Annotated in this window: 56 protein-coding genes (2 of these 56 only partly in view); 23 read left to right on the top strand and 33 right to left on the bottom strand. The window is 68.2% G+C overall.

Features of this window, described 5'->3' with window-relative positions:
* Nucleotides 1–201: the 3' portion of a hypothetical protein gene (locus TPAU_RS03545; RefSeq protein ID WP_041944273.1), read on the top strand. 261 nt of this gene lie to the left of the window's left edge; the window shows 201 of its 462 coding nt (coding positions 262–462); its start codon lies off the left edge, out of view; its stop codon occupies nt 199–201.
* A gap of 13 nt (nt 202–214) precedes the next feature.
* Here TPAU_RS03545 and TPAU_RS03540 read toward each other — a convergent pair whose 3' ends face one another.
* The 3 genes from TPAU_RS03540 to TPAU_RS03530 are packed head-to-tail and all read right to left on the bottom strand — an operon-like array spanning nt 215 to nt 2992.
* Entirely contained in the window at nt 215–1198 is a 984-nt protein-coding gene (locus TPAU_RS03540; protein ID WP_425358564.1) for an o-succinylbenzoate synthase, read from the bottom strand.
* An 18-nt stretch (nt 1199–1216) separates the two neighbouring features.
* Nucleotides 1217–2080, bottom strand: a complete 864-nt coding sequence (locus TPAU_RS03535; protein WP_013125397.1) for a 3-hydroxyacyl-CoA dehydrogenase family protein — start codon at nt 2078–2080, stop codon at nt 1217–1219.
* A gap of 24 nt (nt 2081–2104) precedes the next feature.
* A complete protein-coding gene (locus TPAU_RS03530; RefSeq protein WP_013125396.1) occupies nt 2105–2992 on the bottom strand; it encodes an SMP-30/gluconolactonase/LRE family protein in 888 nt (295 codons plus the stop codon).
* 67 nt (nt 2993–3059) lie between these two features.
* Between TPAU_RS03530 and TPAU_RS03525 the strand changes: the two genes are divergently transcribed.
* Nucleotides 3060–3986, top strand: a complete 927-nt coding sequence (locus tag TPAU_RS03525; protein WP_013125395.1) for a 1,4-dihydroxy-2-naphthoyl-CoA synthase — start codon at nt 3060–3062, stop codon at nt 3984–3986.
* Nucleotides 3987–4345: 359 nt separating this feature from the next.
* On the opposite strand, the gene TPAU_RS22830 is transcribed toward TPAU_RS03525, so the two are convergent.
* The 6 genes from TPAU_RS22830 to TPAU_RS03500 all read right to left on the bottom strand — a co-directional run bounded on the left by TPAU_RS22830 (nt 4346) and on the right by TPAU_RS03500 (nt 10981).
* Nucleotides 4346–4906 carry a hypothetical protein gene (locus tag TPAU_RS22830; RefSeq protein ID WP_147291053.1) on the bottom strand — a complete coding sequence of 187 codons (561 nt, stop codon included), beginning with the start codon at nt 4904–4906 and terminating at the stop codon, nt 4346–4348.
* Between the two features lie 64 nt (nt 4907–4970).
* Nucleotides 4971–7334: an HNH endonuclease signature motif containing protein gene (locus tag TPAU_RS03520; RefSeq protein ID WP_147291052.1), complete on the bottom strand. Its 2364-nt coding sequence runs from the start codon at nt 7332–7334 to the stop codon at nt 4971–4973.
* A gap of 411 nt (nt 7335–7745) precedes the next feature.
* Entirely contained in the window at nt 7746–8714 is a 969-nt protein-coding gene (locus tag TPAU_RS03515) for an nSTAND1 domain-containing NTPase (protein ID WP_013125393.1), read from the bottom strand.
* 11 nt (nt 8715–8725) lie between these two features.
* Entirely contained in the window at nt 8726–9049 is a 324-nt protein-coding gene (locus TPAU_RS03510; protein ID WP_013125392.1) for a hypothetical protein, read from the bottom strand.
* A gap of 45 nt (nt 9050–9094) precedes the next feature.
* The gene (locus TPAU_RS03505; RefSeq protein ID WP_013125391.1) at nt 9095–9895 is read right to left on the bottom strand and encodes an MspA family porin; all 801 of its coding nucleotides are present in this window, start codon (nt 9893–9895) and stop codon (nt 9095–9097) included.
* 510 nt (nt 9896–10405) lie between these two features.
* Nucleotides 10406–10981 carry a hypothetical protein gene (locus tag TPAU_RS03500; protein ID WP_013125390.1) on the bottom strand — a complete coding sequence of 192 codons (576 nt, stop codon included), beginning with the start codon at nt 10979–10981 and terminating at the stop codon, nt 10406–10408.
* A 126-nt stretch (nt 10982–11107) separates the two neighbouring features.
* On the opposite strand from TPAU_RS03500, the gene TPAU_RS03495 reads away from it, so the two are divergent.
* Nucleotides 11108–11536, top strand: a complete 429-nt coding sequence (locus tag TPAU_RS03495) for an HIT family protein (RefSeq protein WP_013125389.1) — start codon at nt 11108–11110, stop codon at nt 11534–11536.
* A gap of 41 nt (nt 11537–11577) precedes the next feature.
* On the opposite strand, the gene TPAU_RS03490 is transcribed toward TPAU_RS03495, so the two are convergent.
* Together TPAU_RS03490 and TPAU_RS03485 are read right to left on the bottom strand one after the other, a co-directional pair.
* Complete coding sequence (locus TPAU_RS03490; protein WP_160160256.1) at nt 11578–12753, bottom strand: YdcF family protein; 1176 nt, start codon at nt 12751–12753, stop codon at nt 11578–11580.
* Nucleotides 12754–12811: 58 nt separating this feature from the next.
* Nucleotides 12812–13951 (bottom strand): BTAD domain-containing putative transcriptional regulator, encoded by a 1140-nt coding sequence (locus TPAU_RS03485; protein WP_013125387.1) that lies wholly within the window; start codon nt 13949–13951, stop codon nt 12812–12814.
* A gap of 205 nt (nt 13952–14156) precedes the next feature.
* Between TPAU_RS03485 and TPAU_RS03480 the strand changes: the two genes are divergently transcribed.
* From TPAU_RS03480 to TPAU_RS03445, 8 genes are all read left to right on the top strand, one after another.
* Nucleotides 14157–15410, top strand: a complete 1254-nt coding sequence (locus TPAU_RS03480; protein ID WP_013125386.1) for an inorganic phosphate transporter — start codon at nt 14157–14159, stop codon at nt 15408–15410.
* Between the two features lie 3 nt (nt 15411–15413).
* Nucleotides 15414–15713, top strand: coding sequence for a hypothetical protein (locus TPAU_RS03475; RefSeq protein ID WP_013125385.1), 300 nt, complete (start codon nt 15414–15416; stop codon nt 15711–15713).
* A 10-nt stretch (nt 15714–15723) separates the two neighbouring features.
* Nucleotides 15724–16038, top strand: coding sequence for a DUF3349 domain-containing protein (locus tag TPAU_RS03470; RefSeq protein WP_013125384.1), 315 nt, complete (start codon nt 15724–15726; stop codon nt 16036–16038).
* A 106-nt stretch (nt 16039–16144) separates the two neighbouring features.
* Nucleotides 16145–16489 (top strand): DUF3349 domain-containing protein, encoded by a 345-nt coding sequence (locus TPAU_RS03465; protein WP_013125383.1) that lies wholly within the window; start codon nt 16145–16147, stop codon nt 16487–16489.
* Nucleotides 16486–17631 (top strand): o-succinylbenzoate--CoA ligase, encoded by a 1146-nt coding sequence (gene menE / locus TPAU_RS03460; RefSeq protein WP_013125382.1) that lies wholly within the window; start codon nt 16486–16488, stop codon nt 17629–17631. Before TPAU_RS03465 ends, menE begins: the two co-directional genes overlap by 4 nt.
* Nucleotides 17632–17694: 63 nt before the next feature.
* On the top strand, nt 17695–18840 hold the full coding sequence (locus TPAU_RS03455; protein ID WP_013125381.1) for a DUF3089 domain-containing protein: 1146 nt from the start codon (nt 17695–17697) through the stop codon (nt 18838–18840).
* 83 nt (nt 18841–18923) lie between these two features.
* Nucleotides 18924–20744: an acyl-CoA dehydrogenase gene (locus TPAU_RS03450; RefSeq protein ID WP_013125380.1), complete on the top strand. Its 1821-nt coding sequence runs from the start codon at nt 18924–18926 to the stop codon at nt 20742–20744.
* A gap of 51 nt (nt 20745–20795) precedes the next feature.
* Nucleotides 20796–21671 (top strand): 1,4-dihydroxy-2-naphthoate polyprenyltransferase, encoded by an 876-nt coding sequence (locus TPAU_RS03445; RefSeq protein ID WP_013125379.1) that lies wholly within the window; start codon nt 20796–20798, stop codon nt 21669–21671.
* 13 nt (nt 21672–21684) lie between these two features.
* Here TPAU_RS03445 and TPAU_RS03440 read toward each other — a convergent pair whose 3' ends face one another.
* Nucleotides 21685–22524 carry a helix-turn-helix transcriptional regulator gene (locus TPAU_RS03440; RefSeq protein ID WP_013125378.1) on the bottom strand — a complete coding sequence of 280 codons (840 nt, stop codon included), beginning with the start codon at nt 22522–22524 and terminating at the stop codon, nt 21685–21687.
* Between the two features lie 131 nt (nt 22525–22655).
* Here TPAU_RS03440 and TPAU_RS03435 point away from each other — a divergent pair, with 131 nt between their 5' ends.
* Nucleotides 22656–23594 (top strand): SDR family oxidoreductase, encoded by a 939-nt coding sequence (locus tag TPAU_RS03435; protein ID WP_013125377.1) that lies wholly within the window; start codon nt 22656–22658, stop codon nt 23592–23594.
* 12 nt (nt 23595–23606) lie between these two features.
* Nucleotides 23607–24083: a GNAT family N-acetyltransferase gene (locus tag TPAU_RS03430; RefSeq protein ID WP_013125376.1), complete on the top strand. Its 477-nt coding sequence runs from the start codon at nt 23607–23609 to the stop codon at nt 24081–24083.
* Between the two features lie 35 nt (nt 24084–24118).
* Here TPAU_RS03430 and TPAU_RS03425 read toward each other — a convergent pair whose 3' ends face one another.
* Complete coding sequence (locus TPAU_RS03425) at nt 24119–24760, bottom strand: FMN-dependent NADH-azoreductase (RefSeq protein ID WP_013125375.1); 642 nt, start codon at nt 24758–24760, stop codon at nt 24119–24121.
* Between the two features lie 101 nt (nt 24761–24861).
* Between TPAU_RS03425 and TPAU_RS03420 the strand changes: the two genes are divergently transcribed.
* Nucleotides 24862–25293, top strand: coding sequence for a MarR family winged helix-turn-helix transcriptional regulator (locus TPAU_RS03420; RefSeq protein ID WP_013125374.1), 432 nt, complete (start codon nt 24862–24864; stop codon nt 25291–25293).
* A gap of 27 nt (nt 25294–25320) precedes the next feature.
* Here TPAU_RS03420 and cds1 read toward each other — a convergent pair whose 3' ends face one another.
* Both cds1 and TPAU_RS22240 read right to left on the bottom strand, forming a co-directional pair.
* The gene (gene cds1 / locus TPAU_RS03415) at nt 25321–26415 is read right to left on the bottom strand and encodes an L-cysteine desulfhydrase Cds1 (protein WP_013125373.1); all 1095 of its coding nucleotides are present in this window, start codon (nt 26413–26415) and stop codon (nt 25321–25323) included.
* Nucleotides 26412–26756, bottom strand: a complete 345-nt coding sequence (locus tag TPAU_RS22240; protein WP_160160293.1) for a DUF4229 domain-containing protein — start codon at nt 26754–26756, stop codon at nt 26412–26414. The genes cds1 and TPAU_RS22240 overlap by 4 nt, the downstream gene beginning before the upstream one ends.
* Before the next feature lie 177 nt (nt 26757–26933).
* Here TPAU_RS22240 and TPAU_RS03405 point away from each other — a divergent pair, with 177 nt between their 5' ends.
* Complete coding sequence (locus tag TPAU_RS03405) at nt 26934–27095, top strand: BldC family transcriptional regulator (protein ID WP_019200932.1); 162 nt, start codon at nt 26934–26936, stop codon at nt 27093–27095.
* A gap of 67 nt (nt 27096–27162) precedes the next feature.
* On the opposite strand, the gene ccsB is transcribed toward TPAU_RS03405, so the two are convergent.
* The 7 genes from ccsB to TPAU_RS03370 form a co-directional block, all read right to left on the bottom strand.
* A complete protein-coding gene (gene ccsB / locus TPAU_RS03400; RefSeq protein ID WP_013125370.1) occupies nt 27163–28155 on the bottom strand; it encodes a c-type cytochrome biogenesis protein CcsB in 993 nt (330 codons plus the stop codon).
* The gene (gene resB, locus TPAU_RS03395) at nt 28156–29778 is read right to left on the bottom strand and encodes a cytochrome c biogenesis protein ResB (RefSeq protein WP_013125369.1); all 1623 of its coding nucleotides are present in this window, start codon (nt 29776–29778) and stop codon (nt 28156–28158) included.
* Nucleotides 29778–30563: a cytochrome c biogenesis CcdA family protein gene (locus TPAU_RS03390; protein WP_013125368.1), complete on the bottom strand. Its 786-nt coding sequence runs from the start codon at nt 30561–30563 to the stop codon at nt 29778–29780. Before TPAU_RS03390 ends, resB begins: the two co-directional genes overlap by 1 nt.
* Nucleotides 30563–31159, bottom strand: a complete 597-nt coding sequence (locus tag TPAU_RS03385; protein WP_049825760.1) for a TlpA disulfide reductase family protein — start codon at nt 31157–31159, stop codon at nt 30563–30565. The genes TPAU_RS03390 and TPAU_RS03385 overlap by 1 nt, the downstream gene beginning before the upstream one ends.
* Complete coding sequence (locus tag TPAU_RS03380) at nt 31156–31785, bottom strand: histidine phosphatase family protein (protein ID WP_013125366.1); 630 nt, start codon at nt 31783–31785, stop codon at nt 31156–31158. Before TPAU_RS03380 ends, TPAU_RS03385 begins: the two co-directional genes overlap by 4 nt.
* Nucleotides 31786–31793: 8 nt before the next feature.
* Nucleotides 31794–33113: a glutamate-1-semialdehyde 2,1-aminomutase gene (gene hemL / locus TPAU_RS03375; protein WP_013125365.1), complete on the bottom strand. Its 1320-nt coding sequence runs from the start codon at nt 33111–33113 to the stop codon at nt 31794–31796.
* Between the two features lie 113 nt (nt 33114–33226).
* On the bottom strand, nt 33227–34120 hold the full coding sequence (locus tag TPAU_RS03370) for a TauD/TfdA dioxygenase family protein (RefSeq protein ID WP_013125364.1): 894 nt from the start codon (nt 34118–34120) through the stop codon (nt 33227–33229).
* Between the two features lie 168 nt (nt 34121–34288).
* Here TPAU_RS03370 and TPAU_RS03365 point away from each other — a divergent pair, with 168 nt between their 5' ends.
* Both TPAU_RS03365 and TPAU_RS03360 read left to right on the top strand, forming a co-directional pair.
* Entirely contained in the window at nt 34289–35755 is a 1467-nt protein-coding gene (locus TPAU_RS03365) for a WS/DGAT/MGAT family O-acyltransferase (protein ID WP_013125363.1), read from the top strand.
* On the top strand, nt 35752–37272 hold the full coding sequence (locus tag TPAU_RS03360) for a carboxylesterase/lipase family protein (protein WP_013125362.1): 1521 nt from the start codon (nt 35752–35754) through the stop codon (nt 37270–37272). The genes TPAU_RS03365 and TPAU_RS03360 overlap by 4 nt, the downstream gene beginning before the upstream one ends.
* On the opposite strand, the gene TPAU_RS03355 is transcribed toward TPAU_RS03360, so the two are convergent.
* The gene (locus TPAU_RS03355) at nt 37260–37991 is read right to left on the bottom strand and encodes a TetR/AcrR family transcriptional regulator (protein WP_013125361.1); all 732 of its coding nucleotides are present in this window, start codon (nt 37989–37991) and stop codon (nt 37260–37262) included. The genes TPAU_RS03360 and TPAU_RS03355 overlap by 13 nt on opposite strands.
* A gap of 295 nt (nt 37992–38286) precedes the next feature.
* Between TPAU_RS03355 and TPAU_RS03350 the strand changes: the two genes are divergently transcribed.
* The 5 genes from TPAU_RS03350 to TPAU_RS03330 are packed head-to-tail and all read left to right on the top strand — an operon-like array spanning nt 38287 to nt 46226.
* Nucleotides 38287–39825 (top strand): flavin monoamine oxidase family protein, encoded by a 1539-nt coding sequence (locus tag TPAU_RS03350; RefSeq protein WP_013125360.1) that lies wholly within the window; start codon nt 38287–38289, stop codon nt 39823–39825.
* Entirely contained in the window at nt 39822–40868 is a 1047-nt protein-coding gene (locus TPAU_RS03345) for an agmatine deiminase family protein (protein ID WP_013125359.1), read from the top strand. The genes TPAU_RS03350 and TPAU_RS03345 overlap by 4 nt, the downstream gene beginning before the upstream one ends.
* Complete coding sequence (locus tag TPAU_RS03340; protein ID WP_013125358.1) at nt 40861–42648, top strand: amidase; 1788 nt, start codon at nt 40861–40863, stop codon at nt 42646–42648. Before TPAU_RS03345 ends, TPAU_RS03340 begins: the two co-directional genes overlap by 8 nt.
* A gap of 8 nt (nt 42649–42656) precedes the next feature.
* Nucleotides 42657–44210 (top strand): APC family permease, encoded by a 1554-nt coding sequence (locus tag TPAU_RS03335; protein ID WP_013125357.1) that lies wholly within the window; start codon nt 42657–42659, stop codon nt 44208–44210.
* Nucleotides 44211–44261: 51 nt separating this feature from the next.
* Nucleotides 44262–46226 (top strand): acyl-CoA dehydrogenase family protein, encoded by a 1965-nt coding sequence (locus TPAU_RS03330; RefSeq protein ID WP_013125356.1) that lies wholly within the window; start codon nt 44262–44264, stop codon nt 46224–46226.
* 17 nt (nt 46227–46243) lie between these two features.
* Here the strand turns inward: TPAU_RS03330 and TPAU_RS03325 are convergent, their stop codons facing one another.
* From TPAU_RS03325 to TPAU_RS03310, 4 genes are all read right to left on the bottom strand, one after another.
* Entirely contained in the window at nt 46244–46960 is a 717-nt protein-coding gene (locus tag TPAU_RS03325; RefSeq protein ID WP_013125355.1) for a TetR/AcrR family transcriptional regulator, read from the bottom strand.
* The gene (locus TPAU_RS03320; RefSeq protein ID WP_013125354.1) at nt 46961–49171 is read right to left on the bottom strand and encodes an MMPL family transporter; all 2211 of its coding nucleotides are present in this window, start codon (nt 49169–49171) and stop codon (nt 46961–46963) included. It abuts the gene before it with no gap.
* A 285-nt stretch (nt 49172–49456) separates the two neighbouring features.
* Nucleotides 49457–50080, bottom strand: a complete 624-nt coding sequence (locus TPAU_RS03315) for a CYTH domain-containing protein (protein ID WP_013125353.1) — start codon at nt 50078–50080, stop codon at nt 49457–49459.
* A gap of 35 nt (nt 50081–50115) precedes the next feature.
* Nucleotides 50116–50322: a heavy-metal-associated domain-containing protein gene (locus TPAU_RS03310; protein ID WP_013125352.1), complete on the bottom strand. Its 207-nt coding sequence runs from the start codon at nt 50320–50322 to the stop codon at nt 50116–50118.
* Between the two features lie 101 nt (nt 50323–50423).
* On the opposite strand from TPAU_RS03310, the gene TPAU_RS03305 reads away from it, so the two are divergent.
* Entirely contained in the window at nt 50424–50900 is a 477-nt protein-coding gene (locus TPAU_RS03305) for an NUDIX hydrolase (RefSeq protein WP_013125351.1), read from the top strand.
* Nucleotides 50901–50916: 16 nt separating this feature from the next.
* On the opposite strand, the gene TPAU_RS03300 is transcribed toward TPAU_RS03305, so the two are convergent.
* The 6 genes from TPAU_RS03300 to TPAU_RS03275 form a co-directional block, all read right to left on the bottom strand.
* Nucleotides 50917–51384 (bottom strand): DUF3093 family protein, encoded by a 468-nt coding sequence (locus TPAU_RS03300; RefSeq protein ID WP_013125350.1) that lies wholly within the window; start codon nt 51382–51384, stop codon nt 50917–50919.
* Nucleotides 51381–51941, bottom strand: coding sequence for a hypothetical protein (locus TPAU_RS23080; RefSeq protein ID WP_013125349.1), 561 nt, complete (start codon nt 51939–51941; stop codon nt 51381–51383). Before TPAU_RS23080 ends, TPAU_RS03300 begins: the two co-directional genes overlap by 4 nt.
* Nucleotides 51938–52930 (bottom strand): porphobilinogen synthase, encoded by a 993-nt coding sequence (hemB, locus tag TPAU_RS03290; protein WP_013125348.1) that lies wholly within the window; start codon nt 52928–52930, stop codon nt 51938–51940. The genes TPAU_RS23080 and hemB overlap by 4 nt, the downstream gene beginning before the upstream one ends.
* Nucleotides 52931–52951: 21 nt before the next feature.
* Nucleotides 52952–54655, bottom strand: a complete 1704-nt coding sequence (locus TPAU_RS03285; RefSeq protein WP_013125347.1) for a bifunctional uroporphyrinogen-III C-methyltransferase/uroporphyrinogen-III synthase — start codon at nt 54653–54655, stop codon at nt 52952–52954.
* Nucleotides 54656–54749: 94 nt separating this feature from the next.
* A complete protein-coding gene (gene hemC / locus TPAU_RS03280; protein ID WP_013125346.1) occupies nt 54750–55706 on the bottom strand; it encodes a hydroxymethylbilane synthase in 957 nt (318 codons plus the stop codon).
* On the bottom strand, nt 55699–56708 hold the 3' portion of the coding sequence (locus TPAU_RS03275; RefSeq protein WP_013125345.1) for a glutamyl-tRNA reductase. 328 nt of this gene lie beyond the right edge of the window; 1010 of the gene's 1338 nt are visible here — the last part of the coding sequence; its start codon lies off the right edge, out of view; its stop codon occupies nt 55699–55701. Before TPAU_RS03275 ends, hemC begins: the two co-directional genes overlap by 8 nt.

The following is a 56708-nucleotide window of genomic DNA, read 5'->3' as shown; positions in this document are numbered from 1 at the left end:
GCGCCACGCGGCGCTCTCGTTTTCACCCAGAGCGACTACGGGTATCACGTCGACATCTCGCTGGGCGACGGGACGTATCTCAGCGGTGGCGTGCAGGGCCTGGCGCGGGGGCTCGGGGACGGCAGCCAGATCCAGGTGATCTCGGCACCGAATCCGCGACCGCACCGGCTCCTGGGATGGGCCTACGCTCCCTGGAAGTAGCACCGTCGGCGGGTCAGAGCAGGGCGGCGCACCGTCGCATCCGATCGAGCCACCAGTCGCGGCGCTCCCCCGTCTCCTCGACCGCGGCGATGGCTTCCTCGCTCGGGTCGACGGCGGCCACCCGGAGCGCACCGTCGACCACGGGATGCGTGCCGAGGTCCGCGGTGAAGAAGCCGCCGGTCCCGAGACCGGCGGCGTTGCCGTCGGGGATCGCCGCGGCCGCGGCGATGCCAGCGGTGAGGCCGACCGCGGTGTCGAGCGCGGAAGAGACCGTGACCCGGACCCCGGCGGCGGCGCGGAGCTTGGCCGCCATGTCGAGCACCGCACGGACACCACCCAGCGGCGGTACCTTGACGATCGCCACATCAGCGGCGCCGAGTTCGGCGACCCGCATCGGATCATCTGCGCGGCGGATGGATTCGTCGGCGGCGATATCGCAAGCGCCGTCCAGCAGACCGCGCACCTCGGCGAGCTCCTCCACGGTGGCGCAGGGCTGTTCGGCGTAGTCGAGGGGGCCTTGTTCCAGGATGCGGGTGATCACGGCGAGGGCCTGCGGAACCGTCCAGCCGCCGTTGGCGTCGATCCGGACGGCACCGTCGGGCCCGAGCGCTGCGCGCACGGCAGCCACGCGGGCCACGTCATCGTCAGCACTCTGCCCCTTCTCCGCCACCTTCACCTTGGCGACGCGGCAGCCGGGGAACCGCGCGAGAACCTCGGGGACCTGCGCGGCGGCGACGGCCGGGACGGTCGCGTTGATCGGGACGACGGTGCGCAGTGGCTCCGGGAAACCCTGATACGCGGCCTCGATGCCGGCGCGTAGCCAGAGGGCCGATTCGGCGTCGCCGTATTCGGCGAAGGGCGCGAACTCACCCCATCCCGCCGGCCCGCGGAACACCACCGCTTCACGAGCAGTGATGCCGCGGAAGCGGACCCGCATCGGCACGGTCACCACGCGGGCGGAGGCGGTGAGTTCATCGATGTCGACCACGCCCACCAGGGTAGGGGGTCGCGGGCGTTAGGCGCCGTAGTCGTAGAAACCTGCGCCCGACTTGCGACCGAGGCGGCCGGTGTCCACGTACTCGTGCAGCAGGCGGCGCGGCCCCTCGGGGAGGTGCGGATTCTCGGCCGCGTAGTGATTCTCGATATCGAGGACCACATCGAGACCCACATCGTCCATCATCTGTAAGGGACCGAAGGGCATGTGCCAGTTGGCCTTGAACATGCCATCGACATCGTCGGGGGTGGCGACCCCCTCGGCCACCACGGCGAGCGATTCGCGTTTGATGGCGGCCCAGATGCGATTGAAGATGAAGCCTGTGCTCTCCTTCTTCGCCTCGAACGGGAGCACACCGAATTCGGGCAGGATCGCCAGCAGCGAGTCGATCAGCTCGCGGGAGGTCTGTCCGTCGGACATCAGGTCGACGGCGTTCGCGGTGGGCGGCATGTAGAAGTGCATGTTGAGGAACCGCGTCTGATCGGCGATCCGCTCGTTCATGAGCCGGGAGGCGTACGAGCTGGAGTTGGTGGCGAGCACGGCGTCGGCGGGTGCCGCGCCGTCGATCTGCCCCCACAGCGGGATCTTGATGTCGAGACGTTCCGGGACGGCCTCGACCACGAGCCAGGCGTCGCGTACCGCCGTGGCGAGATCGTCGTGGGCCACGGCACGTCCCAGCGCGCCGGTGCCCCTGCGAGTAATGACCCCCGGAAGCGTGTGGGCCACATAGTCGACGGCGGCCTGGGCCTGGGTGGTATCGGGGTCGTAGACGCGCGCCTCGCCGCCGCGGCTGCAGAACATGAGGGCGATGCGGCGGCCCAGGGTGCCGGCGCCGATCACGGCGACGGGTCGAGTCTTGATCGCATCGAAGGTGAATGCGTTCATGTCTTCTCCTGTTCGGGAAGGGTCTCAGGCGCGGGTGATGCCGGAGATCGGGGTGCCGAGGTCGGCGAGCAGGGCGACGTCGCCGGTGCTCAGGACTACCCGGTGGATGCCGCCACCGAGGTCGGAGACGTAGGCGATATCGTGCTGCTCGTCGACGATGAGTCCGATGGCCTCGTGGAAACCGGTGGCGAGGACCTCCGGCTCGCTCCCCGCGGCGCCGGCCGCCGGAATCGGGGACCGGTTGAGGGAGTTGCCATTCGGGGCGGCGCCGCGATCGGTCCAGTACAGCGTGTCACCCACGATGTCGAGGTCGATGGGTTCGGGCAGTCCGTCCCACAGCACCTCGATATCGGTGCGGTTGTCGGCGGTCTCGCCGGCGGGCAGGTCGAGCCCAACGCGGAGGATGCGGCCCCGGCCGCCCTTGGCCGGACCCTTCTGGCTCCAGTAGAGGTACCCGCGGCTGGGATCGACGGCGACGCCGACACATTCGGCACGTCGGTCGGGTTGCGGCTGATTGATCACCAGCTCGGTGAGACCGGAGCCGTCGAGGTCGATCCGGCTCACGCGGCAGCCCTCCCGGTCGCCCCAGTAGAGACGGGTGCCGTCGGTGGCGAGTTGCTTACCGGTGGTGATGTCGCCGGGCGCGGTGAGATCGCGGACATCGGTGCCGTCGAGGTTCGCGGAGTGGACGCCGCCGTTGCGGGCGGAGTAATCGAGTCCGGCCTCACCGGGGTTGTCCGGGTCGACGACGGGGCGCCCCATAGTGGTCCAATACATGCGGTCGCCGAGCACGACCACGCCGTCGGGACTCTCCCCCGGCGCGCCACGCCGGAGGGTGGTGACGGCACCGTCGAGCGTGACCCGGAAGATTTCGGCGCTGCGCACGCCGAGCGCGATAATTGCTTCGGTCATTTAATCAACCGTACGCCGGGGTCGAGTCCCCACCACCCGGCGGGGCGGCGACAGTAGAGTCGGACGCGTGACTTTCAACCCCGAGCTGTGGAAGCCCGTTGCGGGCTTCGAGGACCTGACGGACATCACCTACCACCGGCACATCACGCAGGGAACGGTGCGCGTCGCGTTCGACCGGCCGGAGGTGCGTAACGCCTTCCGCCCGCACACCGTGGACGAGTTGTATCGCGCTCTCGATCACGCGCGGCGGTCGGCCGATGTGGGTGCGGTATTGCTCACCGGGAACGGTCCGGCACCCAAGGACGGCGTGTGGTCGTTCTGTTCGGGTGGCGATCAGCGGATTCGCGGGCGCAGCGGGTATCAGTACGCGACCACGCACGATTCGGATGTCGAGGCGGCGACCGCCGACGGTGTCGACGAGGCCCGGGTGAAGGCCGAGGGCGGGCGGCTGCACATCCTGGAGGTGCAGCGACTGATCCGGTTCATGCCGAAGGTGGTGATCGCCCTGGTGAACGGGTGGGCCGCCGGCGGCGGTCACTCGCTGCACGTGACCTGCGATCTGACGCTGGCTTCGCGCGAGCACGCCAAGTTCAAGCAGACCGACGCCGATGTGGGCAGCTTCGACGCCGGGTACGGCAGTGCCTATCTCGCGAAGCAGGTGGGAAACAAGTTCGCGCGCGAGATCTTCTTCCTGGGCGATGTGTACAGCGCCGAGGACATGCACCGCATGGGTGCGGTGAACCGGGTGGTCGATCATGCCGAACTGGAGAACGTCGCGCTGGAATGGTCCGCGAAGATCCTGGGCAAGAGCCCCCAGGCGCAGCGAATGCTGAAGTACGCCTTCAACCTTCCCGACGACGGCCTCGTGGGGCAGCAGCTCTTCGCCGGCGAGGCGACCCGTCTGGCCTACATGACCGACGAGGCTGTGGAAGGCCGCGACTCATTCCTGGAGAAGCGCGCCCCCGACTGGTCGCCATTCCCCTGGTACTACTGATCGTCGAGGTGGAGCGGCGATCGCGTACGTCACAGATTGACTCGCAACAGAATTGACTGAAAATAGGATGCTCACAGGAGCGGCGTTAGCTGGATTCTTGGACGCGCTAGTGAACCGCGGACTCGTTGAGAATGCCCCCAGGACAATACCGACCTTCCTGTTATTCCAAGTCGTCAGGAACCATATTTTTACGCAGGGCAAAGAGTAGAAGTAGGCGCCGAGGCACGAACTCAGGATTGCCATGCCGTTCGCCACCGGCGCCGTTTCTCCTTAGTTACCGTCGATGTACGAGCGCCAACTTGCACCTGTCAATCTAAGCACTCGAAGTGTGATTGGTGACCGCGAGGCCCCATATCGATTCAGACCGCCGATACCAGATCGTTGAAGTTGCTCGGCAATGCATCTCCAGAGCGGAGGCCCAAGTCTTTCATCACCCGCAGTGCTTTTGCACAGTAGATCAGGTAACCGACAGTGTCGACTGCATTCGTCGCCCTATCACTGGGATCCTCCAACCCAGAAACAAACTGAGGAGGGTCAACTGGTACACATTCAGACTCACCGATCGAGGAGAGCCCTGCGGACGAAAGCCACGATTCAAACAAGGGCGCTTCGACCGCATTCAGCATCGCCTCACTAGGCAACAGTCGCACGAAAGTCGCGAGGTCGACAGTCTGATCATTTCCCATTGTCGATGGATCAAAAATCCAGACGCGCGCAGAGGGAGCCTCTTGGTTAGCTTCTACCCAGTATTGAACACCCCGCCAGTCGCCGGAAATTACTCGCGCCTGTTTTCCTAATATTGCGCTAACGATCCCTGAAATATCGCGCGCGCGCGCAGCGTCATACACCTGCATCGCACCATTTCCGATCGAGACGAACGCGTCCCCGCCAGAAGGATTGCCAGATTCAACCGTTGCCATGTGCCTCAACTTTCGACCGTGTTCGATTCATCATTCGAATGCAGATGTGCGTATCAGCTCTAGTCTAGCGTACTAGGGATTCCCCGCCCTTCCAAATAATCTCAGAGATGAGATCCCCCTCCGCGAACCCCGCGGCCTTAATCGCATTGGCAATTCGAATCCCCATACTCTGGTTGACCGATGCGTTGAGAAGCTGGAGGTTCTCGAGCGCGTTCGCCCCACCGAGCTGAAGGTCGATGATGTGGTCGACATTCCATCCCTTCGGAACCAAGAATCTCCCCACAGGGTTTGTGGACGCAGTTCCTAGCGATTCAAGGAATGTCTGCTTTATCTTGTCGAACCCCGATCGAACAGGCTTGGTAACAACAAGTCCGTCGTTGATAATTGAGTCAATATTCAACTGCACCAACTTGGCGATTTCCTGATTAATCTGATCTGGAGTCCACTTTGCGGGCGGATGAGAAATCTCGAGAATATTCCCTGGAGGTGGAACAGCTTCTTCGGCGGCCTCTGCGAGCGCACGTGCCGTCTTTGATCCTCCGCCCCCAACTGAATCTGTGCCACGCGCCGCTGCGCCCGCGGCATCGCCGGCGGCCTCCGCGGCCTTACCGGCCGACTGCGCAGCGGTCGACGCTGCCTGAGTGCCGGCGCTCGCTGCATCACCAGCCACGTTCGTCGCGGTCTTCCCTGCTACCTGAGCTGCATCACCCGCTCCGTCTGCAGCCTTTTCCGCAGCCTTGCCGGCGGTCTTCGCGGCAGTACTGGCTGATGTCTCAGCGACTTCCTCAGCGGCCTTCGCGGCCTTGGCTGCCTTACCCGCAGTCGACGCCACCTTGCCAGCACCCTTGGTAGGGTCGACGACCGTCTGGAGGACGTTGCCCAGGACCTTTCCTGCGCCGTAGGCGGTGTCACCGCGGTCGAAGTCATCCTTGGCGATGAACGCCTTACCAACTGCACCCCACGACTCTCCGACTCCCGGTGCACCATCGCCTCCGAGCCCGACGAGCGGGGCCATTCCCTTCGCGGTCTCCTTGGGGTTGGTGACCATCTGACCAACGCCTTCAACAGTGTCGGCAACACTCCTGCCTACGCCGGCACCAAAGTTCTTGACGCTGTTTCCCGCGCTCTTGATCTTGTCCCACAACGGATCCGCGATGATCGGGTAGACGTTGTCCGGACCAGGCTCGATGCGCTGGACCATATCGTCGCCTTCGATGTCGTACCAGGTGGGCACCTCCTTGCCGTTGGCGTCGTACGCCCACGGTGCGTTGAACTGCCCGACCTTCTCGCCGTTACGGTCGAACACGGAGATCGATCCATCGTCGTTCTTCTCCGAACGACCGCCTTCCGGTGTGTTGAGGGGGAAGCGGTACTGCTTAGGAGCGTTCTGATTCTTCATCAGAATCAGCTTCTGGTAGTCGCCGTCCTCCTTCGGGACGGTGATGATGTCGTAGTCCGAGTCGGCGCTGGTGCCATCAGGATTGAGCTTCAGACCGGCCGCCTCTGCGGGACTGCGGTTGCCTTCCTTGGCCTGGTCCCACATCTGCCACGCCTGATCAGCCGTCGGTTTGGTGCCGCCGCCATTCCGTCGGCGACCTGCCATCACACCCGCTGCCTCGGCAACGAGGTAGGACCATGACGGCGCGCCACTGTCGTCCCCGCCATCAGGGCTGGAGCCGCCCCCGTCGGATCCCGAACCGCCGCTGCCCGGCGTGCCGCCACTACCTGGTGCACCGGGGGCAGGGCACTGCGACTGGGTCTGGGTCACCGTCACCGTCGGCTGGCCCGACGTGGGCTGACCGGACTGCGTCGCCTGACCCGTCTGGGTCGGCTGGCCGGGAGCAGTGGTGCGCGCTGGGCTCTGCTGCTGATTCCCCTGCCCCTGGCCGGGCCGCAGCCCCTGGCCCTGGCCCGTCGGGTTACCGGGGATGTTCGGCGCCTGCCCACCGGGGCTGCCGAAATCGGGAGTCTGGGCCTGAATGCCGTCACCGTTGTTGCCGCCGCTGCCCGCAGGCGAGGTCGCGATGCCGTTGTTGTCCTGACCGCTCCCCTGATTACCCTGCTGCCCACCGGGAGCAGTGGTCTGCTGCGCAGGAGGCGTGATCGTCAACTCCGGCCCCGGACCAGGACCACACGTCGCCGGCCCACCACCGGGACACGGCGCCGCCGAAGCAACACCAGTACCGGGGCCCGTCGCCGCGAAGCCCATCATCCCCACCGCCACCACGATCCCCGCCACCGCAGCCGCAGCGCGCACCTGCTCCGGCGCGGGCGCACCCACACCCGCCGAGCGGAGCTTGCCCAGACCGGTGAAGAAGATCCGGCCGACGATCACCATGATCAACCAGAACGTCAGGAACACCACCGGCACCGGAGTGAACCGCGGCGCCTCGATGGAGAACATCACCCCGCCGAACATCCCGGCCACACCGATCACTGTCAGGAACGCTCCCTGCAGGCGCTCCTGCGCCACCCCGTCACCACCGTCGCTGTTCGCGGCGTGAACGGGCTTCCCCCGAGCGTGCGCTGCCACAGACCTCACTCACCTTTCATCACAAGAACTACGAGCCCCCCATCGACCACGAAGGCCCGAACCCGGGGAGTGCGCCCATCCGGACGCCGATGGATCCAGTCCGCCACCGATCCGCAACCGGGTCAACCGGCACTCTCTGCGAATCGCGAATATCACCGCTGGTCACAGCAGCAATCGAAGGAATCCATATAGGGCCCGCCTTGAACGCACAGCCCGCACTCATGGCCATATAGGGGTCCGCTATACGACCAGGTCGGCGCTGACAACGAATCTTGTCGCGTCGGCCGGCGGCCGGAGGCCCTGTTCTCATCCCGCGACCATGCCAAGGGCGATCCCGAGCCCGAGCACCATCACCGACAAGGCCACGATCACTGCCATCACGATCTGATGCACGCGCAGTTCCGAGAGCGCGGCGGTCTGCGACGCATCCCAGAACTCGATCGCCGACGCCGGGATCTGCGACCGCGTCGCATCACCGAATCGGAACGCTCCGTCATCGGCAGATTCGGCAGCCGCGAGCGATGTGAGCGCCTCCGCGGTGAGCTCGAGCCGGGTGTGGTCGTACAGCCACGCGCGCGGCCGATCGGCCGCGCTCCAGCGCTGCGCGTCGTGCTCCAGACCGGTCCGGACGATCAGCGCCGGGTACGCGTCCGCAACCCATCGGGACAGTCGCGGCCAGGCTTCGATCAGCCCGGAGTCCACCACCGCGATGAGATCCGATCGCACCTCATCGTCGCCGGACCGAACGACGGGCTCCACAAGAACGCCCACATCGGTCAGCTCCGCGATGACCCCACCCGCACCGGGGCGGCGAGTCGACGTCCGGGATTCCACCGCCCCGTCGACGGAGGTCTCCAGGCAGCCGAGCAGCACGGCCCTCGCCGCCTCGACCGTCCCGGAATCCGATTCCTCGGCCCAGTGCTCGGCCGACGCGGCGATCTGATCGAGCACGGGTGCCTTGACCTCCCCGCCCGCGGCCGCGTCGAATAGGCCCTGCCACTGGCGCACCGTCAGCACACCCACGGCGTCGTCGGAACCTGAACTGTTCCGGATGCGTTGGTGCGCACGGTCGGTCAGGAGAACGAGCAGAGGTTCGATCGTCGCGAACTCACTGGGAAAGTGTCGCCCGGTGCGCCAGTGCGAGATCGTCCCGCTGCTGACTCCGACCTGCCGCGCGACCTGCGCGACCGTCGGCGAGCCCGCGGAAACGAACAACTGCCGCAACGACGCTGCGAAGACCTCATCGTCCGCGCTCCGGCCCCGTTTGGCTACCACGAACGGCGAACCTAGCTGCGGCCGTTGCGGACCGCCGCCCAGATCGCCGAGAATCCCCCCACGACGAGCTGGCTCGCGATCAGCATGACGAGCACGAACGCCACGAACACGGCTGGCATCGTCCACCGCTGGCCCCACTCCGTGAGGTGCTCGACGGCGAACCCACAGCCCACCAGCATCGCGAGCCCGATCACGAGCCCGATCGCCTTGAACGCCAGCGTGCGCATCGCTGCGGCATCGCCGCTGTCCGACTGCTGCGCCGGGTGCGGCGCAGGTGCGCTCTCGGGGCGCTGCACCGGAATCTGTTGTGTCTCTGCCGTACTAGCGTCGGTCATTGCGGTCCACCCCTCCACAGATGTTGATGATCGTCTCGCCACGCATCACGGGCGGGTGATGAAGATCGGCTTGCCGTACGTGGTGATCGAGTCGTCGGTGCGGTCGGTCTGCAGCGCGATGGTGGCGTACGAGCGCACCTGGACGCCGCCGATGCAGTTGTCGACCGCCACCCGCACCTCACGGGTGTACGTCGCCGCATCGGGACCCTCAAGGTTCTTCTTGGCGTACGGGATATCCTTGCTGGTACCCGGCTTGATCACACCCGAGATCGATCCGGTCTCAGTGAGCGTGTCGCCCACGGTGGCCGAAATCCCCGGCGTCACACCGGCGGACACGCTACCGCCGCCGCTGCCTCCTGAGGTACCTCCCTGGCCGGTCGCGGTACCCGTGAGGTTCGCGGTCACCGACGGAGTCACGCCCACGTTCGTGGCGTTGGAGATGCTGCCGCCCACCGTGAGGCTGTCGGCAGTCACGGCACATCCCACCTGGAGCCCCGTTGTGAGCACGGCGGACTTGACCTTCGACTTCGGCGGCTTCTTCGGATCGGCGACCGCGACGGTGGCCTCGCCACCGATGGTGGAGAACGCCTCGAAGGACTGCGGCGAGCGGTTCAGCGGCGGCACCGACCGCAGCGCCTCCGAAGTCTTGGTGACCACCATCTTCCATCCGTCACGGGTCACGACGGTCCGGGAGCTATCGGCGAACTGATCGTCGGGCTTGGGCTTGGTATCCGAGGCCGGCTTCGGCGCCGGCGACGGTGCCGCGGTCGCCACGGGGGCGACCGTGAGCGCGGCCGCCAGGGCGGCGGTGGCACCTATGAGGGCATGTGTTGTGCGAGATGGCATGTGAGCTTCTCCTGTTGTCGGGGCGCGGCGGCCCACGAACCCACTGCCTTCAACACGAGCCCCCGAAGTTCAAGCTCGACGTCAGCGCATGGGCGCGAGCCGTCTTCCGCAAACCGGCAACCGCAGGGCTACCGGCACCGGACCTCGCCTCCCGCAAGGCCCGAGCGGGGTATGCGCGTTTCACGTGCGACCTCGCGTTGGAGCCAGGCTGCGCATCCTTGAAACTTGCTTTACCTAAGAGGAGGTTAAGTGAATCCATCTCGATATGCAAGCAGTGCAGACATGCGATCTTCACACATTTGATATTTGGCATTGCATCGGAACCGTGGCTCCGACCCGGCGCGGCCTTCTCCATCGCGCACGAGCCACAAAACCCGTGAGCGCACGGTAGCAAGCACCGGCGAAAGCCACCGAGAGCCTTCACGGAACCGTCATACGTTTGCCATATTCGCGCGCGCCCTCGCTGAAATTCCCCGCTAGAACCCCGCCGCCCTCAACGGCGCAGCAGCACTACCGATCAGCCTTCGCGATCTGCTTACGCAGCGTCTCCCAGAACGACTCCGACGGACCGACGGCGCGCACCACCACCGTCGACTGCCGCACGGTGACATAACCGATGCGCTCCCCGCTCGCGGAGTTCCAGTACAGCCGCGGAGCGAGGCGGGCGAGGTCGGCGGGCACGCCGACCGGCGTGAACCTCTGATCCCGGTCGCCGGTGGTGCACCGGTCCAACAGATCGCCGAGCTGTTGCGCCGCCGGCTTCGACAGCACGGCGATCGTCAGCATGGACTTCTCGCGGGCGGCGTACGCCTCCTGACTCACCGCTCCGCGCGTGGCGGTGGCGGCCTCGGCCGTCGCATTCAAACACGGCGTGGACAGGTCGCCCGAGGGAACCATCGCGATCTCCCCGGACTGCACCTTGGTGCGGTACCCGGAATACCCGGCGGGCAACTCCCCCGCGTCCAACACCACCGTCGGGGGCGCCGCGGCGACCATGCCGGCCGCCGCCACAGACCCCGTCACCAGGATCGATGCCAACGCCGCCCCCACCCGCGCGGCCCGGATGGAACTCCTGCGACCATCCATGTTCAACGTCCACTCCCTCGCTCACGAGTGCGCCAGTGCGCACTACATATTGTGTATGTCGGAGTGAGTGCGCGGAACCGCACGCACGCGTGGCGATCATCACTCTTCGGCCGATACGCTGCGGACATGCAGGGATGCGTGTTCTGCGCGATCGTCACCGGCGACGCGCCCGCCGCCGTCGTTCACGAGACCGACGAGCTGATCGCTTTCCTCGACGCGCGGCCGATCAGTCCCGGACACAGCCTCGTCGTCCCGAAGCGGCATGCCGCGGGGCTCGGCGAGCTCGACGGTGCAACCGGGGAACGAATGTTCGGGCTGGGACACCGTCTAGCGCGGGCCGCCCGGGCGGGCGCACTCGGCGCCGACGGGGTGAACCTCGTGCTCAACGACGGCCGGGCCGCGTTCCAGACCGTCGACCACGTTCATCTGCACGTGATCCCGCGATACGCGGGTGACCGGCGCTCGCTCCTGCGCCGGATCGTGCGCCGCAAGCCACGCCCGTCCGACGACGCTGCGTCGTTGCTCCGCGGCGGTCTGGACGCGCAGGCGCCGTGACCGGCTGATACGTCTGCGGGTGCGAGGCCGCGGATAGCCGATCAGTCGGTCTCCACGCCCTTCACCCGCGGGGCTAACACTTCAAGGGCCGCGCCATCAAGGATCACCGGTTCAGCCTGATCGGCAACGATCATCACGACCGCCACGAGCAGGCCCCACATCCCCACCAGCACGGCGCACACGATCAGGTTCGCTCGCCGGTAATGCACAACCACCGCCACGAACTCTCGCAGAAACGCGGCCGGACGGAAGTAGAGCGCCGTGGGAGCGCCGAGTGCGGTGGCGGGCAGGCCCAGCCGGCGCGTCAATGAGCCCGCACGCAGGGCATGAAAGCTGCTCGTAGTGACCAGCATCCGTGTCCATGCGATTCCCTCGCTGGCCAGCAATTCAGCGGAGTACCGCAGATTCTCCTCGGTGGTCGTCGACCGCACCTCCCGGAGCAACCGATTCGATGGGATTCCCTGTGCCAGCGCGTAGCGGGCCATCGCCTCTCCCTCGGCGATCACCTCGTCGTGGCCACGGCCGCCGGAGCACACCAGAAAGGGATCACCACCATCGTCGACGAGCCTGCGGAACTCGCTGATCCCCAGATCCATCCGTGAGCGCAACAGCGGCGTGAGTCGCTCACCGTTGAGTCCCGATCCGAGCACCACCACGACGCCGGCGTCTCTGCCACCCGGCAGCCGCCGGTGCACCACCGCGTACACCGTGTAGGCGGCCAACTGCAGCACGACCAGTGCGCCGGGAATCAGGAGCGCGACCAGCAGGACCGCCGTGACCGCGCTGATCCCCTCGGTGAGGGCGTGCAGCAGATGGGCTCCGAGGAAGACCTCGGCCAGCAGGGCCAGACCCATCGCCGCCGGTACCAGCGTGGCCAGACTCAATCCCTCGCGCCGGATCACGACGAGGCTGTTCGCCAGCAGCCCCACGCCGACGCCGACGAGACCGATCACACCCAGCAGCATCGGGCCGAACGCCAGCACGATCGCGGCACTGGACCGCCCCGCCGCCTCGAGGACCAGGATCGCCGTCACCCACACGCAGAGCAGCACCGCGATCAGCCATAACCCGTTCGTCACCCTGCGGCGATCGGCGACGATCCGTCGCACGGCCTCCACAGCGGTTACCGCGGAGATCGCCGCGGCGGTCCATGCCGCGATCACCATCGCGGGCGCACCGTCGAAGTCATGCCCCGAGGCTAGGTCACGCCGGGGCACCCGCATCCCCGCCGAACGGCTGATCGTCGGACCCGTTCGGCCCCTTCGGGTGAGGCGGCTAGTCCTCGTCGATCACCCGGAAGGTGAACGTGGTGCGCCCGAGCGTCAGTTCGTCACCATCCGACAGCGGCATCTGGCCGGCCACCCGGCGCTCCCCCACGAAGGTGCCGTTCGAGGACATCAGGTCTCGGACCGCGAAGCCACTGACAGCGCCCGTGATCACGGCGTGCTCCCGCGAGACCTTGGTGTCGTCGACGCTGACGTCGTTGTCGGGAAGGCGACCCAACCGGATTTCACCGTGCACCGGATATTCCGTGCCGTCGGAGGCGATGAGCAGACCACGCGGACCGGAGGAGTCGGCGGCCGCGTCGGTTTCGGTCTTCTCGAAGGCACGTCCGGTACCGGGCTGAGCGGGCCGGACCTGCGCGAAGGCGAGCTGCTCCTGGCGCAGCACCTTGCCCTCCAGTTCCACCAGCGCGGGCGTCGGATCGGCGCCGAGTTCGTCGGCGAGCGTCCGGCGCAGCTCCCGCGCGGCCTCCAACGCGTCGGCCTGCCGCCCCGTGACGTACAGCGCGGTGATCAACTGACCCCACAACGGTTCCTGCAGCGGGTGCTCGGACACGAGGCGACGAAGATCACCGATCACCGATCCCGCACGACCGGCCGCGATCTCGGCGTCGTACATCGCGGACTGCACCGCGGCGCGTTCCTCCGCCATGCCGATGGCGAAGTTGTCGGCGAACTGCAGCCCGCGCAGATCGGCCACGGCGTCGCCGCGGAATTCGGCGAGCGCGGACGCGAACATCAGTGAGGCCTGGTCGAACCGGCCCGCAGCGGCCAGCTCGGCGCCCCGCCGGCGGGCGGCGTCGAACCTGCCCACATCGGACTGGTCGGGTTCGAGATCGAGCCGGTACGTGGAGCCCGACGTGACCAGCAGCGCGTCGAGCCCCGAACCCGCACCGGGGCCGCGCAGCGCTTTGCGCAGACCGCTGACGAAGACCTGCAGGCTGGCCCGAGCGGACGCCGGCGGGTTGCCGTCCCAGACCTGCTCGCTGAGCGAATCCACCGTGACCGCACGGCCGCGGTTCATCACGAGCAGCGCCAGCACCGACCGCGGCTTCACGCCCGAAACCTCGTTGGGTGCGCCGTCGACCGACAACGAGACCTGGCCCAGCACTCGGATATCCAACGACGCCATGCCGGAATCCTAATCCGGCGTGCGCACGGCCCCGCGACGTCGTGACGATTCGGACAGATCGGACATGCTGAAGTCATTCTGAGAGCGGGCTGAATGAACATTCGATGAACTGTCGACACGGTGTAAAGAAACTGCAGGTCAGAAGGATGTCGGGCAGGTCTCACCCGTTTGGAGTATCCGGCACTCGGACCGCAAAATTCTCACCATGAACAGCGAACTGATCATCTTGCTGTTGGTGATCGTGACGGCCCTCGCCTTCGACTTCACCAATGGCTTCCACGACACCGGCAACGCGATGGCCACCTCCATCGCCACCGGCGCCCTCAAGCCCAAGACCGCCGTCTCGCTCTCGGCGATCCTGAACCTGGTCGGCGCCTTCCTGTCGGTCGAGGTGGCACTCACCGTCACCAACGCCGTGATCAAGATCCAGAACAAGGACGGTTCGCCCAAGGCGGAGTTCACCGCCAATCACGGTCGCGCACTGCTGATCATCGTGCTCGCCGGCCTGATCGGCGGCATCGTCTGGAACCTGCTGACCTGGCTGCTCGGCCTGCCCAGCTCCAGTTCGCATGCGCTGTTCGGTGGCATGATCGGTGCCGCGATGGCCGCCCTCGGCACCGGCGGCGTGGTCTGGATCGGCCACGGCAAGCTCGACGGTGTCATCGGCAAGGTCGTGCTCCCGGCGCTGTTCGCTCCCGTGGTCGCCGGCGTCGTCGCCGCGGTCGGCACCTTCCTGATCTTCAAGATCGTCGCCGGCGTCGCCGAGCGGTTCACCGAGGAGGGCTTCCGCTGGGGCCAGATCGGTACCGCCTCGCTGGTCTCGCTGGCGCACGGCACCAACGATGCACAGAAGACCATGGGCGTGATCACCCTGGCCCTCATCGGCTACAGCGCCGGCAGCCCCGGGTCGGGCGGCTTCCTCTACTGGGACAACACCCACGACATCCCGCTCTGGGTGAAGTTCTCCGCCGCGGCCGCGATCGCGCTCGGCACCTTCCTCGGCGGCTGGCGGATCATCCGCACCCTGGGCAAGGGCCTGATCGAGATCAGCGCCCCGCAGGGCATGGCGGCCGAGGCCTCGTCGGCCACCGTCATCCTGGTCTCCAGCCACCTGGGCTTCGCTCTCTCGACCACGCATGTGGCCACCGGCTCGATCCTCGGCTCGGGCGTCGGCAAACCGGGCGCGAAGGTGCGCTGGAACGTGGCCGTCCGCATGGTCGCCGCCTGGTTCATCACCCTGCCCGCCGCCGCCGTCGTGGGCGCGATCATGTGGGTCGTCGCCGCGAAGATCCCCGGCCTCGCCGGCCCGATCGTCGCCTTCCTCATCCTCTGCGCACTGTCGGGCTACATGTACTGGCGCGCCCAGCAGCAGAAGGTGGACTCCAACAACGTCAACGCCGAGTGGGACGACAGCAGCAACTCCGTCGTCCCCGCCGACGAGAAGATTGCGAAGGTCTAAGACATGGAAACCATTACCCTCGCCCTCAACGCGGTGTGGAAGGTCCTCCTGGTGGGCCTGATCCTCGGCGCCGGCCTGCCCGCCCTGTTCGCCGTGGGCGTGCGCGGCCTCGCCATCGGCAACGGCCACGAACAGGAGGACGGCACCGTCCACAAGCCGAATCCGCTCGGCAATGTGATCGCCGCCGTTGCCTTCCTCATCGTGATCGTCGCGATCGTGCTCGCCGTCGCCATGGTCGTCTCGTCGGGCTACGGCTACAAGATGAGCTTCGAGAACATCTACCCCACCTTCACCAAGAAGTAGGAGCGGGCGAATGACCACCGAGAACACCCAGGACAACGTCCTCACCCAGGTGCTCGACTGGCTCCGCGCCGGGTACCCCGAGGGCGTGCCACCGAAGGACTACTTCCCGCTGCTCGCGCTGTTGCAGCGGTCGCTGTCCGAGGAGGAGGTCAACGCGGTGATGGGCCGGCTGCTGGCCGCCCGCCCCGACGAGGTGCATAAGGACGAGATCGAGGCGGCCATCGCCAAGGTCACGCAGTCGCAACCGAGCGACGACGACCTCAATCAGGTGGCCTCCAAGCTGGCCGCGGGCGGTTGGCCGCTCACCGGCTTCACCAGCAACTGAAACAGTTCGCTTTCACTCTGTTCACCACTGCGGAGGTAGGGCCCCCTATCCTGGTTGCCAGGTAGGGGGTCCTCCCCGTTCCACTGATCTCGGAGGTGATCCGCAGATGAGTTCCGGTCAGGGCTTCATCGCGAAGATCGTCGATTGGCTGCGGGCCGGGTACCCCGAGGGCGTGCCCAGCCACGACTACCAGCCGCTCCTCGCGCTGCTCGATCGGCAGCTCACGAAGGAGGAGGTCAAGGAGGTCACGCGCGAGCTGATCGACGATGCGCACCTCACCCCCGAGGGGGTCGAGCCCATCACCCGGATCGACGCCGGCGTCGCGATCAGCGGTCACACCCGAGAGATGCCGCTGGAGAAGGACATCGCCCGGGTCCGGGAACGCCTGGAGCGCAAGGGGTGGCCGTTCGACGATGCCCCACTCCGGGCCGACGAGCCGCCGCGCGAGTGAGACGCCTTCAGGCCCTTCCGATCGACACCGTCGAATCCGCTCTGCCGCAGCTGGCGGCGCTCCTCGACGGGACGGCGCCCGCGTGGCTGCCCGTGCCCGCGCGCGATCCCCGCGAGAGCGCCCGGCTCACCGCGGCGATGGCCGTCGATTCCCCCATCGACGAGCGGGCGGCGCTGGTCGTCGCCACCTCCGGCAGCACCGGAACTCCCAAGGGCGCCATGCTCACCCGCGAGAATCTCGCCGCCAGCGCGGCGGGCACCGCGGAGCGGCTCGGTGGTCCCGGCCAGTGGTTGCTCGCGATGCCCCCGCACCATGTCGCAGGCGTGCAGGTGATGCTCCGCTCGCTCGCCGCGGGCTGGGCCCCTGTGGGACTGGACGTCTCGGCCGGCTTCGCACCGTCGAGCCTTGCGGACGGATTCGCGGCGATGACCGCACCGCGGCGCTACGTCTCGCTGGTGCCGACCCAGTTGGTGAAGATCCTGGCCGATCCCGCCGCGACGCAGGCCCTGGCGCGATTCGACGGAGTGCTCATCGGCGGCGGCGCCTGCCCACCCCCGGTGCGCGAGGCGGCTCTCGCCGCCGGCATTCGCATGGTGCGCACCTACGGGATGAGTGAGACCGCCGGCGGCTGCGTCTACGACGGAGTTCCGTTGCCGGGCGTGGAGATCCGGCTCGACGGCCCGGACGGACGCATCGTGCTCGGCGGGCCGACGGTGGCGCTCGGCTACCGCAACGCACCCGCGCATCCCGCGTTCAGTGAGCCGGGATGGTTCCGTACCGACGATGCCGGGACGATGACCGACGGAGAGTTGTCGGTGACCGGCCGACTCGACGAGGCCATCTCGACCGGCGGCCTGACGGTGCTCCCCCAGGTGGTCGAGGCAGTGTTGGCGCGGGTGCCGGGTGTGGCCGAGGTGGCCGTGTTCGCGCAGCCCGATCCCCGGCTGGGCCAGCGGGTGGCGGCAGCGGTCGTGCCGGTGGCGGGCCAGGCGGTCACCGTCGAGCTGCTGCGCGCGGCCGTCGAGGCGGAGCTGGACCGAACGGCGGCGCCGCGGGCGCTGTTCCTGGTCGATGAGCTTCCGCGCCGCGGACCGGGGAAAGTGGATCGACGGGCCCTCGTGGAGCAATACTTCGAGTACTGACAGAATTTGAATACCATCGGTATATCCTTCGTCGGACAGGTGAACCGGCGAAGGAGATCGTCCATGGTGCTCAGGCGGATCGGCGGGCGCGTGGCCGCGGTACTGGCGGCGGCGGCACTGAGCGCCGCCCTAGCAGGCGGGGTAGCACAGGGCACACCGTCCACGCTGTGGATGTGCCGGCCGGGCACCGCGAATCCGTGCACCCTCCCTCTCGACACCACCGACCTCAGCACCGGCCAGGTGACGACGCCGGCCAAGCCGACGGCCGGGGACCAGAAGGTGGACTGCTTCTACGTCTACCCCACGGTGACCAATCAAGTTGCGCCCAACGCGAATCCGGTTCGCATGCCGGAGGTGGACTCGATCGCCCGCTTCCAGGCGGCCAGGTTCTCCAGCATGTGCCGGGTATTCGCGCCGATCTATCCGCAGATCACCATCCTGGGTCTGGCACCCGCCATGCTGCTGCAGCTCAAGCAGCCGATGCAGACCGCGTACACGTCGGTTCGCGACGCCTGGCGTGAGTACCTGGCCCGCGACAACAAAGGGCGCGGCGTGGTCTTCATCGGCCACTCACAAGGCAGCATGATGCTGCGTAAGCTAATCCGCGAGGAGATCGATCGCGTTCCGGCGGTGCGAGACCGTGTGGTGGGCGCGTTGCTGATCGGCGGCAACGTGACCACCGCAGCGGGATCCACCACCGGCGGCGACTTCCAGAACCTGCCGCTGTGCACGCGGCGCGGCCAGTTCGGTTGCGTGATCGGCTTCTCCACCGACCTGGTAGCACCGGTCATCTCACTGTTCGGCAACACCGACATCGACCTGCTCTCACAAACGATGGACCTACCGCGCGGTGCGGGGTACCGCGTGGCGTGCACCGACCCCGGCCCGCTCGCCGGGGAGACAGGCCCCGTCCCGGTGACGGTACCCAGCGAGCCCTACTCGTTCGGGATCATCTCCACCCTCATGGGCTACACCACCTTCCCCGAAGCGCTGCCCACCTCCACGAGCACCTGGACGGCGAGCAAGGGCCGCGGGATCGGCGCCTGCGAATACGTAAACCGGCACAGCATGTACCGGATCACCATGACAACGCCACAGCCGATCAACGAGTTGCCGCTGCTCAGCACGCATCTGCTGGACATGAACTTCGGACTGGACCGGCTGGTGTCGATCGCGAGACAACAGTCACAGGCCTGGCTCAAGCGCTAGCAGATCTCCACTCCCGGCGAGTGGAAACGAGAATCTACAAATGTGTAGAATTATCGCGTCCGCTCACCCACAGGAGATCCGAGTTGAAGCAGAACATCGCAGCGCAGACCCCGCTGCTCAGCCCCCGTGACATCGACTTCCTGGTCTACGAGTGGCTCGGCGCCGAGGAGCTCACCAAGCACGAGCGGTACGCGGAGCACTCCCGCGAGACGTTCGACGCGGCGCTCGACCTCGCCGCCGAGGTCGCGGTGAAGAAGTTGTCGAATCACTACCGCGAGGCCGACGCCCACGAACCCACCGTCGGCCCGGACGGCACGGTCGTGACGCTCCCGGAGACCGCCGAGGGGATCAAGGCGATCTTCGACTCGGGTCTGCTGACCGGTGAGATCCCCGCCGAGGAGGGCGGCATCGGCCTGCCCTCGGTGGTGGCGAAGGCCACCTTCGCGTGGCTCAACGCCGCGAACCTTCCCACCGCGGTGTACACCGGTCTGACGATGGGCAACGTGAACGTGATCCGCTCGTTCGGCACCGACGAGCAGAAGCGGCTCTACGTGGAGCCGATGATGGAGGGGCGATTCACCGGCACCATGTGCCTATCGGAACCGGAAGCGGGTTCGGCGCTGGCCGACATCACCGCACGCGCCGAGCGCCGCGAGGACGGCACCTACGCGATCACCGGTACGAAGATGTGGATCACCGGTGGCGACCACGAAATGACCGAGAACATCGTGCATCTCGTGCTCGCGAAGGTTCCCGGCTCACCCGACGGCGTGAAGGGCATCTCGCTGTTCATCGTCCCCAAGTACCTGGTGAACGACGACACCTCGGTGGGCGAACGCAACGATGTGACCCTGGTGGGCCTGAACCACAAGATGGGCAACAAGGGCACCACCAACTGCCTGCTCGCCTTCGGCGACGGTACGCACCCGCAGCCCGGCGGCGGCGCCACCGGCTATCTGGTGGGCACCGAGAACCGCGGCCTGATCCAGATGTTCCAGATGATGAACGAGGCGCGGATCGCGGTGGGCTACACCGCCTCCTCGATCGCGTACACCGCATACCTGCAGTCCCTGGAGTACGCCAGGAGCCGGGTGCAGGGACGACCCGTCACGGCGCTCGACGGACCGCAGGTCCCGATCATCGAGCACGCCGACGTGCGGCGGATGCTGCTCGCGCAGAAGAGCTTCGCCGAAGGCGGGCTCGCTCTCACCCTGTACGCCGCCCGCCTGATCGACGAGGCGAACACCGCCGCCGACGAGGCCGGAAAGGTCGCGGCGGAGCAGTTCCTGGACTTCCTCACGCCGATCATCAAGAGCTGGCCGTCGGAGTTCGGTCTCAAGGCCAACGAGTACGCGATCCAGATTCACGGCGGCTACGGCTACACCCGCGACTACAACGTCGAGCAGCTGTACCGGGACAATCGGCTCAACGCGATCCATGAGGGGGCCAAGGCGATTCACGGCCTGGATCTGCTGGGCCGGAAGGTGCCGCAGCACGGGGGTGCGTCCTTCGGTGCCCTGCTGGGCCGGATCGAGGCGACCGCGGCCCGCGCGGCCGACGTACCCGAGCTGGCCGACCTCGCGGCGCAGCTGCGCGCGGCATCCGGCCGGGCACTGGAGGTCACCATGGCGGTCGGCGGAGCCGGCGATCCGGCACTGTCGCTGGCGAACGCGACGGCCTACCTCGACGGCCTCGGCCACGTGGTGGTGGCATGGCTGTGGCTCGATCAGGCACTCGCCACGATCGCCGAGGACGGCACCCCGAAGGACGAGGCCTTCTACCGCGGTAAGCGGACCGCGGCGCGGTACTTCTTCACCTACGAACTGCCGAAGGCGTTGACGGAGTTCGACCTGCTCGCGAAGCTGGACCGGACCACGCTCGACCTGGACATCGCCGTCCTCTAGCCCGCCCGGCCCGGCGTCGCGGGGCCGGTCGCGCGCTATAGGGTTGCAAGCATGGCAACTCCCGCGCAGTGGCTCGAAGGCGCACGCCCCCGCACGCTCCCGAACGCGATCGCCCCGGTGATCGCGGGCACGGGGGCGGCGGGCTACCTCGGTGAGGCCGTGTGGTGGAAGGCGCTACTGGCCCTGGTGGTCTCGCTGTCGCTGATCCTGGGGGTGAACTTCGCCAACGATTACTCCGACGGTATCCGTGGCACGGACGACGACCGGGTGGGTCCGCTGCGGCTCGTCGGGTCGGGGTTGGCCTCGCCGGAGGCGGTGAAGCGGGCGGCCTTCGTATGCTTCGGCGTCGCGGGCGTGGCCGGCGTGATCCTCAGCCTCACCTCGGCGTGGTGGCTGATCCTGGTGGGCCTGGTGTGTGTGGCCGGTGCCTGGTTCTACACCGGCGGCACGAACCCGTACGGCTACCAGGGTCTCGGCGAGATCGCCGTGTTCGTCTTCTTCGGCCTGGTCGCGGTGCTGGGAACCGAGTTCGTGCAGGCCGGCCGGATCGACGTGACGGGGGTGCTGTCCGCCTGTGCGATCGGTTCCTACAGTTCCGCGGTGCTGGTGGCGAACAATCTGCGCGACATCCCCACCGACACGGAATCGGGCAAGATCACCCTGGCCGTGCGGCTCGGCGACTCGAATACCCGCATCCTGTTCGGCGTCCTGGTCGCCGTCCCCACGGCGCTGGGTCTTGCGCTCGCCGCCGTCGCCACTCCGTGGGCCCTCCTCACCCTGCTCTCGGCGCCGCTCGCCGTCCGCGCCGCCCTGCCGGTGGTGCGGGGCGGCCGGGGCCCCGCCCTGATCCCGGCCCTCGCCCAGACCGGTCTGGCCATGCTGGTCTGGTCGATCGCCGACGCCGCAGGCCTGTTCCTCGGCGCCTGAGCCGCAGGCATCCTCAGCCGAGGGCGAGATCGCCGACCGCGGAGAGGAGTTGCAGCTTCTCGTAGCTCTCCGACCCCGGCTGCGCGGTGTACACCAACAACAGGTGTGACTGCTGCGGGTCGACCAGGTGCTGGCAGTTCAGTTCGAGCAGCCCGACCTGTGGATGCAGGAAGCGTTTGACCTCCTCGGGCCGGATCCCGACGGCGTGTCCCTCCCACAACGCACGGAACTCGGCGCTGCGCGTCAGCAACAGGTCGGCGTACTCCGCGGCCCGCGAGTCGGGCCCGCGCAGCGCGGTAACTGCGCGCAGTCCCGAGGCGAACATCGCGGACAGGAAGGCGTGGTCGTCGTCCGGATGGATGGCGCGGCTCGCGGGATCGGTGAACCAGCGGTATCCGACGCTGCGGTCGGGTCCGGTGAACCGGGTGGCGTCACCCACCAGTGCCACCGACAGCGGGGTCTGGCGCAGGGTCTCCCCCAGTTCCGTCACGATCTCTGCGGGCGTATCGGTCAGCCGGTCCAGCACGCGCAAGAGGCCCGGGCTGATGTGATCGCCCGTGGCACCGCGCGGCGGTGCATGATGCCCGGACAGCCGGAACAGATGGTCCCGTTCGTCCAGACTCAGGTGCAGGCCCTGCGCGATCGAGGCGATCATCTGCGCCGAGGGCTGTGGGCCCCGTTCACGTTCGAGGCGGGTGTAGTAGTCGGCGGACATGTGACACAGGGCCGCCACCTCCTCACGGCGCAGCCCCTGCGTTCGGCGCCGCTGGCCACGCGGAAGCCCGACGTCCTCCGGTTGCAGCGCGGCTCGTCGCTGCCGAAGAAACTCGGCGAGCCCAGGGCGATCGATCACGGTTGCCTCCTCGGGCTCCACAGTACGGCCGGGTGCGGTATCCGCCTGGGTCGTATCGGGGGATCACCGATCCCTGGATAGCGCGCACCGCGGCTGCGAACCTGAAGGCACCACACCGATGGAGGAATCACATGCAGCGCACACCGATCGATATCGCCCTCCCCGATCTCACGGGCAAGCGCGCGGTGGTGACCGGCGGCACCGATGGCATCGGCCTCGGCATCGCCGGGCACCTCGCCGCCGCCGGAGCGGAGGTGGTGCTTCCCGCCCGCAACCCCGCCAAGGCCGCGGCGGCGCAGGCCGTCATTCGCGACGCGACGCCCGATGCGCGGATCAGCATCGAATCACTCGATCTGTCGTCACTCGCCTCGGTCGGCGAGCTGGGACAGCGCCTGCTCACCGACGGCCGGCCGATCCACCTGCTGATCAATAATGCAGGCGTGATGACGCCGCCCACCCGGCAGGTCACCGCCGACGGCTTCGAATTGCAGTTCGGCACTAACCACCTCGGACACTTCGCACTCGTCGCGCACCTGTTGCCCCTGCTGCGCGCGGGCAACGCGCGCGTCACCTCGCAGATCAGCATCGCGGCGAACGAGCGGTCGATCAATTGGGATGACCTCAACTGGGAGCGGTCCTACAACGGGGGCGGCGCGTACAGCCAGTCCAAGATCGCCTTCGGCCTGTTCGGGCTCGAACTCGACCGCCGCAGCCGCGAGCACGGCTGGGGCATCTCCAGCAATCTCGCGCACCCCGGCGTCGCGCCGACGAGCCTGCTCGCCGCGCGCCCGGAGATCGGCCGCGACGGTGACACCCTCGGCGTCCGGCTGATCCGCTTCGCCTCCGCGCGAGGCCTGGTGGTGGGCACCGTCGAGAGCGCGAAGCTTCCCGCCTTGATGGCTGCGACCACCCCCGAAGCGGGCGGAAAAATGTACGGCCCCAAGGGCTTCATGCACCTCGGCGGTCCGCCGGCCGAGCAGGCGCTGTACAGCCGCATCCGCAGTGAGGACGAGGCCCGGCGCATGTGGCAGGTCTCCGAAGAACTCACCGGAGCGACCTTCGGCGCCTGAGATGATAGCCGGATGGATGCCGTCGTTCTGACCCGTCTCCCCGACCATCCCGATGTGATCCGGCTGAACCGCGACTACCTGACGGAGGTCGTCTCCCGCTGGTACGGCCGACCGGCGGCACGGCACGAGATCGAGCAGGCGCTGGCCGATGAACCGGCGAGCGATCTCGTGGCCCCGAGCGGGCACCTCGCGGTCATCGAACTGGACGGGGATGCGGTGTGCCTCGGCGGTCTTCGGTTCATCGATGCGGACACGGCCGAGCTGACCAAGATCTACACCGCCCCGCGGGTCCGGGGACGTTCTCTCGCGAGTCGGATCCTCGCCCACCTGGAGGGCGTCGCCGCGTTCCGCGGCCGGTCCCTGGCCCGGTTGGATACCCGATCGGACCTCGTCGAGGCCTGCCGGCTGTACGAGTCACGGGGATACCGCACGGTTCCGCCGTTCTCCGCGGCTCCCTACTCGGACCGCTGGTACGCGAAAGACCTGTGACCGGTCGCGATGAAGCCGGGGGCCACAGGATCCGGCTACGCCCCGATCGCGACCAGCTCCGCACCGCGTGAGCGCGCCAGATCACGACTGCGCGACCGTATCCGCGCTGCGCGGTCGGACTGGTCGGCCATCTGCGGTACCCGGTCCGCCAGAGTGAGCGGTGTCTCGATCACCGTGACGTCACCACCGAAGACATCGGGCCCGAAGGTGTGTTGCACATACGGCGCCGAATTGTCCCAGCCGTCGCGGGCCGATCCTGCGGTCCCGTCGCCGCCGCGCGCGGTGACGAGGACGATCGGCTTACCCCGCAGTGGATAGGAGCGCGGCGCGAACCGGGGATCGGTCCACAGCAGGTTGATCCAGCAATTGACGTGGGGGGACGGCCCCCAGTTGTACAGCGGAGCCCCGACGACGATCACATCCGCGGCCACCATCTCGTCGGCGAGATCGGTGACGAGAGCGAGCGCCTCGGCTTGTTCGGCCGTCGGGGGCCGGCCTTCCCTACCTCGGAGGGCGTGCTCCCACGCGGCGGGAGTCACGGGCGTCTGCACGAGGTCACGGGTCAGCACACTGCCACCGCCCGCCTCTGTCCAGCCGCGCTCGAACTCGTCGATGATCTCGCGGGTCACCGATGTCGCGCCCTGAATGGAGCTGTCCACGCGATATAGCGATCCCATAGTGTTCTCCTGGTCAGATTGTCATATTCATAGATGATCTATATCGCAGATTATCATCTATCGAGATCTTCTGTGGAGCACCAGTCGGGTAGGCTTCGCGCGTGGTTGCCGATTCGACGAAACGAGGCTTCGGCCAGGATCTGTTCACCCTGGTCCGCACCTATCGGCAGCACACGGATCCCCTCCTCGAGGATTTTCCGGCGGGCCCGCGCGGCTTCTACGTGATGGTCGCGGTCGAAGAGAGCGGACCCCGCAATCAACAGGCGCTCGCCTGCTCCGTCGGCATCGACCGCACCGTGATGACGTACACCCTGGACGCGCTTCAGCAGGCGGGCCTGACCGAGCGATTGGTCGATCCCGACGATCGCAGGGCACGGTTGATCACCCTGACGGCGAAGGGCCGGCAGGCGTTGCACCGGACGCGCGCAGAACTCGACCAGGCGGAATCGGAGTTCCTGTCCCCGCTGACCGCAACCGAGCGGCAAGCGCTCACGTCCCTCTTACAACGGGCGGCATCGGCGACCGACGAGTAGGTCCGACGCCGAGAATCCGGCGCGCCGTTACTCGCGCCAGGTCCCGTCGGCGAGGAAGCGCTCGATGGTCAGCGTCGGCGGGATGAGGTCGAAGCCGTTCGCCGCCACCCATTCGTCGTCGAAGTAGGTGTCCAGGTAGCGGTCACCGTCGTCGGCGAGCAGCGTGACCACACTGCCGGAGACGCCCGCGGCCACCATCTCGGCGATCACGCCGAAGGAGCCCCACAGGTTGGTCCCCGTCGACCCGCCCAGGTGCCGGCCCAGCAGGGCGGAGGCGATCCGGGCGGCGGCGATCGACCCGGCGTCCGGCACCGAGACCATCCGGTCGACGATGGCGGGGATGAACGAGGGCTCCACCCGCGGCCGGCCGATGCCCTCGATCCGCGAGGACATCCCGGTCTCCACCGAGTAATCACCGCTGTCATAGCCCGCGAAGAAGCTGGAGTTCTCAGGATCGACCACACACAGCCGCGTGGCGTGCCGGCGGTACCGGATGTAGCGGCCGATCGTTGCCGACGTGCCGCCGGTGCCGGCACCCACCACGATCCACGCCGGCTCCGGGTTCTCCTCCAGCGCGAGCTGCGAGAAGATCGACTCGGCGATGTTGTTGTTACCGCGCCAGTCGGTGGCGGCCTCGGCGTGAGTGAACTGGTCGAGATAGTGCCCGCCGGTCTCGAACGCCAGACGCGCCGCTTCGGTGTACACCTGATCGGCACGGTCCACGAAATGACAGGTGCCGCCCTCGCGCTCGATCAGAGCCACCTTCGCGGCGCTGGTCGAGCGGGTCATCACCGCCACGAAAGGTAGGCCGAGCAGCTTCGCGAAGTACGCCTCCGAGACGGCCGTCGACCCCGACGAGGCCTCGATCACCGTCGTCCCCTCCCGCAGGCAGCCGTTGCACAGCGCGTACAGGAACAGCGACCGGGCGAGCCGGTGCTTGAGGCTGCCGGTGATGTGGGTGGTCTCGTCCTTGAGATACAGCTGTACCCCGCGGGCCCACTCCCCCAACGGAAAGCGCAGCAGGTGGGTATCGGCGCTGCGCCGCGCATCCGCTTCGATCAGGCGGATCGCATTGTGCACCCAGGAACGATCCTCGCTCCGGTCGCAGACCCGGGTGGTCACTCGTCGACGCCCTGCAGACGCCGCCGGAAATCGTCGCGCTTCTCCTTGCGGCGATCATCGATCACCGCTGCACTCGCGGCCACACGGTCGCGCAGCCGCCTCCCGACGATCATCGAGACGGGCATCGCCACGACGAGAGCGAACAGGAATACGGGGATCAACGGCACCTCATCGGTGACCAGCGTTCCGATCCCGTAGAAGATCGCCGCGATGACGGCGACGAGCGCCAGCCGGAACACCGTGTACAGGACCATATCGCGCGCGAGGGCGCGCTTGGCGGCGCGCACCTCGTCATCGGAGCCGCTGCTCGACGATGCCGGGGCGTCGGGGGTATCAGTCACGCCCCACAGGATACGCCAGGTCCGAAATACGACTTTACCAATTCTTGACACTTGCATAGAGGTTCGAGTACTCGGGCAAATCGCTGCATACTGGGCATCATGACGATCGCACACCCGAACACCGCCCAGCGCCCCGGCGATCCCCGCGCTGCCGCGCCGCGCCAGGCCGAACGCCTCATGACGCCTGGCCAGGTGGCCGCACTGTTCAACGTGAACCCCAAGACTGTCACCCGGTGGGCCGGCGCCGGCCTGCTCGGCTCGGTGCGGACGCCGGGTGGACACCGCCGCTTCCGCGCCTCCGAGGTGTTTGCTCTACTGAATCAGAACACGACACAGTAGTCGTACAACGACGAAAAGGGCGCCGCTCCCCACGGGAGGCGGCGCCCTTCTGTGCTCTCGGGGCGGATCAGGCGTACGAGTGCAGACCCGAGACCACGTAGTTGATGAAGAACAGGTTGAACATCATCGTGATGAATCCGAAGATGTTGATGTACGGCGCGGCCTTTCGCCACACCGTCGTCGCGCGAGCATGCAGGTAGGCCGCGTAGATCACCCAGGAGATGAACGAGACCGTTTCCTTCGGGTCCCACCCCCAGGCCCGGCCCCAGGCCGCCTCGGCCCAGATCGCTCCGCAGATGACGCCGGCGCTGAACAGCGGGAAGGCCACGATCACGGTGCCGTAGGCCACGCGGTCGAGAATCTGCGACGAGGGCAGCGCCGCGAGCAGCCTGCCGTAGGCGTTGTCGGGAGCGTCGAGCGTACCGTCGGGTCGCTCGTAGCGGCGGCGCATGAGATACAGCAGGCTGGCCACACCCGACACCAGGAAGATGCCCGACCCCACCGAGACGATCGTGACGTGGATGGCCAGCCAATAGGACTTCAGCGCGGGCACCACCGGACCGGCGTCGGTGTAGAGCGCACCCTCGGCGATGAACATGAGGATGAGCACCGGGAACAGGACGAACACGAGGATGGGGCGGGCCTCCCGCTTGCGCAGCATCACCAGGCCCACGAACACCGCGCCCGCGCAGGTGATCGAGACGAACTCGTACATGTTGCCCCAGGGCAGGCGGCCCGTCGCCATACCGCGCGCCACGATCGATCCGAGCTGAAGCAGCAGGCCCACCACCGTCACGGCGTATCCCATGCGGCCGAACCGCTCGGACTTCGCCCGCCGCGGTGCGTCGTCGATCACCAGGCCGGGCGTGGAGTCGGTGGCGATGGGCGCCCCGCCCGCCGCCACCAGCTCGCGGCTGCGATCGCGCGCCGCACCGCTGTCCACCTTGGTGGTCGCCAGCTCGACCACCAGGAGCACCAGTGCGAAGGCGTAGATCGCCGCGGCGCTGGTGAACATCACATCGGAGTACTTGGCCAAGGTCTCGTCGATAACGGGTCCCATTTACTTCGCCCTTTCCACGTCCGGCTCCCGCGCGGGTTCCGGCCTCGCCGTGCTGCCCACGACCCGGTCGGCCAGGGCATCGAAGTCTTCGTTCCATCCGGCCAGATCGGTGCGGGCGAGCCCGGCGATCTCCACTACGGTACCGCCGTCGGCACGCGGTGTGAGCCGCGCGAATACCCGGCGCCGCTTCACCGTGAGCGAGACGATCAGTCCGCCGAGCATCCCGATCGCGAAGGCCAGGATCCACATCTGCGCCGGATCGCGGCTCACCTGCAGCGCCGCGAAGTTCTTCACCCCGTCGAACCGGACCTGCGTGCCGTCCTCCAGAGTGGTCGACTGACCGGCGTCCAGATTCACTCGCGCCTTCTTCACCAGGCGACCCGAATCGATCTGATCGCGGCTGAGCGAGAAGATGTTCTGCGGCTTGCCGGTGTCCAGCCCGGTATCGCCCTGGTAGATGTCGATCGCCACGGCCGGGTCATTGGCGGCGGGGAACTTCGAGGTGAGCAGCGTCCCGTCGAGCTGCTTCGTGGGCGCGAGCAGTCCCTCGATGCCGATCTGCTTGGTGCGGCGCTCGTCCTCGGTGCCGTACATGCCGCCGGGCGGGTCGAACCGCAGCGCGCCCGATGAGAGGAAGTAGACCTTGTCCTGCGGCGCGAACTGCATGGTCTGCGTGCGGGTCTGGCCGTTCGGATACGTCACGGTGAAGGTGCCCGCATAGCCGTGGCCGGTCATGTAGACCCGCACCCCGTCCATCCGCAGCGGCTTGTTCACCTCGATCTCGTACTGCTTCCACGCGTCCGAAGAGATGCTCTCCTTGTCCAGGTACGAGGCCTTGGTCCGGAACATGTCCGGCTGCGCGTTGGGCAGGAAGGTGGCCTGCACCTGGTCGGCGCGCAGGCAGAACGGGGTCAGGCCGGTGCCGTCCACGAGCGGGCCGGCCCGGAAGGTGTCGTAGTTTGACGGGCTGTTGCAGAACCCGCCGTCGCCCTGGATCACGATGCGCGATCCCTCGTAACCGAACTGGTGACCGATCGCGATCGACAACAGCACGCCGAGCAGGCTGGCGTGGAAAACCAGGTTCCCGGCCTCGCGGAGGTAGCCCTTCTCGGCGGAGACGGTGACGGTGCCCGCGGGCTCGCCTGCGCCGCCGTCCCGGCTGATCTTGCGCCAGCCGCGCAGATTCTTCAGGATCGTCGCGGCCGCCTGGTCCGGCGCCTCGTCGGTCTCCCGGACGGTGTGCCGCGGCAGCCGACCGAGGTTGCGCGGGGTCGCCACGGGCGGGGTGCGCAGTGCCTGGAAGTGCTCGACGATGCGCGGTGCGACGCAGCCGACCAGGGAGACGAACAGCAGCACGTAGATCGAGGTGAACCACACCGATTTGAAGACGTCGAACAGCTGCAGCTTGTCCATGATCTGGCCGAGCGTGCCGTGCTTGTTGATGTACTCGTTGGTGTTGAACTGGCTGATATCGCGCTGCGGCAGCAGGGCGCCGGGGATGGCTGCGATGGCCAGCAGGAACAACAGCACCAGCGCCGTCTTCATCGACGTCAGCGAACGCCAGGTGTTGCGGATCGTCGCGACGATCCGCCCGGCCAGGGATTGTTTCGTGGGTGTGGTCATCAGATCGGCATCACCGTATTGGAGACGAACAGGCGGCGCACCAGGTCGACGAGGTCGGCCCAGTAGCCCGTGACGAGCAGGACGCCCACCGCGATCATCAGTACGCCGCCGAAGATCTGGATGCGTCGGGAGTTGCGTCGCAGCCAGCCGACGGCGCGCACGGCCACCGTCGACCCGAGGGCGAGGATCACGAAGGGCAGGCCGAGCCCGGCGCAGTAGGCGACGATGAGCATCGCGCCACGGGCGGGTTCGGCGTCGGTCCCCACCACGACCGACATGACACCGGCCAGGGTGGGGCCGATGCACGGGGTCCAGCCGAGCGCGAACACGCCGCCGAGTAGCGGCGCACCGGCCAGCGTGGTCCATTGCCGCGGTGCGAACCGCACATCGCGCTCGAGCATCGGGACCAGGCCGATGAAGGCCAGTCCCATGATGATGGTGACGACCCCACCGATCCGCATGAGCACGTCGGCGTTGAGCCGGATCGACGTGGCCAGGCCGAATACCGACATGGTCATCAGCAGGAAGACCGCGGTGAATCCGGCCACGAACAGCATGGACGCGCCCATCACGCGCCAGCGTCCGGCGCGCGCACCGGATTTCGCCTCGTCGACAGTGGCGGCAGGGGCCTCGGCACCCACCAGGCCGGCCAGATAGGAGAGATAGCCGGGAACCAGCGGAACGATGCACGGCGATGCGAACGACACCAGTCCCGCCAGCGCACAGGCGGCGAGCGCGATGAGCAGCGGGCCGGAGACGGCCGCATCGGCGAAGGCGTCTCCCATCATTGCTCCCCGAGTACCTTCTCGATCGTCCCGGTGAGCTCCTTCTCACCGACCGTGGTGAGGTACACCGCGGCCACGCGGTGCTGCCGGTCGAGCACGAACGTCATCGGCACCACGGTGGTGGGGTATTGCTCGCCGATCGCGAGCAGCGTCTTGCCCGGCGGATCGTAGATGGAGGGGTAGGTGAGCTTGAACGAATCGATGAAGTCGCGCGCGGCGTCGTCGCCGGCGGTCTCGCGCACGTTGATGCCGAGGAACTCCACACCCCGCGGCTTCGACGCCACGTACACCTTCTCCAGCTCCGGGGCCTCGATCCGGCACGGGGCGCACCACGACCCCCAGACGTTGATGACGACGACCTTGCCCTCGTAATCCTTGAGGGAGAGCGTGGTATTCGGGTCGGTGACGCTGCGCCCCGAGAGTTCGCCGACGGTACTGCGCTTGGCCGGCTCGTAGAACTGCTCGAGTTTGCCGCCGGGCGCGATCACGCCGCCCTCGGCGGACCGGTCGCTGTACTGGGTGCATCCGGTCAGGAGCAGGGTCCCGGCCAGCAGGGCGGCTGCCACCCGCCGGCCTGCCCGGAGGCGGTGCCTCACGCGCCGGTCACCGTGGGGTCGGACGCCCCGGCGGGCTCCGAGTAGACGAGGTCGACCAGCGCATCGTCCTCGTAGACCAGGCTGGTGAGCGAGGCCAACGAGCACTGCCGCTTACGCGGGTCGTGCCACAGCCGCTTGCCCTCGAGGTAGCGGCGCAGGGTCACGACGGGGAGCTGGTGGCTGACGATCACGGCCTCGTGGCCCGCGGCCCGCTCGCGGGCGATGTCGACGACGCCGAGCATGCGGTGCGCGATCTGCAGGTAGGGCTCGCCCCAGGACGGGGTGAACGGGTCGCGCAGCTTGGCCCAGTGCTTGGGCTCGCGGAGCGCACCGTCGCCGACGGACACCTTGAGCCCCTCGAACTGATTGCCCGCCTCGATGAGCTCGCCGTCGGTGATGATCGTCAGGCCGTGGCTCTCGGCGATCGGGGTGGCCGTCTCCTGCGCGCGCTGCAGCGGGGAGGCGAAGACGGCGGTGATGTCGTGGTCGGCGAGAGCGTCGGCCACGGTCTGCGCCTGCTCCCGGCCGCGCTCGGAGAGGTGGAAGCCGGGAAGGCGCCCGTAGAGGATGCCCTCGGGGTTGTACACCTCGCCGTGCCGCATCACGTGCACGATCGTCTGAGTCATGTTGTGTCCTACTGCGGCTGGGCGGCGGCGGCCGCGCGGGCGGCGGCGGGCAGCGCCGCCGCGATGGTGTCGAAATCGGTGTCGGTCAGAGCGGCGGAGACGAACCAGGCCTCGAAGGCGCTGGGCGGCGGATACACGCCCTGGGCGAGCAGGGAGTGGAAGAACGGGGCGAAGCGGAAGGTCTCGGCGGCCTTGGCCTCGGCGTAGTCGGTGACGGGGCCGTCGGTGAAGAACACGGAGACCAGGTTCCCGGCGTACTGCACGTGATGGCGCACGCCCTCGGCAGCGAGCGCATCGCCGAGCAGGCCTCCGAGCCGCTGGGAGTTCGCGTCGAGGGTGGCGTACACCTCGTCGGTGGCGTGACGCAGGGTCGCCAGACCTGCCGCGACGGCCACGGGGTTCCCGGACAGGGTTCCGGCCTGGTAGACGGGGCCGAGTGGCGCGAGATGGTTCATCACGTGCTCACTGCCGCCGAATGCTGCCGCGGGCAGCCCGCCGGACATCACCTTGCCGAAGGTGAACAGATCGGCGTCGACGGGGTCGAGGCCGTACCAACCGGCACGACTCACGCGGAAGCCGGTCATCACCTCGTCCAGGATGAGCAGTGCACCGTCGGCGCGGGTGATCTCGCGCAGGCCGATGTTGAAGCCGGGCACGGGCGGGACGGCGCCCATATTGCCGGCGGCGGCCTCGGTGATCACCGCGGCGATCTCGCCCGGGTAGCGGGCGAAGGCCTCGCGGACCGCGTCGAGATCGTTGTAGGGCAGCACCAGGGTGTCGGCGGCTTGCGCACCGGTGACGCCGGGGCTGGTGGGCAGGCCGAGGGTGGCGACGCCTGAGCCGGCGTCGGCGAGCAGGGCGTCGACGTGGCCGTGGTAGCAGCCGGAGAACTTGACGATCTTGCTGCGGCCGGTCACGCCGCGGGCCAGGCGTACCGCGCTCATGGTGGCCTCGGTGCCGGAGTTGACCAGGCGCACCCGGTCGACGGGGGCCACACGCGCGATGAGTTCCTCGGCGAGCGCGACCTCCGCCCCGGTGGGAGCGCCGAAACTCAGACCGGAGGTGGCCGCGCGCTGCACGGCATCGACCACGGCGGGATGGGCGTGGCCCAGGATCATCGGGCCCCAGCTGGAAACGAGATCGACGTAGTGGTTGCCGTCGGCGTCGATCAGCGTGGAACCGGATGCCGATTCGATGAACCGCGGAGTGCCGCCCACGGCGGAGAAGGCCCGCACCGGCGAGTTGACTCCCCCGGGGATCGATCGTGCGGCGCGCTCGAAGAGCGCGGCGCTGGCGGGGACCGCGGTGGGGGCATCGGGGGAACTCACGACCTCCAGTGTCCCAAACCGAAGCAAGTCGTCAACTACAGGGTGTAGGAGAGCGCCCGATTGCTACCGGCCTGCGCCGTCCGGCGGGATTCCGGGCGGTACCCACCGCGGCCTCAGCCCCGGGCCGCTGCCAGGTCGACGCCCGACCGGCTGCGCTCACCGGTGATGCTCTCCGGAACGCCGCCGGTGAGCACAACCCGCCGCATCAGCCGCTTTTGTTCGGCGTAGTCCGAGACCGCGTAGTGCTGGGTGGCCCGGTTGTCCCAGATCACCACGTCCCCCGGCTGCCAGTCCCACCGTACGGTCAGTTCGGGCCGGGTGATCCTGCGCTGGAACAGGTGCAGGAGTGCGTCGGAGTCCTCCCGGTCGTAGCCGCTGATCCGGCGGGCGTACACCCCCAGAAGCAGGCAGCGCTCCCCGGTCTCGGGGTGCACGTGCACCACCGGGTGTTCGGCGGCGATGGTCTGCGCGGTCAACTTCGCGTAGAACGCGGCGGTATCGGGGTGATCGCGCGCGGCGCGGGCCTGTTCCGGACTGAGGTCGTCGCGGAAGGCGGAGTTGTCGTGTACCGCCCACAGCGCATCGGCCAGGCGGCGCAGCTCGGCGGGCAACTGGGCGTAAGCGGCCGCGGTGTTCGCCCAGATGGTGGTGCCGCCGAAGTCGGGCAGCTGCACCGCACGCAGGATCGCGCCGGCCGGTGGCCGCTCCGAGAAGGTGATGTCGGTGTGCCACCAGTTGGCCTTGCCGCCGTGTTCGCTGTCGATGGCGGCCACGTGAGCGGACGGATCGTTGAGGTGCACCGCACCCAGATCGCCCAATCGGCGGCCGAACTCCTGGTGCGCCGCATCGTCGAGATCGTGCTGGTCGCGGAAGAACACCACCTTGCGCTCGAGCAGGGTGGCACGGATGAACGCGATGTCCTCGTCGGCGAGGTCGCCGCCGAGGCGGATGCCGTCGATCCGCGAGCCGATGTGCTCGCCGATCCGTATCGCGCGCGGGTTTCCCATCGGGGGTTCCTCCGGACTGCCGGTTGTACTGCGTGCGGTGCTCGGGTCGCCCCTCAGCCTAGTGAGCGTGGACGCTCACGCTCACTGTGATCCGCACCGCGCCGCACCACCCCGCCTCTATGCTGGAACAGGTTCCACCGGGGGAACCGTGGATGCGAGGGGAACTCGATGGAACGACTCAGCGGGCTCGACGCCTCCTTCCTGTACCTGGAGTCCAGGTCGCAGCTGATGCACGTGTCCGGCATCCTCGAACTCGACCCCGGCACCGTCGAGGGCGGCTACCGGTTCGAGGACCTCCGGTCTGAGTTGGCGCGGCGGATCGCCGCGATGCCCGCCTTCCGGCGTCGCCTGCACGATTCGCTCATGAACATCGACCACCCGGTGTGGATCGAGGACGAGAACTTCGACATCGAGGCACACGTGCACCGGGTGGCCGTGCCCGCGCCGGGCGGGCGGCGCGAGCTCACCGAACTGTGCGCGCACATCGCCGGACAACCCCTGGACCGCAGCAAGCCGCTGTGGGAGATGTGGGTGCTGGAGGGCGTCGGCGGAACCGGGTCGGACCCGCTCGCTGCGCGCTCGGCGCCCGGTCGCATCGCCGTGATGATGCGCATGCACCACGCCGGGGTCGACGGCGTCACCGGCGCGGGCCTGATGGCGCAACTGTGCTCCCTCACCCCCGAGCCGCCCGCGCTCGACCCGGACATGGTGAATCGTTCGACCGGCGGCGCACCGCTGCTGGAATTGGCCGCGTCCGGTGCGAAGAACATGCTGATGCGGCCGCTCTCGCTGGTCTCGCTACTGCCCCGCACCCTCCCGGTGCCGGTGAAGTGGGCCAGCCGGGCGCGCCGCGGCGAGGCGATGCCGGCACCGTTCACCGCGCCGCGCACATCGTTGAACAGTTCGATCACCGGACACCGGTCAATCGCGTTCACTCAGGTCTCGCTCGACGACGTGAAGCGGATCAAGGACCATTTCGGCGCCAAGGTCAACGACGTCGTACTGTCGGCGTGCTCGGGCGCATTGCGCGGTTTCCTGCACGACCGGGGCGAACTCCCCGACCAGCCGCTGGTGGCGATGATCCCGGTGTCGGTGCACGAGGCGGAGATCGGCGCCACCCTCACCGAGGGCACGAACAAGGTGACGGGCATGTTCACTCGACTCACCACCGACGTCGACGACCCCGTCGAGCGGCTTCGGGTGATCCGCGACCGGGTAGCCACCTCGAAGGAGCACCACGGCGAGCTCGATGACAACCTGCTGCGGTCGTGGGCGCAGTTCGCACCACCGACGATCATGCGGGTCGGCGCGAAACTGTACGGCGACAAGAACCTTCCCGATCTGCATCCGGCGATCTACAACCTGGTGATCTCCAATGTTCCCGGCCCCGATTTCCCGCTGTACTTCCTGGGTGCGCGGATCCAGTCGATGTATCCGCTGGGGCCGGTGTTCCATGGGGCGGGCCTGAACATCACGGTCTTCTCCCAGGAAGGCACACTGAACATGGGCGTGATCGCCTGCAAGAAGCAGGTGCCCGACCCGTGGCCGATCGTGCGCGCCTTCGAGCAGGACATCGCGGCGCTCGCGGCGGCCGCCGGCGGTTCTGCGCCCCCGACCCACGGAGACACCGCATGACCAGCGCCGCCACCGATGATTCCGCCCGCGCCGAGCCCTCCGGCCCGCAGGTTCGTATCGACGCCGGGGCCCTCAGTGGCATCGATCTGGGGAAGGTGCACACCTATCGCGGCATCCCCTACGCGCAGCCACCGGTGGGCGAGCTGCGCTACCGCGCACCGCAACCGGTGCGCCCCTGGGACGGGATCCGGGAGGCGACCGAGTTCTCCCCTGCCGCGCCGCAGAACAGGAAGTACACGCTGGTCGGGTTCCGCGAGTACCAACCCACCAGCGAAGACTGTCTCACGCTCAACGTGGTGACCCCGGCGCGCCCGGCCACCGCGCCGCGTCCGGTGATGGTGTTCATCCATGGCGGCGCCTACCTCATGGGCAGCTCTGCGACACCGCTCTACTACGGCAACTCCCTGGTCACGCGCGGGGATGTGGTGTTCGTGTCGATCAACTACCGGCTCGGCGCCCTCGGCTACCTCGATCTCACCGACTTCTCCACCGATGAGCGGCCGATCGACGGGAACCTGGGTCTCCGCGACCAGGTGGCAGCATTGGAATGGGTGCGGCGCAATATCGCCGCATTCGGCGGAGACCCGGACAACGTGACGATCTTCGGCGAGAGCGCCGGAGGCAACGCGGTCACCACTCTGCTCGCGACCCCTGCCGCCCACGGCCTGTTCCATCGGGCGATCGCGCAGAGTTCGGCACCGGAACTCACCGTCGACGCAGCGAAGGCCCGCGGCTGGGGCAAGCGCTTCGTCGAGATGCTCGGCGGCCCGGAGCTTCTCGCGACCGCCTCCTCGGAAGACCTGGGACGCACCGGCAACCATCTGATGGGCGAACTCAATCGCGAGCAGCTCGGCGTGGTCCCGTACGGCCCCACCGTCGACGGCGACTTCCTGCCCGAGGATCCGGAAGCGGCGATCGCGGGCGGCCGCGGAGCGCAGGTCCCGCTCATCATCGGTACGAACCGCACCGAGGCGACGCTGTTCACGAAGATGCCCGGTATGGGCAAACCCTCCGCCGACCGGGTCGCGCACACTCTCGGCGTCGATCAGGGCCGGGCCGACCAGCTGGCGCGGGCCTACCCCGGCTACCCGGGCGTGGGAGCATTGAACCGGATCATCGGCGACTACATGTTCTGGGCACCGTCCGTGCGGATCGCGCAGGCGCATGCGAGGCACCAGCCCACCTACTTCTACCGCTACGACTTCGCCCCCAAGACGCTCGACCTGCTGGGCTACGGCGCCACCCATGCCACCGAGCTGATGGCGGTGTTCGGCGTGTACCACGGGATCACAGGTTGGGTGATGGGCGCGCTGGGCGACCGCCGGGTGGCGATGCGTGTCTCCGACGGTATGCAGCGGGACTGGATCACTTTCGCGCGCACCGGCCATCCCGCCGGCGAGTGGCCCACCTACAACGGCACGTCGCGTGCCACGCTGGTGATCGATGACCGCAGCCGGGTGGAGTACGACCCGGCCGCGGACGTGCGTCGCGCCTGGGAGGCGTTCTACGCCTCGTGATCCGGGGCCCCGGTCGGCCGCGCGACGAGATCGACGGTGCGCGCGATGAGCGTCTCCAGCCCCCAGCGGAAGGGCTCTTCGGCGTAGGGGTTTGCGGCCTGCTGCGATGCGCCGTCGGTGCCGACGCGTGCGGTGAAGGCGGCCACCGCGGAGCGGAAGGTCGGGGCGTCGAGTTCCTCGGGGCGCGAGGTGAAGATGCCGGCCGGCGCATTGGCGTCCATGGCGGAGCCGTACACGAAGGATTCGAAGGCGATGATGATCGGGACGACGTCGGATTCGGTGACACCCGCGGCCACCAGTCCCGCGGCGAGGTCGTCGTACATGCGGCGGGTACTCGGCGCCCCGGACACCGGCATCGTGGCGATGAGCGGGATCAGCGACGGATAGCCGGCGAACACCTCGCGATAGGAGACCGCCCACTCGCGCAGCGCGCCGGGTAGGGCGGATGCCGGGTCGCCCTCGGGCGTGCCGTCCGTCAGCGCGATCAAAGCGGAGGTGTCGACGCGCGACATCACCGCGTCCTGCACCAGAAGGAGGAGCTCGGCCTTGTTCGCGATGTGGTTGTACAGGGCCGAGACGGCGACGCCGAGCCTCTCGGACAGGACCTTCATCGTCAACTTCTCCGGACCCTGCTCGGTGACGAGGTCGAGCGCCGCGTCCGCGATGAGATCGCGGTTGAGCACCGAGACGAGCGGGCGCCCGGCCTTACGGGTGGTCATTCCGCGCCCCGCCGGAGGCCCGCAGCGTGGCTACGCCTGGTTGGTCCCACATCGCCTCCGTGACTCGTCACCGGCCGATCGGATCCGCTCGACCGGCCACGGTGTGCCACCTTAACTCACAATTTACGTGCGCCCCGGGGAACGCTAAACCGCTGGTGAAGGCCGGTGCTGCACTGCCCCGACTCGGGATCGGAGCGGTTGCGGGGCGAGGAATCGGGCCGAACACCGAGCGGCCCGGCGCCGCGCGGCGTACCTTCGCCACAAAACGAATACGATTCATTTATTGGAGGCCACCGTGGAGACCATCGAGTGCGACGTCGTCGTCGTCGGGGCGGGGCCGGCGGGCCTGACTGCGGCGTACACCCTCGCTCGATCCGAGCCGACGATCCGGGTGGCGGTGCTGGAGGCGCGCTCGCGGGTGGGCGGCCGCACGTGGAACGGCCGCGTCCTCGACGACGACGGCGTCGCGCATTTCATCGAGATCGGCGGCCAGTGGATATCCCCCGACCAGTCCCGGCTGATCAGCCTGGTCGACGAGCTCGGTCTGGAGACGTTCGCCCGGCATCGCACCGGAGACGCCGTGTATCTCGCCCCGGACGGCACCCGGCACGTCTACCGGGAGGACATGCCGGTCTCCGCCGCGACCCAGGCGGAGATGGACCGCCTGATCGGGCTGATGGACGAGCTCGCCGCCGAGGTGGGTGCCGACGCGCCCTGGGCGGCGGCGCGCGCCCGGGAACTCGACACGATCCCGTTCCGGGACTGGCTCGGGCGCCACAGCGACGACCAGGAAGCGATCGACAACGTGTCGATCTACGTGGCGTCGGGGATGCTCACCAAACCCAGCTACGCCTTCTCCGCTCTCCAGGCGGCGCTGATGGCGGCATCCGCGGGCTCGTTCTCGCACCTGGTCGACGAGGACTTCATCCTGGACCGGCGCGTGGTCGGCGGTATGCAGTCGGTCAGCCGCCGGCTCGCCGACGAGGTGGGCGGGCTCGGCGGCCGCATCGTGCTCGATACCCCCGTGCGCCGGATCGACTGGCACGAGGTCGATCCCGCCACCGAAGACGCACCGAACGGGATCGCCGCCGACGTCCGCAACGGCGTCGCCGACGACGGCGCGCCCGGTACCGTCACAGTGCACTCCGACCGCGCGGTGGTGCACGCGCGCACGGTGATCCTCGCGGTGCCGCCGAATCTCTACAGCCGGATCCAGTTCGTTCCACCCCTACCCCGCGAACAACAGATCGCACACCAGCACATCTCGATGGGGCTGGTGATCAAGATCCACGCCGTGTACGCCACACCGTTCTGGCGCGAGGAGGGCTTGTCCGGCACCGCGTTCGGCGGAGGACGTCTCGTCCAGGAGGTCTACGACAACACCAACTACGGCCGCAACGACACCGGTGGCGAGGACGGTGTCGAGGATTCGTACGGCACTCTCGTCGGTTTCATCTCCGACCACTACGCCGAACAGATGTGGGCACTCCCCCCGGCTGAGCGACGGCACCGGATCCTCGCCGCGATCGCCGACTATCTCGGTCCGAAAGCACTGCAGCCCATCGCCTTCTACCTCTCGGATATGGCCGCCGAGGAGTGGACTCGTGGGGCGTACGCCACCAGTTACGATCTCGGCGGGCTGCACCGCTGGGGACACCTGCAGAACCGGCCCACCGGTCCGATCCACTACGCCTGCTCCGATATCGCCTCGCAGGGGTACCAGCACGTCGACGGCGCGGTCCGCCAGGGCGAGGCCGCCGCCCTCGCCGTGCTGGAGCACCGGGACGGGGCGAATCACCCGGGCGCGCCCGCGGGGATCGGCGCACCGTCATGACGACGATGCCCGCCGAGTGGTCCCCGCACGCCCGGACGTGGATGGCCTTCCCCGTCGCCAACTCGACCTTCGGCGCGGAGGGCTCGACGCCGCTCGGGCGTGCCCGGACCGCCTGGGCCCGCGTGGCGGCGACGATCGCTCGCTACGAACCGGTGACCATGGTGGCGGCCCCCGGCGACGAGGCCGTGGCGACGTCCCTGCTCCCCGATGACGTCACCGTCGTGACACAACCACTCGACGACGCCTGGATCCGGGATACCGGTCCGACCTTCGTCACCGACGACGCCGGCACCGACGGCATCCTTCTGCGCGCAGTGGACTGGACGTTCAACGGCTGGGGAGCCCAATCGTGGGCCGCGTGGGAGAACGACGCGCGGCTGGGCCGGCGCGTCGCCGACCTGGCCGGCGCACCGGTCCACGACTCCTCGATGGTGACCGAGGGCGGCGGCTTCCATATCGACGGGCGGGGCTCCGTGTTGCTCACCGACACGGTGCAACTCGACCCGGCGCGCAATCCCGGATGGACCCGTGAGGACGTGGAGCGGGAGATCCATCTACACCTCGGCACCACGCACGCGATCTGGTTGCCGCGCGGCCTGTCCCGCGACTACGACGAATTCGGCACCCGGGGGCACGTCGATATCGTCGCCGCGTTCACGCCCGGCGGGCAGGTCCTGCTGCACCGGCAGGACGATCCCGCGCATCCCGATCACGAGGTGACGCGCGCGCTGCGCCGAGTACTCGAGGAATCCACAGACGCAACAGGACACCCGCTGCGCATCCTGGATCTCCCGGCTCCCAGCACGCTGCGCGACGCCGAAGGGGAGTGGGTGGACTACTCCTACATCAACCACTACGTGTGCAACGGGGCCGTGATCCTGTGCGCCTTCGGCGATCCGGATGCCGACGAGCGGGCCCGAGAGATTCTCCGGTCCTGCTATCCGGACCGCACCGTCGAGCTGGTGGACGCGCGCGATGTCTTCGCGTTCGGCGGCGGCATCCATTGCATCACCCAACAGCAACCGAGGACGCCCCATGCATGACGTGACGGGCTACGACGTGACGGGCCGATCGATCGCCCAGTTACGGCACGCGCTGGAGACGGGGCAGATCACCGCGACCGGCCTCGCCGAGGCGTACCTCGCCCGGATCGCGCGCTTCGACCGCGTCGACCCCACGCGCGCAGACGGCCGGGCGGCGGACGGCGGCGTGCCGCTCAATTCCGTCGTCGTGATGAATCCCGATGCGCTCGCGGAAGCGGCGGCCTCGGACGATCGGCGGGCGCGCGGTGCCGTCCTCGGTCCGCTCGACGGCATCCCGTACACGGCGAAGGAGTCGTACATGGTGCGCGGGTTGCCGGTCCCCGCCGGCTCACCGGCGTTCGCCGATCTGATCGCGCAGTGGGATGCCTTCACCATCGAGCGCCTCCGCGCGGGTGGGGCGATCCTGCTCGGCCTGACGACGATGCCCCCGATGGCCAACGGCGGCATGCAGCGCGGCGTGCACGGCCGCGCCGAAAGTCCGTACAACTCCGCTTTTCTCACGAGCGCCTTCGCGTCCGGTTCGTCGAACGGTTCGGGCACCGCGACCGCGGCCGAGCTCGCGGCGTTCGGCCTCGCCGAGGAGACCTGGTCGTCCGGTCGGGCACCGGCGTCGTGCAACTCGCTGTGCGCGTACACACCGTCGCGAGGGGTGATCTCAGTGCGCGGGAACTGGCCCCTGGTACCGACCATGGACGTGGTCGTGCCACACACCCGGTCCATGTCCGACATGCTCGATGTACTCGACGTCATCGTCGCCGACGACCGGACCGCGCGTGGAGACTTCTGGCGCGTGCAGCCGTGGATCGAGATCCCGGCGGCGTCCGCCGTGCGGCCACCGTCCTATCCGGATCTGCCCCGGGCCGCAGACGCGCTCGCCGGTGTCCGGCTGGGAGTGCCGCGGATGTACATCAACGAGGACGCCGATGCGGGTACCGGTGGCGATCGCACGTCCGACACCGGCGTCGGCGGACCGATGGGACGACGGATCGAGACCACCCCCGCCGTCCTGGACCTGTGGAATGCGCTGCGGGCCGACCTCGAAGCGGCCGGCGCTCTCGTGGTGGATGTCGACTTCCCGCTGATCAGCAACTACGAGGGCGACCGACCGGCTGCACCCACCATCTCCACCCGGGGTCTGGTCGATGCCGAGTATCTCGAGACGGAGGTGGGACCGCTCGCCGCCTGGGCCTGGGAGGACTTCCTCCAGGCGAACGGTGACCCACAGCTGGGGAGTCTGCGAGAGGTCGATGGGGCCACGATCTTCCCGCACCCCGACGGTACCCTGCCGGATCGCTACGACGGCTTCTCCGACGATCTCGCCCTGTACCCGCAGTACGTGCGGGACTGGGATCGTCTAGAGCCACCCGCCCTGGCTTCTGCCTTTCCACCGCTCGCCGACGGCCTGCGGGGATTGGAGCGCACCCGGCAGATCGATCTGGAGGAGTGGATGGATCGTCTCGGCCTCGACGCGCTCGTCTTCCCCGCCATGGCCGGGGTCGGTCCGGCCGATGCCGACACCGACCCCGGAGCCGCTGATCTGGCCTGGCGCAATGGCGTATGGGTCGCGAACGGCAATCTCGCACTGCGCCATTGCGGAATACCGACGGTCACCGTTCCGATGGGGGCGATGAAGGACTGCGGGATGCCGGTCGGGGTCACGCTCGCCGGGCGCGCGTGGGACGACAACCGCTTGCTCACCCTGGCGGCGGCGGTCGAGTCGACCACCGCATCGGGTACTCGGCGGGTCGTGCCGCCCCGCGTGTGCGGAGCGGTCCGATAGGCGGCGCGGTGCCGGGCGCGGCGAGCGCGTCCGGCGATCAGTCGAACCAGGAAGGCCTCGAGGACAAGGGCCTTGCCCCCGGCAAGGTCGGCCTCCTCGATGGTGTCGTCCTCGGGATATCCACCGTGGCACCCGGTTACACGCTCACGGCGAGCATCGGGCTGATCGTCGCCGCAGTGGGTTTGAAGATGCCCGCGATCTTCATCGCGGGTTTCATTCCGATGTTCCTCACCGCATACGCCTACCGCGAGCTCAACTCCCGGCTGCCCGACTGCGGTGCTTCATTCACCTGGTCCACCAAGGCCTTCGGCCCGTACGTCGGTTGGATGTGCGGGTGGGGCATGGTGCTCGCCACGATCATCGTGCTCTCCAACCTCGCGGCAATCGCCGTCGAGTACTTCTACCTGTTCATCGCCCAACTGACGGGCAACGAATCCATCGCCGAGTTATCGCAGAACACGGCCGTCAACATCGCGACCACGCTTGCCTTCATCGCCGTCGCGACGTGGATCGCCGGCCGCGGCATCACCACCAGCGAGAAGCTGCAATACGTGCTCGTCGGGTTCCAGCTCGTCGTGCTCGTGGCGTTCGCCGCGTTCGCGATCGCCAAATCCACCTCGGCGCCCACCGGCCTGGCGTTCTCGATCGACTGGTTCAACCCGTTCACGGGAGTCACCATCGCCGCCTTCGTCGTCGGCGTCACCGGCTCGATCTTCGCGTTCTGGGGGTGGGATACCTGCCTCACTCTCGGCGAGGAATCGAAGGATCCGCACAAGGTACCCGGCCGGGCCGGCCTGCTGGCCGTGATCACCATCCTGCTGACCTACCTGCTGGTCGCGGTGGCGGTGATGATGTACGCGGGGGTGGGATCCGAGGGCCTCGGCCTGGGCAACCCCGACAACGCGGAGAACGTCTTCCGGCCACTGGCCGATCCGGTGATGGGCACCTCCGGTGGCCTGCTGTTGTTCCTCGCCATCTTCGCGTCGTCGGCGGCGAGCCTGCAGACCACGTTCCTCCCAGCAGCGCGCACCATGCTCGCGATGGGGGCGTACGGCGCGTTCCCCCGTAAGCTCGCGTCGATCCATCCCAGGTATCTGGTTCCGACCTACGCCACCGTGGTCGCGGGGATCACCACCAGCGTCTTCTACACCGCGGTCAAGCTTCTCTCCGAACGGGCCCTGGTCGATACCATTGCGGCGCTGGGAATCATGATCTGCTGGTACTACAGCATCACCGCCTTCGCGTGCGTCTGGTACTTCCGGCGGGAACTGTTCGCCAGCGCCCACAACGTGATCTACAAGCTGGTGTTCCCCTTGATCGGCGGACTCATGCTCGCCGCTGTCTTCCTCGTCTCGCTGCAGGAGAGCCTCGATCCCGGCAACGGCAGCGGTGCCGAGCTGTTCGGCATCGGCTTGGTGTTCTACATCGGCTTCGGCCTGCTTCTGCTCGGCACGATGCTGATGCTGGTGCGACGGGCCCGCCATCCCGCGTTCTTCCGGGGCAAGACCCTCAGTTGGGATGCACCGAGCGGCGCCTCATCGCCCGATACCGGCCGAGGGTGATCCCGGTCGCGCAAGCCCCACATTTCGCCCACGATCGGTACGGTGGGAACCATGAGTTCCCCGGCATCGTCGCCCGAACTGACCGCAGCCCTGCGCACGATCCTCGACGGCCGGTGGGCCGATACGAGAGACGTGGTGCGGGGCCAGATCCAGGACCAGGGCGTGGTTCCCCGCGCCGGCCTGAGTCTGGACGACTACCGCGAGCTGGTGCTCGGACAGATGAAACAGATGGTGCCGCTGGGCTTCCCGGCGGACGGCTTCCGCACCGAGCACGGCGGCACGGGTGATGTGGGTGCCGCGGTCACGGCGATCGAGACCCTCGGCTACGGCGATCTGTCGCTGATGGTGAAGGCCGGCGTGCAGTGGGGCCTGTTCGGCGGTGCGGTGGAGAACCTGGGCACCCGATACCACCACGACACCTATGTCCGCGGCCTGATCGACCTGGACGTGCTCGGCTGTTTCGCCATGACCGAGACGGGCCACGGCTCCAATGTGCAGGAATTGGAGACCACGGCCACGTACCTTCCGGAGACCGGCGAGTTCGAGATCCACTCCCCCACCTCCAGCGCACGCAAGGACTACATCGGTGGCGCGGGTAAGCACGCCCGCTACGCCGCGGTGTTCGCGCAGCTCATCACCGGCGGACCGGGCGAAGAACCCACAGGCCGTGGCGTGCACTGCTTCGTGGTGCCGATCCGGGACGCGAACGGCGACGACCTACCGGGTGTCACCACCTCGGACTGCGGTTACAAGGGCGGCCTGCCCGGCGTCGACAACGGCCGGATCGTGTTCGACCGCGTACGCATCCCGCGGGTCGATCTATTGAACCGGTACGCCGACGTCGCGGACGACGGAACCTATTCCAGTCCCATCGAATCCGACAACCGTCGGTTCTTCACGATGCTCGGCACCCTGATTCGTGGCCGGGTCACCGTGGGCGCCGCCGCTGGTGCCGCCGGCCGCCTCGGTATCGCCCTGGCCACCAAGTACGCGCTGGTCCGCCGGCAGTTCGATGCGCCCGGCGGCGATAACGAACTCCTGCTGCTGGACTACCGAACACACCAACGACGGCTGCTTCCGCTGGTGGCGCGCGCGTACGCGTTCGCGTTGGCGCAGAACGAACTCACGGCCGAACTGCACGAGCTGCAGACCGCCGATCCCGACAGCATCGATCCGGACTACAGCCGCGAGATCGAAGGCAAGGCTGCGGCGATCAAGGCCGGTCACACCCGGCTCGCGTCGGACGCGATCAGCGCGGCCCGCGAGGCTTGTGGTGGCGCCGGTTACCTATCGGAGAATCGGCTTCCGTTGCTGCGCGGCGACATCGACGTGTTCACCACGTTCGAGGGCGACAATCTGGTGCTCACCCAACTGGTCGCGAAGGAGCAGCTCACTGCCTACGCTGCCGACGTCCAGGGCCTCGACGCCGTGGGCTGGGTGCGCTTCGTGGCGGAGATGGCCCGCGATGTGGTGCTGGAGAAGACCGCAGCGCGCCAGGTGGTGCAGACCCTGCTCGACGACTCCAACGAGGACACCGAGGAGAGCGATCTCACCCACCCGGGCACCCAGCTGCGCCTGCTCCGCAACCGAGAGAATCACCTGCTGCGCACCGCAGCCGACCGGATGCGCCGCGCGAAGGATCCCGACGAGGACCCGCTCGAGGTGTTCACCGAGACCCAGGACCACCTGATCAAGGTGGGCGAGGCGCACATCGAGCGGATCGTGCTGGAGTCCTTCGTGGACGTGATCACCGACGTCACGGACCGCGAGACCCGCGATGCGCTCAAACTGATGCGCAACCTGTACGTGTACTCGCTACTCGAGCGCGACCTGGGGTGGTACCTGATGCACCGCCAGGTGTCGGTGGAGCGGGCCAAGGCCATCCGGCGCGGCGTGAACGAGTTGTGCGGCAAGGCCCGGCCGATCGCCGAGTCGCTGGTCGACGCCTTCGGCATTCCCGCGACGGCACTCGATGTTCCGATGCTCGACCCGGCGAACAGCGTCGCCGTCCACTAGCCGCTACCTCGGGCCGATCAGGTGCTGTGCGCAGCACCCGATCGGCCCGAGTCGTCGATGTGGCCGCGCAACGCGCGCACCGTCTCCAAGGCCTGTGCGCCGGTGGGAAGCTCGTCCATGCCGGTGGTGAGGGCGATGCCGAGGCAGGCGCCGCCGATCACCCGGTCCGCGTACTCGATCGGATCCCCCCAGGGCAGGAAGGGCTTGGCTACCAGCAGCGAGGCGACTCCGTGCACGATCGTCAGCATCTGCAGCGCGATGGGCCGTGGATCGCCCGGCGGGTAATAGCCCTCGTCCTGCAATCTCCGCACGGTGTCCTCGAGGTGACTGAACGCGGCGGCGTTGAGCACAGTGTCCACGTCGGAGGCCGACTCCGACGGGGTCATCGCGGCCAGCCGGTACAACTCGGGGGTCGCGAGAGCGAACCGGACGAAGGCGAGGCCTTGGGCGCGCGCGGCGTCCAGCGGAGTGGTGGCATCGGCTTCGGCGGCGGTCATCTCCTCGTCGAGCTGGCCGAGGTAACGAGCCACCACGGCGGTGAGCAGCGCCTCCTTATCGGAGTAGTGCAGGTAGATCGACGGTGGCGTGACGCCGACCCGGTTCGCGACACCACGGATCGACACGGCTTCGGCACTTCCGGTCTCGATCAGGAGTTGTGTTGCCGCGTCGAGTATGTCGGCGCCCAGGCGCTCGCCGTCGCCGCGCTTGGAGCGCTGCCGCTTCTCCGCCGTCATCTAGGACTCCCGCAGGCCGACTCGTTCGTGGAGGCGCCGCAGCGGCGCCGGTGCCCACCAATTCCAGGTACCCGCCACCCGCATGAATGCGGGCACCAGAAGCATGCGGATGATGGTGGCGTCCAACAGTACCGCGATCATCATGCCCACACCGAACATCTTCATGAAGGAGACGCCGGCGAAGCCGATAGCGGCGAACACGATCGCCATGAGCAGCGCCGCAGCGGTCACGACGCGTCCGGTGCGCGCGATCCCCATGGCGACGGCCTCGTCGTTGGCGTCCCGATCCTTGATCGGCGAGTGGTCCCAGAACTCCTTGATCCGGGACAGCAGGAATACCTCGTAGTCCATCGACAGACCGAAGGCGATGCAGAACATCAGTACCGGCATGTTCGCGATGATCGCGCCGGTCACGGTGGTCCCGAGCCCTCCGATCCAGCCCCACTGGAAGATCGCGACCAGCGCACCGAACACGGCGGTCAGGGAGATCACGTTCATCACCAGAGCCTTGAGCGGGAGAACCACGCTGCCGGTGAGCAGGAACAGCAAGATGAACGTGGTCACGGCGATCACTAGCAGCACCGTGGGCAGGGTGTCCAGGATCGATTGCACCGAATCCCGGTTGAGCTGAGCGGATCCGCCGAACGAGGACTCGGCCGGCGACGGTACCTCGCGCAGCCGGTCCAGCTGATCGGACGCCTCGGGCGACAGCGGGTCCAGGGTGGACGAGACGGTGAACAAAGTGGTCCCGTTCTCGGCGCGGGCGGTGGGATCACCATCGGCGACACGGTTCCCGTGCAGGTAGGTGCCGGTCGGCGCGACCACGGCACCCGTCGCGTCGACCCGTGAGAGCCGGGTGGCGTAATCGGCCACGGCACCGTCGTCCACGGGGCTGGTGAGCACCACCGAGACCTGGCCCGCCGCATCCTCGCCGAAGTCGGTCCGAATGGTGTCGCCCACCTGGTGCGACGATGCCGCGCTCGGCAGCACTCGGTCATCGGGAAAGCCGAAATGGATACTCAGGAAAGGGGTTCCGAGCAGCACCAGGATCGCAGTGAGCGCCACGCCGATCGGGATCGCGCGACGCAGCACCAGTCGCGTGATCCGATAGAAGGCACTGGCCTGCGGCTCCGGCTCGGCCCTGCGGCGGCCGATCTTCAGCGCATCCACGCGGTCGCCGAGCACGGTGAGGATCGCGGGCGTCAAGATCAGCGTGGCGAGCGCGGCGAAGAGCACGACCGCCACACCGGCGTAGGCGAACGAGCGCAGGAAGTACATCGGAAAGATCGCCATCGCGGCGAGCGAGAGTCCGACGATGACCGCGGAGAAGATCACGGTGCGGCCGGCCGTGTTCATGGTGCGTCGCAATGCGTGGGCGCGCACCGTGGCCGGATCGTCGCCGCGCATCCGCCCGGCGATCACCTCCTCGCGGTACCGGCTCAGCACGAGCAGGGTGTAGTCGATCGCGAGCGCCAGTCCCATCGCGGTGGTGAGGTTCAGCGCGAAGATCGAGACGTCGGTGAAATCCGTGAAGGCGCGCAGGATCCCCGTGGTCGCGATGATCGCCGCGATACCGATGAGCACCGGGATCGCGGCAGCGATGAGGCCGCCGAACACCCAGACCAACACCAAGAAGGTGATCGGAATGGCCACCGCCTCGGCGACCAGCAGATCGCGCGAGGACTGCTCGTTGATCTGGTTGTAGCTGTAGGCCTGTCCACCCGCAGTGACGGTGACCGAATCCGGCGGTGCCGGAAGAGCGTCGACGATCCTTTGGGAGTTCTTCGGCGCCTCGGATTCGCCGCCTGCGATGGCGGCGACGATCAGAGCGGTGCGCTTGTCCTCACTGACCAGCATCGGCGTGGGCGTGGAGAATCCATCGACCACGCTCTCCACCCGCGCATCCTGTTTCAGCGCATCGATCACCGCGCGGGCATGGGCGGCAGCGGGACCGGCGGCGGCACCGTCGGTCAGGGTCTGTCCCTCGGGCACGGCGACGGCCAGGACCAGTGGCAGTCCGCCGCGGTGGAAGTCCTCGCTCATCCGGTCGTACGTGCGCATCGCTTCGGCCTGCGGGTCGACGTACCCGCCGGCTTGCAGCCGGTCCGCGACACCCGCACCGGCCAGGCCGAGGCCGGCGAGCGCGACGACGGCGAGCACGAGCACGAGGCGGGCACGGCGGGCGACGAACCGGGTCACGGCGTCGATCATGGGAACTCCGATCAGTGAACCACGTGTGTTATCAGCGTTAAGTTAACGTTGATATGTCAGCCTCGTCAACTTCCAGACGCACACCGAGAGACACAGCTCACAGCACACACGCCGCCTAACATGGTCACCGTTTCATCACAACTCGACTTCCCACCGACGGGCGAAGCGTTTGATATGCAAAGGTTCAACCGGGCAAACTTCTCGGACCGGCCGTATTCGGCGGGCGTGAGTGCGACCGGTGGTGACCCGCTTGCTGGAATGGGGTGAGCGGTTCACCCCGGAATCTCAGATGCCGCCGAGACGATTCTCGCCGAGCGAATGCATGAATCGGGGCCCGAGCAGCGCGAGTTCGCGGCGGTACGGGTCTGCCCAGCCACCGAACGGGACATGGGCGAGATATTCGTTGCGGAACCGGTCATCCTCGGACACCTCGGTCACACAGAAGTCAGGGATGGCGAGATCGGTGACGGGGCCGCCGCGTTCCACCTCGGCCATCACCAAGGGAGCGTTGACACCGAGGAAGTCGTCGATGATCCAGCCGTCCTCGCCGAGCCACATCGAGTACCGCACCTTGGCGACCACGTGCTCGGCGCGGCGGACGATCTGCCCCGCGACCATCGGATCCAGCTCTCGCTCCGCCTCGTACCGGGTCCCGCTCACGGCGGGCCCCTTGGCCGCCATGGTCCCGGTGGTCACCGCGCCGAGCGCATCGACGAGTGCACCGGGATCGTCGGTGAGCTGCTCCGGGGCCGGGCCCTGAACACGGACCCGGACCGCGTAGCCGTCGGCGGCGAACAGGTAGGCCTGCACGATCAGCGTGGGCGAGGGATCGAGGGCAGCGGCCTCGGGAACCTCGTGGACGAAGAACTTGCGCTCGAACTCGAAGTCTCCGAAACCCTGCTCAGACATGCGACAACCCTAACCGGTGCGGGCCGTTCTCCAGGTCAGGCGAGCGTGTAACCGGCCTCCGAGACCGCAGCGGAGACGTCATCGCGCGTGAGGTCCGCATCGCTGGTGACAGTGACGGCACCGGTTTCGACATTGACGTCCACGGCCGTGACGCCACCGATCTCCGAGATCTCCTCGCGCACCGACGCCGCGCAGTGGCCGCAGGTCATCCCCGTCACGGTGTAGGTGGTCTCGACTGCCATGGTTGTCTCCTTCGTCGGCGGGCCGCGAATCTCCATCGTCGCGCGCACCACCTTCGACCATATACCCCCTAGGGGTATATGCCAACCGGTAGCCTGGGCCCATGCCCATCCCCGAGTACGTACGCACCATCCGCGAGAAGATCGGCACCGACCTGCTGTGGCTCCCCGGCGTGGCCGCGGTCGTGGTCAACGAGTCCGGCGACGTCCTGCTGGGCCGTCGCGCCGATACCGGCGAGTGGGCCTCCCTCGCCGGCATCCTCGAACCCGGCGAGCAGCCCGCTGATGCCATCGTCCGCGAGATCCGCGAAGAGGCGGGCGTCGACGCCGAGATACTCGACCTGCTCGCCGTGCGCACCGACGAGCCCGTCGCCTACCCCAACGGCGATACCGCGCAATACCTCACGCTGCTGTTCCTGTGCCGCTACCTCTCCGGTGAGGCGCACGTGGCCGACGACGAATCACTGGAGATCGCCTGGTTCTCCCCCGAGGCCCTACCGCCGATGTCGGTTCGGCAGACAGAGCGTGTCCGCCTCGGCCTCGCCGCCCTGCGCGGTGATACTCGCCCCGCCTGGCAGTGACCTCACGTGAGCGGCATCAGAGCAGTGGTGCCAGTGCCGCCCGGAGCGCATAGTCGTTGCGGGCCCACGCCTGCACGGTGGAGCCGTCCGTGAGTTTGAGTCCCATTCCATAGCGGCGCCGCGGCACCGTCTGAAGCTTGCCCATCACGCGGGCGGACGACCAGGAGGGGAACTCCTCCGGTTTCGCCTTCTTCGGATGATCCGGCATCTTCCCCGGCAGGATCTCGGCGATCTCGTCCACCGGGATCGACTCCTCGCCGCAGCGCAGCTCCTCCGGCGTCAACGCGACGCTCACGTGCGTGCGCCCCGCCGTCACCTGCAGCCACACGAACAGCTGGGACAGGCCGCCGAGCAGCAACCACATCCACCAGTCCGACCATTCGCCGATGACCACACCCTGCGTGACGATCACGGCGATCGTGAGGACCGGTGCGATGAACAGCCACACCCGCGACAGCCCGCGCTCCGAGTACAGCTCACTCACGAGGTGGCGCCGGGCTTGAAGTACTCCAACGATTCCCGCGAGTTCCCGGCGATCACCGCACCCACCACCGCCACGGCGGCCAGGATCGACGGCACCGCCACCAGCGGATCGTCGGTACCGAAGGAGAGGATGCCGAACATCACCACGAACCCGGCGACCAACTGCAACGCGATCCGCGTCCATGCCTGCCCCAGCCAGTTCAGGTACACCAGCACGCACACGCCGATCGCCACCAGCACCGTCACCACGATGGCCATGGTGAACAGCGTGTTCTCGAACGACTCGAAGGTCTGGAACACGGGCGGGCGGTCGCCGTCGGTCTTGCGGATCTCCGCATAGGCCTCGCGCAGTTCACGCGAGCCACGAACACTGAGCGCCTCCGCTATCCGGGCGATGGTCGAGCAGACGATCACGAAGATCCACAGCTGTACGGAGAGCTTCACATCGTCGGGCCGGGGACCGCGCTCGGGCTTCGGCGCCGGCGGCGGTCCGGGCCAGCTCGGCGGCTGCGGGCCGGGGCCGGGCCAGACGGGGCCGGGCCACTGCGGCCCCGTCACCACTGGCCCCGTGCGATGCGCTGCGCGGCCTCGACGGCCCAGTACGTGAGCACCACGTCGGCGCCGGCGCGGCGGATCGACAGCAGGGACTCGCGGATCGCGGAGTCGCGGTCGATCCAACCGTTCTGCGCGGCCGCGGTGATCATCGCGTACTCACCGGAGATCTGGTACGCGGCAACGGGAACCGGTGACGCCGCGGCCACGTCCGCCAGCACGTCCAGATAGCTCATGGCCGGCTTCACCATCACCAGATCGGCGCCCTCGGCCACATCGAGATCCAGCTCGCGCAACGATTCCCGACGATTCGCCGCGTCCTGCTGGTAGGTGCGCCGATCGCCCTGCAACGAGGACCCGACCGCCTCTCGGAACGGGCCGTAGAACGCGGAGGCGTACTTCGCGGTGTAGGCGAACAGTGAAACATCGTGCTGTCCCGCGGTGTCCAGCGCCGACCGGAGTACGCCGATCTGCCCGTCCATCATCCCCGACGGTCCCAGCATGTGTGCTCCGGCCTGCGCCTGCGCGACGCCCATCAGCGCGTACCGCTCCAGAGTGGCGTCGTTATCCACGCGCCCCTCCGCATCGAGCACACCGCAATGCCCGTGCGAGGTGAACTCGTCCAGGCAGGTGTCGGCCATGATCACCGTCGCGTCGCCCAGGTCATCGCGGAGCGCACGCAGGCCGCGGTTGAGCACACCGTCGGGATTCCAGGACGCGCTGCCCTCGGCATCCTTATCGGCATCGTCGGGCACGCCGAACAGCATCAGCCCACCGACTCCGGCGCGCACGGCTTCGTCGGCGGCGGCCCGCAGCGAATCGAGCGTGTGCTGCTGCACCCCCGGCATCGATGAGATCGGCACCGGGGCGTCGATCCCGTCCCGCACGAACATCGGCAGCACCAACTGCCTGGGCTCGACCGAGACCTCGGCGACCAACCTGCGGACGGCGGGCGTGGTGCGCAGCCGTCGCGGTCGCACCTGCGGAAAACTCATGCTTCCCAGTCTAGGTGCGCACTAGGAGCGCGAGCGGCGCGGCTTCTTGCGCGGCGGGGGCAGCGTGCCCTCGGCGCGGAGCCGGGAGGCGTGCGCGGCCAGGGCCTCGACGAGGTCCTCCACCGACGCGGTCTCCGGCTGCACGTCCACCCGCAGTCCGAACTCGATCGCCGTCTCGGCCGTCTTCGGACCGATGCACGCGACGATGGTCCGCGAATGCGGCTTGCCCGCGATGCCGACCAGGTTGCGCACCGTCGAACTCGAGGTGAAGCAGACCGCGTCGAAGTCGCCGGTCTTGATCATCTCGCGGGTCGAGGCCGGGGGCGGCGCAGCCCGCACCGTGCGGTACGCGGTCACGTCGTCGATCTCCCAGCCACGATCGCGCAGCCCCTCGGCGAGGGTCTCGGTCGCGATATCGGCGCGCGGCAACAGCACCCGGTTGACCGGATCGAAAACGTCGTCGAAGGGCGGGAACACCTCGAGCATGCCCAGGCTGGACTGCTCGCCGGTGGGCAGCAGCTCCGGCTCGATGCCGAAGGCGCGGACCTTGGCGGCCGTCTGCTCACCGACGCACGCGATCTTCACACCCGAGAAGGCGCGGGCGTCGAGCCCGAACTCGGTGAACTTCTCCCACACGGCGCGCACGGCGTTGGTGGAGGTGAAGACCACCCACTGGTACCGGCCATCGACCAGGCCCTTCACGGCCCGCTCCATCTGGGCAGGACTGCGCGGGGGCTCGACCGCGATGGTCGGGACCTCCATCGGGATGGCGCCGTGGCCACGCAGTCGGTTCGACATGTCGGCGGCCTGGTCCTTGGTCCGCGGCACCAGCACGGTCCAGCCGTACAGCGCGCGCGACTCCCACCAGGAGAGCTTGCTGCGGGTGCCCACCACCTTGCCGACGGTGATCACCAGCGGGCCGGGCAGGCCGGCGGCGACCTCGTTCAGGGTGGCCAGGGTGGCATCCAGGGTCTTCTGCTTGCAGGTCGAGCCCTGCGTGGTCACCGCGACCGGGGTCTGCGGGGCCAGACCGTTCTCGACCAGAGCCGACGCAGCATCGGCCAGGTGCTCGGCGGTCGCGCCCAGCACCAGCGGCGACGGTGCGGCGGCCAGCGCCGCCCAGTCGACCTCGCCCCGGACGTCGGCGACGGTGTGCGCCGAGCCCAGAGCCATGCCGGCGTACGCGGGCACGGCGGTCGCGGTCGACAGGCCGGGGATCACCTCGAAGGCGATCTGGGTGCGGGCGACGGCGTGGATCTCGGCGAGCACGGCGTCCGAGGACATCGGATCGCCCGCGACGAGACGCACCACGTCCTGGCCGTGCCGGGCCTGGGTCAACAGGGTCTTGGCGACCTCGGCCGGCTCACCCAGGGCGGGTGCGACGGTCGCGGGGTTGCGGAACGCCGGCTCGGCCTTGCGGCCCTTCGCGGGTTCGGCCGCGGGGGCGTCAGCGTCGGTCTCGATCGGCTCGACCGGCAACTCGGCACCCACCATCTCCAGCACCGTCGCCGGAACGTCGGGGTCGGTGTAGACGGTGCGCGCCTGCGCGATAGTCTGCTGTGCACGCAGGGTCAGCAACCCCGGGTCGCCCGGACCGGAACCCACGAAGGTGATGCGCCCCGGCGCTGTGGCCTTGCCACGGGCGGGTTTGCTCGCCTTCGCGGCCGAGCGGCTGGACACCGCGTCGGTGTCGGCTGCCTTCGCGGACTGTGCAGTGCGGCTCATGTATCGGCTCTCCGTCGTCCTGTATGCGGTGCGTGCGCGCGGCCGTCGAGACAAGACCGCGTGCGCGCGGCGGGCAGGGTGCGCGTCCGGGTGCTTACGCGAGCAGGTCGCGTGCGCCCAGGTCGAGCAGCTCTCGTGCCAGCGCGGTGCCCAGCGCGCCGGCCTCGCCCACCGGACCGACTGCGGAGGCCTTGACCGAATCAGAGCCGTCCGCCGCGAGCGCGATGCCGCGCAGTGACAGCTCCTCGAAGATCCGACCGTCGTCGTCGAGGGACTCGACGACTTCCGCGATCGCACCGACGGGCGCGGTGCATCCGGCCTCCAGTTCGGCGAGCAGGGCCCGCTCGGCGGTAACCGCCGCGCGAGTCCAGTGATCGTCGAGCTCGGAGAGCACGGACTGCAGGTCAGCATCGCCTCGGCGGCACTCCACGGCGAGGGCGCCCTGAGCGGGCGCCGGAAGCATCTGCACCGGATCGAGCGCTTCCGTCACCTCGTCATGGCGACCGATTCGCTTGAGTCCGGCGAGTGCGACCACGATCGCGTCGAGTTCGCCATCCGCGACTTTGCGTAACCGAGAATCAAGATTGCCTCGTAGGGGGCGGATTTCCAAACCCAGACCCAGTGCTGTAAGCTGCGTCGCCCGGCGCGGACTGGAGGTACCCACCACGGAACCTGCGGGCAGTTCGCCGAGCACCATGCCGTCGCGGGCGACGAGCGCGTCGCGGGAGTCCTCGCGGGGCGGAACCGCGGCCAGCACCAGGCGATCGTCGGGCGCTGTCGGCAGATCCTTGTAGGAGTGCACGGCCACGTCCACCTCGCCGTTCGCGAGCGCGTCGCGCAGCGCGGAGGTGAACACGCCGACGCCGATCTTCTCGACGGGGTCGGAACTCAGGTCACCCGGGGTGGTCACGATGACCAGCTCGGCGGGGTGGCCCGCGGCGATCAGCGCATCGCGCACGGTACCGGCCTGCGTGGTGGCCAGCAGCGAGCCACGCGTGCCGATACGGAGTGGAACGGGGAGGGTATCGGCCGTGGAGTCGGAGTCAGACACTTCGCTCGTCGGATCCTTCGGTCGCGGAGACGGCGCCCGTGGCGCCCGGCTTGAGTTCGAACAGCTCGCGCAGCGCCTCCGCATAGGAGTCGCCGCCCGGGGTGGCGGCGAGCTGCTTCACGCGCACCGTGGGGGCATGCAGGAGCTTGTCCACAACGCGGCGCACCGTCTGTGCCACCTCGTCGCGGTCCGTGCCCTCAAGGCCCGGAAGACGTGAATCCAGCCGCAGCAGTTCGGCTTCCACGACCTCGGCGGCGCGCCGGCGCAGCGCCGTCACGGTCGGGGTCACCTCGGCGGAGCGCTGCGCGGACAGGTACTCGGCGAGCTCGTCCAGCACGATGCGTCGCGCCTTCTCGGCATCCTCTTCGGCGGCTTGGGCGCCCGGCTCGCGGGAGAGCGCGTCGATGTCGATCACGGCCACGCCGGGCAACCCGGCCACCGCGGGGTCGACATCGCGGGGCAGCCCCAGATCGCACACCACCAGATCGGTGTCGACGGTGCGCTGCGCGAGCGCGGAATGCACATCGGCGAGGCTCACGACGCTGCCGACGGCGCCCGTGCACGCGATGAGCACATCGGCGTCGGCGAGCGCGACGACGAGATCGTCCATCGCCACCCCGCGGGCTGCGGTCACACCGGCGTCGAGCGCGGCCTGGGCGAGACGGTCGGCCTTGTCCTGGGTGCGGTTGGCGACGGTGACGTCGACGGCGCCCGCGCGGGCCAGGTGCGCGACGGCGAGGCCGCCCATGGCTCCGGCGCCGACCACGAGTGCGCGCCGGACCTCGGCGTCCTGCGGGGAGAGCACATCGCGCGCGCGATCGAGGGCGACGGAGACCACCGAGGCGCCGGCCTTGTCGATGCCGGTGTCGGTGTGCACGCGCTTACCCACATGCAGGGCCCGTTGGGCGAGGTCGTGGATGACCCGGCCGGCCACCTGGTGCTCGTCCGAGGCGGCGTAGGCGCCGCGGATCTGGCCGAGGATCTGCTGCTCCCCCACGACCA

This window comes from Tsukamurella paurometabola DSM 20162 (assembly GCF_000092225.1).
In the GTDB taxonomy this organism is placed as follows: domain Bacteria; phylum Actinomycetota; class Actinomycetes; order Mycobacteriales; family Mycobacteriaceae; genus Tsukamurella; species Tsukamurella paurometabola.
The sequence above is the reverse complement of the archived record's forward strand: the minus strand, read 5'-3'. Positions and strand labels throughout refer to the sequence as shown.

Excerpts from the sequence above, each read along its gene's own strand:
- TPAU_RS03535 (WP_013125397.1), bottom strand. The coding sequence starts at position 2,080 with ATGAACGCATTCACCTTCGATGCGATCAAGACTCGACCCGTCGCCGTG.
- TPAU_RS03530 (WP_013125396.1), bottom strand. The coding sequence starts at position 2,992 with ATGACCGAAGCAATTATCGCGCTCGGCGTGCGCAGCGCCGAAATCTTC.
- TPAU_RS22830 (WP_147291053.1), bottom strand. The coding sequence starts at position 4,906 with ATGGCAACGGTTGAATCTGGCAATCCTTCTGGCGGGGACGCGTTCGTC.
- TPAU_RS03510 (WP_013125392.1), bottom strand. The coding sequence starts at position 9,049 with ATGACCGACGCTAGTACGGCAGAGACACAACAGATTCCGGTGCAGCGC.
- TPAU_RS03505 (WP_013125391.1), bottom strand. The coding sequence starts at position 9,895 with ATGCCATCTCGCACAACACATGCCCTCATAGGTGCCACCGCCGCCCTG.
- TPAU_RS03500 (WP_013125390.1), bottom strand. The coding sequence starts at position 10,981 with ATGGATGGTCGCAGGAGTTCCATCCGGGCCGCGCGGGTGGGGGCGGCG.
- TPAU_RS03495 (WP_013125389.1), top strand. The coding sequence starts at position 11,108 with ATGCAGGGATGCGTGTTCTGCGCGATCGTCACCGGCGACGCGCCCGCC.
- TPAU_RS03485 (WP_013125387.1), bottom strand. The coding sequence starts at position 13,951 with ATGGCGTCGTTGGATATCCGAGTGCTGGGCCAGGTCTCGTTGTCGGTC.
- TPAU_RS03480 (WP_013125386.1), top strand. The coding sequence starts at position 14,157 with ATGAACAGCGAACTGATCATCTTGCTGTTGGTGATCGTGACGGCCCTC.
- TPAU_RS03475 (WP_013125385.1), top strand. The coding sequence starts at position 15,414 with ATGGAAACCATTACCCTCGCCCTCAACGCGGTGTGGAAGGTCCTCCTG.
- TPAU_RS03470 (WP_013125384.1), top strand. The coding sequence starts at position 15,724 with ATGACCACCGAGAACACCCAGGACAACGTCCTCACCCAGGTGCTCGAC.
- TPAU_RS03465 (WP_013125383.1), top strand. The coding sequence starts at position 16,145 with ATGAGTTCCGGTCAGGGCTTCATCGCGAAGATCGTCGATTGGCTGCGG.
- TPAU_RS03455 (WP_013125381.1), top strand. The coding sequence starts at position 17,695 with ATGGTGCTCAGGCGGATCGGCGGGCGCGTGGCCGCGGTACTGGCGGCG.
- TPAU_RS03445 (WP_013125379.1), top strand. The coding sequence starts at position 20,796 with ATGGCAACTCCCGCGCAGTGGCTCGAAGGCGCACGCCCCCGCACGCTC.
- TPAU_RS03435 (WP_013125377.1), top strand. The coding sequence starts at position 22,656 with ATGCAGCGCACACCGATCGATATCGCCCTCCCCGATCTCACGGGCAAG.
- TPAU_RS03430 (WP_013125376.1), top strand. The coding sequence starts at position 23,607 with ATGGATGCCGTCGTTCTGACCCGTCTCCCCGACCATCCCGATGTGATC.
- TPAU_RS03425 (WP_013125375.1), bottom strand. The coding sequence starts at position 24,760 with ATGGGATCGCTATATCGCGTGGACAGCTCCATTCAGGGCGCGACATCG.
- TPAU_RS03405 (WP_019200932.1), top strand. The coding sequence starts at position 26,934 with ATGACGCCTGGCCAGGTGGCCGCACTGTTCAACGTGAACCCCAAGACT.
- ccsB (WP_013125370.1), bottom strand. The coding sequence starts at position 28,155 with ATGGGACCCGTTATCGACGAGACCTTGGCCAAGTACTCCGATGTGATG.
- resB (WP_013125369.1), bottom strand. The coding sequence starts at position 29,778 with ATGACCACACCCACGAAACAATCCCTGGCCGGGCGGATCGTCGCGACG.
- TPAU_RS03390 (WP_013125368.1), bottom strand. The coding sequence starts at position 30,563 with ATGGGAGACGCCTTCGCCGATGCGGCCGTCTCCGGCCCGCTGCTCATC.
- TPAU_RS03380 (WP_013125366.1), bottom strand. The coding sequence starts at position 31,785 with ATGACTCAGACGATCGTGCACGTGATGCGGCACGGCGAGGTGTACAAC.
- TPAU_RS03370 (WP_013125364.1), bottom strand. The coding sequence starts at position 34,120 with ATGGGAAACCCGCGCGCGATACGGATCGGCGAGCACATCGGCTCGCGG.
- TPAU_RS03365 (WP_013125363.1), top strand. The coding sequence starts at position 34,289 with ATGGAACGACTCAGCGGGCTCGACGCCTCCTTCCTGTACCTGGAGTCC.
- TPAU_RS03360 (WP_013125362.1), top strand. The coding sequence starts at position 35,752 with ATGACCAGCGCCGCCACCGATGATTCCGCCCGCGCCGAGCCCTCCGGC.
- TPAU_RS03355 (WP_013125361.1), bottom strand. The coding sequence starts at position 37,991 with ATGACCACCCGTAAGGCCGGGCGCCCGCTCGTCTCGGTGCTCAACCGC.
- TPAU_RS03345 (WP_013125359.1), top strand. The coding sequence starts at position 39,822 with ATGACGACGATGCCCGCCGAGTGGTCCCCGCACGCCCGGACGTGGATG.
- TPAU_RS03340 (WP_013125358.1), top strand. The coding sequence starts at position 40,861 with ATGCATGACGTGACGGGCTACGACGTGACGGGCCGATCGATCGCCCAG.
- TPAU_RS03330 (WP_013125356.1), top strand. The coding sequence starts at position 44,262 with ATGAGTTCCCCGGCATCGTCGCCCGAACTGACCGCAGCCCTGCGCACG.
- TPAU_RS03325 (WP_013125355.1), bottom strand. The coding sequence starts at position 46,960 with ATGACGGCGGAGAAGCGGCAGCGCTCCAAGCGCGGCGACGGCGAGCGC.
- TPAU_RS03320 (WP_013125354.1), bottom strand. The coding sequence starts at position 49,171 with ATGATCGACGCCGTGACCCGGTTCGTCGCCCGCCGTGCCCGCCTCGTG.
- TPAU_RS03315 (WP_013125353.1), bottom strand. The coding sequence starts at position 50,080 with ATGTCTGAGCAGGGTTTCGGAGACTTCGAGTTCGAGCGCAAGTTCTTC.
- TPAU_RS03310 (WP_013125352.1), bottom strand. The coding sequence starts at position 50,322 with ATGGCAGTCGAGACCACCTACACCGTGACGGGGATGACCTGCGGCCAC.
- TPAU_RS03305 (WP_013125351.1), top strand. The coding sequence starts at position 50,424 with ATGCCCATCCCCGAGTACGTACGCACCATCCGCGAGAAGATCGGCACC.
- hemB (WP_013125348.1), bottom strand. The coding sequence starts at position 52,930 with ATGAGTTTTCCGCAGGTGCGACCGCGACGGCTGCGCACCACGCCCGCC.
- TPAU_RS03285 (WP_013125347.1), bottom strand. The coding sequence starts at position 54,655 with ATGAGCCGCACTGCACAGTCCGCGAAGGCAGCCGACACCGACGCGGTG.